Here is a 56,647-nt window from a genome sequence, read left to right on the forward strand (position 1 = left end):
AGTCGCGCGCGGTCACGATCCCCCCGGTGACGACCTTGCCCGACCGGGTCGGCCGCTTGGCGATCCTCTCGATGTAGGCGGGGATCCGCTCGTCGAGCGTGGTGATGCTGGCCGACTCCCACTGCGACTGCTCGGGGGAGGTGCAGAACGTGTCGGGGCGCCCGAACGACGGGTCCTGCGCCGCGATGTTGCGCCACAGGTGCCAGCTGCCCCCGTCGTGCACGACCGGATCGAAGGCCGCGGGCGTCTGGTGGTCGCCCCACGATGAGTTCTCGACCAGCGAGCCGTTGGTGACGAAGACGAGCTCGTCCTCGGTCAGGTCGACGCCGCCCTCCTGGCCCTCGCGGATCCAGACGATCCGCTTGGCGACCTTCCGCTGCGGCGTGATCTCGAACTGGACGTCCATCACCCGCGTGTCGTGCTGGAGCCGTACGCCCTGCTCGCGCAGCCAGGTGGACAGCGGCAGCACCAGCGACTCGTACTGGTTGTACTTCGTGAACTTGAGCGCACTGAAGTCGGGCAGGCCGTCGATGTGGTGGATGAAGCGCTGGACATAGAGCTTCATCTCGAGCGCGCTGTGCCACTCCTCGAAGGCGAACATCGTCCGCCAGTAGAGCCAGAAGTTCGAGTCGAAGAACTCCTGGCTCATGACCTCGTCGATCCGCTTGTCGTAGAGCTTCTCGTGGGTGGCGAGCACGAGGTCGATGACGTCCTTCGTCGCCCGCTTGCCGAGCGTGAAGCTCATGCCGGTCCTGGCGTCCTTGCCGCGCTCGATCGTGGCGCGCTGGAGCGAGAAGTTCGGGTCGTCCTTGTTCAGCCAGTAGAACTCGTCGAGGACCGAGGCGCCCTCGATCTCGAGCGACGGGATCGAGCGGTAGAGGTCCCAGAGGCACTCGAAGTGGTTCTCCATCTCGCGGCCGCCGCGGATCAGCCAGCCGGTCTCGGCGTCGCCGGCGCCGTCGAGCGCGCCGCCGTCGATCGACGAGGACTCGAGGATCGTGATCCGGTCGCCGGCCATCTGGCCGTCGCGGATCAGGAAGGCCGCCGCCGCGAGCGACGAGAGCCCCGCCCCGACCAGATAGGCCGACTTGCCGTCGACCCCCTCCGGCTTCCGCGGCCGAGCGAACGCTTCGTAGTTCCCGTTGCTGTGGTACACGTGCCGACCCTTCCGAAGGAGCTGCGGTCGGCTCCATCCTCGTCCAGGCGTGGGATGGCGTCCAGCCCAGATCGGCTCAGGCTGGCTCCCGGAAACACGAACCCCCAGGCCGGAGCCGGAGCGCGCCGGTAGGCTCCCCTGCCATGTCCACGACCTTGGCGAACCGGCTCGCCCGCCGCGACGCCGAGCGGTTCATCGGCCGCGAGGCCGAGCTCGCGGTCTTCCGAGCCCTGCTGACCGGGGACCCGTCGGCCAGCGTCGTCTTCGTCCACGGTCCCGGCGGGATCGGCAAGAGCACGCTGCTGCGGGAGATCGCGCGGCTGGCGGCGGTCCACGGATGGTCGCCCTGGTCGCTCGACGGACGCGAGCTGGCGCCCGTGCCCGGCGAGCTGGAGACGGTCTTCGTCGCGGCCCGCGAGGAGCCGCGGCCGATCATCCTGCTCGACACCTACGAGCGTGTCTCGGACCTCGACGCGGTCCTCCGGCAGCGGCTGATCCCGGCCCTGCCCGAGCACGCGATCGTCGTGATCGCCGGCCGCGAGCCGCCGGCGCCAGAGTGGTTCGCGGACGGCTGGGAGCACGTCACGCGCACGTTGCGGCTGGGGCCGCTGACGGCGGCCGAGGGACGGGCTCTGGTCCGCGCCCTGGGCGAGGTCGACGCGCGCACGACCGCCGCGCTCGTGCGCTGGTCGATCGGGTCGCCGCTGGCGCTGACGTTGGCGGCGGCGGTCGCGCGTCGAGAGGGCGGCTGGGACGGACGCGGCTTCGAGCAGCGGCCGGAGCTGGTCGAGATGCTGGTTCGGCGGCTCGCCCAGTCCCAGGTCGAGGACCAGCACGCCGACGTGGTCGCCGTCGCCGCGATCGCGCGGGTCACGACGGCCGCGATGCTCGCCGACGTGCTGCCGAAGCACGACCCGAACGCCGCCCACCTGTGGCTGCGGGCCCAGTCGGTCGCCGAGCCGATCGGCGACGGCCTGGCGATGCACGCGCTCGTGCGGCGGGCCGTGCTGGCGCACCTGCAGGTGACGCGACCGGAGCGGGAGCGGGAGCTGCGCCGCGCGATCGCCGACCACCTCTTCGTGCGCGCCGCCGCCGGTGAGCCGCGCCTGACGATCGACCTGGCGGAGCTGATCCGCAGCCCCACGCTGCGCTGGGGCTTCGGGGCGGAGGGAGCGGTCGGCCTGCACGCCGACGGGCTGCGGTCGGGCGAGCTGGAGGCGCTCTCCCCCGCGATCCTGGCGCGGGGCTCCGACGTCTGGTGGGAGACCACCCGGCAGCTCGCGGAGGCATCCCCCGAGCACGTCGTCGTCGCCCGCGATACCGAGGAGACGCTCTGCGGGATCGCGATCGCCTGCACGCCGGCCAACGCGACCCCGGGAATCCTCGGCGACCCGTTCGTCGGCGACTGGGTCCGCCACGCGCGCGAGCACGTGCCCGGCGGTGACGCGATGGTCTGGCGGGACTCGATGGACCTGACGACCTCGGAACGCGGCGACCTGGGGTCGCGGGTGCTCGCGGTCCTGAACACGGCGGCGGTGCTGGGGTCGGGTCTGGTCAACCCGCGCTACTTCTACCTGCCGATCAACCCGGTCAACGCCGCCTCCGTGGCCTTCGCCGCCGACTCCGGCTCGCGCCACGTCCCCGAGCTGGACGTCCACGTCGGCGAGCTGCGGCACCAGTGCCACGTCATCGACTACGGCCCGGACGGTCTGCTGGGGTCGCAGCGGGACACGGTCTATGCGGAGCTCGGCGTGCCCCGCGCGTCCCGAGCCGCCGCCGTGGGGCCGTCGCCACCCCGGGTGACGGTCGAGGACGTCCGGCAGGCGCTCCGCGACCTCGACCGGCCGTCGCGGCTGGCGGTCGGACCGCTGGCGGCGGCCGTCGGTGGCAATGACCCTGCGGCCGCCGTCCGCGCGCTGCTGGTCCGCGCGGCGGACCAGGCGTTCGGGGCCGGGGCCGAGGAGCAGCTGATGCGCGACCTCGTCACGCGGGCCTACGTCGATCACCAGACCAGCCACGAGGACGCTGCGCACGAGCTGCACGTCAGCCGCACGACGTACTTCCGTCGGCTCCGTCAGGCGACCGCCCGCGTCGCCGACTACGCGCTCGCGTCGCTCTCGGCGCAGGGACGCGACAGCCCCTGAGCGGCGGCGGTCAACGGGTGCAGCCCGGGGTCACGGGGCCGTCTCGATCTGCTCCTGCGCGTCGTCGAGCGCCTTCTTGGCCTCGTCCGGCACGCCGGTCTGCTCCTTCGCCGCGTCGATCGCGTCGGACGCGGTGTCCTTCACGCTCTCCTTGAGGGCATCGGTCCGCTCCCGCAGCTCGCGGTCGGCCTGCTCCTGGGTCTTGCGGCCGGCGGCGACGTCGTCTGCCGCCTGCTTGGCCGCCTCCTGCAGCTCGCTCCCCTGCTGCTGGATCTCCGTGCCCTGCTTGCGGACCTGCTCGATCTTGTCGTCGTTCCCGCCGCAGGCCCCGAGCGCAAGCGCGAGGCTCAGCAGCGCCGGGACGAGGACGAGGTGGGTGGTGCGTGGATGAACCATGTCTCTCACGCTACGACGTATCCCCGGCCCGGACAGTGCCGTTTCAGTGCCGTCTCCGGGTCACCGCGATCCGGTCCGGGCGCGGTCGGGTGGCGTCGCAGCGTCCGCTCCGGAGAGCGCTCAGCCGAGGATCCGCCGCTTCTGGGCCTCGAACTCCTCGTCCGACAGCACGCCCCGATCGCGGAGATCGCCGAGCTGCGCGAGCTGGGCGATCGGATCCGCCGGCGCGGCAGCGGCCGAGCCGGCGATGACCGTGGCGTTCGCTCCGAGCTGCTGACGGAGCAGCTCGGCCATCGCCTGGCGGTCGCCACCGGCCTGCGCCCGGGCCTCCTGCACGCTGCCGAGCAGCGCCCCGAGGTCGACGCCGCCGGGCGCGAGGACGGTGCCCCCGGCAGCCCCCGCGGGATCGAGCATCAGGTCGTCGTGGCTCTCGGGGTCGAAGACGACCGCCAGTCGCTGCCCCACCGACGGCAGGGCGAACTGGCTGAACCGCAGCTTCGTGGAGACCTCGAAGCTGGGCTCCGACGGAGGTTCGACCCGCAGCCGGAGCTTCACGATGACCTCGGTGTTGGCGACGATCGCGTCGTTGCCGTGGGTGATGGTCATGCCCCGCCGCCCGACCTCGAGCACGACAGCGTCCGCGCGCACCCCGTGCTCCTCGAGCTTCTTGCGGGTCCGGCGAGAGGGCTTTCCGAGCATGGGCGCGACGCTACGGGCGCTCGCGTCATCCGGCAATGCCGGTTCGGTGCCGGATCGGTGCCACGCGGGCGGCCGGGGCCGCAGACGCGGCGAGGACCGCTGGGCCGAAGAAGGCCCCGAAGACGGAACCGTCCCCGGAAAGACGAACGCCCCGGCCGGAGCCGGGGCGTGTCGAGCATCGGGGAGAGAGAGATGCACTAGTGAAGGTAGCCCCCGCTCCCCCGGGCTTGGGTGAGGAACGGCACAGGACACGTGTCGATCGGCCCGATCGCCGTTGCTCACCCGGGCGGCGACGGCGCGATCCCGAGCCGCTCGAGGAACGCGATCGTCGCCGGGGCGGGGTTGAAGTCGCTCCAGACCAGGTACTCGACGCGGCGGGGACCGTCGGCGACGGGGACCATCACGACCCCCGGCTGGTCGCGCGCGAAGGCCGACGGCAAGAGCGCCACGGCGAGGCCCTGACCGACGATCCGGGCCATCAGGTCGCCGGTCGTGACCTCGAAGGCGACATCGCGGGTGAGGCCCGCCCGGGCGAAGGCCCGGTCGCTCTGGGTTCGGCCGGGGCCGCGTGCGGGGAAGTCGGCGAAGGTCTCCTCGGCGAGCCGGCGCAGACTCGTCTCCCCCACCCCGGCGAGTGGATGGCCGGGGGCGACGACGGCGACGTGGCGGTCACGGGCGAGCTCGTGGAAGCGGACCCCCTCGGGCCGGTCGTCGTCGGGCAGTCCCAGCGCGGCGACGTCGAGGGTGCCCTCGCGCACGGCGGCGACCAGCTCGTCGCTGGCGGCGACGCGGAGGCCGATCCGCACCTGCGGGTACCGCTCGCGGAAGCATTGCAGCACGGCGGGCACGTCGATCGCGGTGACCGTCGGGATCACGCCCACGGCCAGCCGGCCGCGGACCTCCCCCACGGCCGCGGCCGCTTCGGCCGCGGCACGATCGGCCGCCTCCAGGGCCTGTCGGGCGGCGGGCAGGAACGCCTCGCCCGCGCTGGTCAGCGCGACCCGGCGGCTGGTCCGGGCGAACAGCTTCGCCCCCAGCTCGCGCTCGAGGCTCGCGATCTGGTGGCTGAGCGCGGACTGGACGACGAAGCAGCGCTCGGCGGCGCGGGTGAAGCTCGTCGTGTCGGCGACCGCGACCACGTACCGCATCTGTTGCAGCTCCATCGTTCTATCGTGAATCACGATCGTTGAGATGACAAGCATGCGTTGGACTCATCAATAGGCCGGAGTGACACTCCTGCGGTGAGCACGACGAGCACCGCCCCCAGCGCCCCGGCCGCTCCCACCCCCGCTGGCGGCCGGCTCGCCTGGACCGCCGCGACCGCCGTCGCTCCCGCGGTCTGGGGCACGACCTACGTGGTCACCACCGAGCTGCTGCCGGAGGCGCATCCGCTGTTCGCCGCGCTGATGCGCGCACTGCCCGCCGGCCTGATCGCGCTGCTGCTGACCCGCAGCCTGCCGCGCGGCGCGTGGTGGTGGAAGGCGGGCGTGCTCGGCGTGCTCAACGTCGGCGCGTTCTTCCCGCTGCTGTTCCTCGCCGCCGAGCGGCTTCCGGGCGGAGCGGCCGCGACCCTCGCCGCCGCGCAGCCGCTGCTGGTCGCGGGCCTCGCGGTCGCGGTGCTCCACGAGCGACCCTCGGCCTGGCGGCTGGGTTGGGGCGTGGTCGGCGTGATCGGCGTCGCGCTCGTCGTGGTCGGCCCCGACGTGGCCTTCGACCCGGTCGGGATCGCGGCCGGCCTCGGCAGCGCGGTCGCGATGGCGCTCGGCGTGACCCTGACCAAGCGCTGGCAGCGGCCCGCCGGCGTCGGCCCGATGGCGCTCGCCGGATGGCAGCTGACCGCGGGCGGGCTCGTGCTGCTGCCGACGGCGCTGCTCTTCGAGGGCGTCCCGGCGCAGCTCGACGGGTCGGCCGCGCTCGGCTACCTGTGGCTCGGGCTGGTCGGCGGCCTGCTCGCCTACACCCTCTGGTTCCGCGGGATCGGGGTCCTGCCCGTGACGGCGACCGCGCTGCTCGGCCTGCTCTCCCCACTGGTCGCGGCGACCCTCGGCGCGCTCCTGCTCGGCGAGGTCCTCAGCCCGCTCCAGCTCGCCGGCTTCGTCCTCGCCCTCGCCGCGCTGCTCGCGGGCCAGCTCAACCGCGCGACCCAGCTGGAACGGGTCGTCGGCCTGCTCCGATCCGGGCAGCGGGCCAGCTGAGGTCCGCCGCTCGCGCCACCCCGGCGCAAGCGGCGGACGCGGCTACCGCTTCCGGACCGTCACCGTCCGCGTCACGGCCTTCTTCGCCCCGGTCGCCCGGAACGAGAGCGTCGCCTTGACCGTGCGCCCGCGGGCGACGGCCGCGCGACCGGCGGCGGTCAGGGTCGGCTTGACCGTGGCGACCTGGGCGCCCCGCAGCTTCCAGGAGCCCTTCGCGATCCCGGTGCCGCGGACCGACAGCCGGCCGGCCTGCAGCCCGCCGAGCTTGACCGTCAGACGGCTGCCCGAGACGGACCGCGAGAGCACCCGGAACGAGCACGGCGAGCTGATCGGGAAGCGCTTCTGGAAGCGCTTGCCGGACTGCCCCTGGACCCGCGCGTCGACCGACTGCGACGCGTGGCAGAGGGTCGAGCCGTTGGTCCCGGTCGCCTTCAGGATGCCCTTCGCGCCACCGTTGATCGAGAGCCGGAACGAGGAGATCGGCGCGTCCGGGATGAACCCGAACGTGGAGACGAGCTTCCGGTCCTTGACCGTCGAATCGGCTTCGAGGTCGAGCGCAACCGGCCCGCGCAAGGTGATCAGGAGCTTCGGCAGCGTCTTGATCTCCCGCCCGGTCGCCGACTTCCGCAGACCCTGGACGAAGTAGACGTTGCCCTTGATCGGCTCGCTGAGGATCGGCGTCCGCGCCTCCGCGTGGCCGACGATCGTCGACTCCGGGCAGGCCCGCTTCGCCGCGTCGGCCGGCGTGCAGAGCGCCTCGGCGTTCTCGGGGTCGAGCGCGACCGAGAGCGGCAGCGCCACCTCGACCCGCTTCATCCCCGACTGGCCCGCCGGCTGCGTCAGCTCGACGTCGAGGCCCGGGTGCTTGCCCTTGGCGAGCTCCTTGGCCCCCGTGAACCGCAGGTCCATCTTCGGCGACAGCGGCAGCGCGCCGCACTCCCCGACCTGGAACCGCGACTCGCGTCCGACGACCGCGCCGACGACCGACCCGATCGTGGCCTTCAGCGACTTGACCGCGCACGAGGTCGGATTGACCATGAACCCGGGACGGTTCAGGTTGACCGTGACCGAGCGGTACGCCATCGGGATCCCGTCGACGAGCTGCGGCATGCCGCCGTCGAGCGTCTGCACGAGCTTCCCGTCGAGGTCGAAGACCCGCGACTCGCTCAGCTTCGCGGTGATGTGCGCGTCCTTCGGGTCGACGAGCAACGCGACCCGCGAGACGACCGTGCCGAGGTTCAGCGGCCCGGCCTGCGCGGGGATCACGAGGCTCAGCGAGTAGGGAGCGCCCTGGTACGGGCCGGACATGAAGACGCCGGTCGGCGCCTTGCCCGGCTGGGGGACGGTCAACGGGTTGGAGCCCGCGCCGACGCTCGCGACGACGTCACCGACACGCGAGCTCGCGTCACAGGCCCCGAGGTTGGCCTCGGCGGCGGGGCACAACGGCACCGAGCCGACCTTGCCGAGCAGACCCTCGGGCAGCTCCGCGCTGATCGACCAGAGGTTCTGGTGGCCGTCCGCACGGGCGAACGTCATCGCGACCGGTGACGAGGCGCCCGCGACCGGCTCGACCGCTCCGCCCGTGAAGGTCGGTGCGAACAGGTCGTTGCCGCACGAGCCGCCGGCCGGAGCGCGATCGATCGTGAAGCTGTCGCGACCGCGGACCGGAGCGTCCGGCTGCGCCCACGAGCTGATCGTCGACTCGGTCGTCTTCTCGCCGCAGGTCGCCGGATTGCTGAGGACCGCGCGGCTGCCGCCCTTGAGCTTCAGCGTCAGCTTCGAGAACGGCTGCTGCGGGTTGTCCTCGAACGTCGTCGTGACCCGCCCCGTGACGGGATCGGTGGTGATCTCGCCCGCGAGCTTCATCGTCACGCCGTAGCGCTCCGACTTCGGCTCGAGGTAGATCGCGAGGGTCGAGCCGAACGGGTTCGCCCGCTGCTCGGCCTGGTAGACCGCGCCGACCAGCGGCTCGTTCAGGACCGGCGTCTCGACCGTGACCTCACCGAGCTTCGCGTTCTCGGGGCAGGTCGCGTCGCCGGACCTGCCGAGGCCGAACTGGGCCTCGCTGCAGGCCCCGAGGCCCGCAGCCGCACCGGCGTTGATCGTCACGCCGTCCGGCAGCGCGACCTTCGCGTCCTTCAGGTGCGCGGCGGCGAGCGCCGTCGGCGAGTCGTTCAGGTCCTGGGTCAGCTCGACCGTGTAGCCGGCCGGGGTGCCGGCCACGGTGTGCTCCGGCTGGGCCTTGACCTTCGGCCGGAACTCGAGCACGTCGCAGCCCGTCAGCGGCGCGCCGACGAACTCCGCGTTCACGTGGTCGTTCGGCGCGTTCCACGACGAGGCCCGCAGGCGCGTGACCTGCGGCGTGCCGCAGCGGGTCGCCGTGGTCAGGAACGGCTGCGGCGCGACGCCCGCCGGGTGCGGGGCCGGGTCGTTGACCGAGCCGCGCTCGGCGTCGTGCGCGGGATCGGCCGGGATCCCCCACATCCGCATCTTCGTCGACGCGATCGGCATCAGCTGCGAGACGTCGCTGGCGACGACCCGCACGCCGTTGTCGTCCGGCCGGACCTCGGCGTCGAAGTAGACCAGCGCCGAGCCCTGGAGGACCGGGCTGCCGAACCGCGCGGGCTGGCCGTCCGGGACCTCCATGTTGTAGAGCCCCTGCTGGAAGGTGATGCCGAACGCGAAGGTGACGTCGAAGGTCCCGATCTGGGACGCGATCGGGCACTGGATCGCCGCCAGCTGCGCGATCGTGCAGGTCGGGAAGTCGCTCGGGTCGCCGACGAAGCCGACCGGCATGTCGACGACGGCCTCCTTCAGCGCCCCGGAGACCACGATCGGGCTGTCCATCGCCAGCTGGATGGTGTTCTCGACCGCGAACGGGTGCGCGCCGGCCTGGGTCACCTCGTTGCCGGCCTCGTCGACCATCGGCGCGCTCAGGCTCTCGATGCCGAAGGCGGCGTTGGCGGCCGGGGCCAGCGCGGCCCCGACGGCGAGGGTGGCGGAGACGCCGACCGCGGTCGCCAGCGTGCGCCAGCCGTTCCGCGCCCGATCCGACCGCGACTGCTTCGTCCGAACCGACATCTCAGCGACCACCCTTCGCACCCGCGACACGCGAGGACGCCGACTTCGACGAGCCCTTCGCCTTCTTGAACGTCACCCGCAGCCGGACGGTCTGGGCCGCTCCCGACGCCGGCTGGAACCGGACCGAGAGCCGGACCGCGAGCTTGCCCGCCCGGGCCAGCCGCTTCTTCGACGCGGCCGACAGGCGCACGGGAACGCGCACCGTCTGGGCCTTCGCCGCCGCCTTGCGGCCCTGGGCCACGCCGTTGCCCGTGACCCGCACGACGCCCTTCGCCGGGACCGAGACCCGCAGGGTCGCGGACGTCCCGCTGACAGTCTTCAGCTTCGCGACCGAGGTCTTCTTCGCCGCGACCTTCCACGGCACCGCCGGCACATCGCCCGCGCCGCCGAAGGTCACCGATCCGAGCGTCGGTGGCACCACCGCCGGGCCGGGATCGCCCTGGCAGGCGTCACCGCTGCAGGCGTCGACCGGGCGCTCGTTCGGCTCCGGCAGACCGCCGCCGCGACGGGCGACGTAGAGGTCCGCACGGGTGTCGGTGTCCCACGCGCTGAGGCGATCGCGGGTGGAGAAGAAGATCGTGCTGCCGTCGACGCTCGCGTCGGCGAACCGCACGTCGGAGGTCGCGCGCCCGCTCGAGGCGAGCCGGGCCGTGCCGTCCTTCCAGGCGTAGACGTCGATCCGGCCGTTGGTGTCCTCGGGCACCAGCTGGGTCGCGGTCGCGAAGATCACCTGGCCGTCGGTCGACAGGTACCGCCGCTCGGACGAGTCCATCTGCATCAGGTTCATGGTCGGCGTCAGCCCGACCCCGCCGATCGCCGTCGCGGCGCCGGGCTCGGGGCACGACACGCACGAGATCCGGTCGCTCTGCGCGTCGTAGACGTAGCGCTGGACCTGGCCACCGGTCGGCTTGTCCGTCAGGTCGGACGTGTCCGAGTCGAACGTGTAGAAGCGCCCGTCGGCCGCCGTCAGCGAGACGCCGTCGGTCGGGACCGTCGCGGTCGCGAGGTAGGTCAGCTGGCCGTCGTGCCAGCGGTAGAGCTTCTCCCCGGGCCCGATCGGCCCGCCGGCGACGAGCTGCTTCTCGGTCGTCCAGAAGTAGGCGGTGCGGCCGTCGTCGCTCATCTGCGCGGTCTTGGCGATCACGCTCAGGTGGCTGGTGTCGGCCGGCTCGCCGTCGGTCGAGATCAGGCTCAGGTTCTGCTCGGTCTCGGGGTCGTCGCTGTGCGTGTAGAGGAAGAGGCGATCGGCCTGGTCGGCCGGGTCCGCGCTCATCCCGGTCATCAGCGGCTGGCCGCTGACGAACGACACGCGGGTGCCGTCGACGTCGGCCGAGATCGGCATCGCGCCGCCCGCGGGGACCGTCTCGCCGGCGTTCTCCGCGGCGTTGACGAACGTCGACCGGGGCGCGTCGACGTTCCCGCGGTAGAGCTGGTTGTCGACGCCCGGTGTGTTCCACCAGATCGTCTTGCCGTCCGCGGCCACCGACCAGCGGCGCATCGACTGGGACGCGTCCCAGACCGCGTCGGCCAGGGTGCCGTTGGACGCCTCCCCGTTCGGCAGTCGGCTGACCAGCTTGGTGTGGCCGTTCTCGGTGACGTAGAGCCGCGGGTCGAACTCGCCGATGAAGTCGAGCGAGTCCTCCGTCAGCCGCGAGCTCGAGGTGAAGATCGTGCGCTCGTTCTCGCCGACGACGACCGCGGAGGCGATGTAACCGCCCTCCATCGAGACCGGATGGTCTCCGTCGAGCGTCGGCGGGGTGATCCGCTCCGGCCGCTGGTCCTGCATGTTCAGGGCGTAGCCGCGGTTGAGCACCTGCTCGCCGCTGCCGGGGACCAGGTTCGCCCCGAGCACCGTCCAGCGGCCGTTGGCCGAGATCCCCTGCGGCAGCTCGCCGTCGGGGTTCTCCTCCGGCGGCGCGAGCACGTCCGGCGAGAGCCGAACCGGCAGCTGCGCGGTCAGCGAGGAGTTCACCCAACGGTCACCACTGCGGTAAGCGTAGTAGGGGTTGACCTGGGGGAAGGTCGGCGCCCCCAGGAAGACCGAGTCGGCCGGGTAGATCACGTGATCGCCGGACTCGGAGGCCCGGAAGCCGGTCACCATGACCGCCCCACCGGCGACCTCGCCGTTGCCCTTGTCGGCGGGCGAGACCTTCTCGTAGACGAAGCAGCCGGCCGGGTAGCTGGCCCCGAGGGCCGGCCGGATCGGGACGTCGGGACAGCCGGCGTCCGCTGCGGCTGCGGCAGGCACCGACAGCGCGGCGATCGCGAAGGCAAGTGGGGTCGCGGCCCGCAGCGCCCTTCGCCGCGGGCTCCGATGCCCTCGTTCCGGACGGCGCGCGCCGTCGTCCTCCCCGTAGGCCGTCGGACCGGTACCCAGTAGCCGCTTCTCCACAGAACCCTCTCGTTGACGCTCAACGCCCGCCCGCCCGCTCCCTGATCGGGAGACACGGCGTGCCACGTATCGACGGCGCTACGCTAGAGCGGCAACGCGCCAGTGTCAAATGCTGAGGTAATTGACGAAGCCTCTGCGGCAACGACGGCGCCTGCCGCTCCAGCCCACCACCACGGCCGGCGCGGCAGAAGCGCGGAACGACGGCCCGGCCCACGTCCGGCCTGGCCCACGCACGTACGAGGGCCGCCCCCGACCGGGCGTAGGATGCCGCGGACATGTCGCGCCTCCGCTCCACGCTCCTGGCGCTCGTCGTCCCGATCGCGCTCGGGGCCGGTCCCGCCGCCGCTCAGGCGAAGATCGTCCCCGGGGTCTCGATCGGCGGTGCCAAGCTCGGGGACAGCTCGGCGCAGGTCAGCAAGCGCTTCGGCGAGCAGCCGACGCGACTCGGGCCCAGCGACGACCAGCCGCTGTTCGTGATGGCCTTCGACCGGATCGACGGCTACGCCTACTTCGCGCTGCCCGCCGTCTGCGCGGGCGACGCCGAGGTCGAGCCGGCGGAGGGCGCCTGCGACGTCGACGGACCGGCGACGTACATCGTCACCCGCTCCCGCAAGCAGCGTGACGCCCGGCACCTGGGGCCGGGCGTCGCCGAGGCGACCGCCCGCCGCCGCCTGACCGGCGAACGCTGCAGCACCGGCTTCGACACCGATATCGGCCGCAATGCCCGCTACTGCCGTGTGCGTGCCGCGGGCGGCAAGAGCGAGACGCTCTACGAGTTCTCGAAGCGGCGGATGATCTCCGTCGCGATCCAGCCCGTCGCCTGACGCCCCGGCAGGCCCAGACGGCCCGTACGACCGCGCCCGCGGCCCCGGCAGGCCAGCGCCGCGGCCCGGCATCGGCGAAGAAGTGGCGATTTGGCCGTTAGTCACCGCGCCCGGATGGGCAGAGAGGGGGGACATGAGCTTCAACCCGTCCGAGCACATCTCGCGCTCCTCAGGAGCTCCGCCGGAAGAGGAGGTGACGATCGCGCCGAGCGACGCTGAGCCGGTGCCCGACGGCCCGGTCGAGCCCGTCGACCCGCCCGAACCGGGCCAGGGGACCGAGGACGTCATCGCCGTCGGCCCGCCGCCCTCGCCGGAGGTCGACGAGATCCGCGGCCTCCGCGACCCCGAGTTCTCGCTCGCCTTCCGCGGCTACAGCACCCACGCCGTCGACCGCTACATCGACCGGGTCGAGCGCTGCGTCGCGCAGTTCGAGGAGCACCGTCTGCCGACCGAGGCCGTCCGCCGGGCGCTCGACCGGGTCGGCGAGCAGACTTCGGCGATCCTGCGCGAGGCCGAGCACTCCGCCGAGGCGACGACGCGGGTCTCGCGGGCGAAGGCCGACGACCGCCTGCAACGCGCCGAGCGCGACGCCGCCGCCCTGTGGACGGCGGCCCAGGAGCGCACTCGGCAGCTCGACGAGGAGGTCGAGCGCCTCTGGCAGGAGCGCCAGCGGCTGATCGACGCGACCCGGCAGCTGGCGAACCAGCTGCAGGGGACGGCTGATGAGGCCGAGGCGACGTTCCCGCCCGAGCAGCCGCTCGAGCGCACGGCCGGCGGCCCTAGCGGAAGGCGGGCACCACGATCGGGAGCGTGACCGTCCGCTTCGCGAGGCGAACCCGGTAGATGAGCGCCGTCGCCGCGTCGGCCGGGGCGACGAGCACGACCCGGAAGCGACCGCGGCGGTCGGTTCGCGCCGTGCCGCTGACCGTCGCTCCGGCGCCGCAGATCGGGACGCCCTGGACCGTCAGCCGGCTTGCGCGGGCAACCCCGCGGATCCGGCCGTCGATCCGGATCCGCCCCCGCGAGAGGCGCTTGCGGGCCGCGATCGTCGCCGCGCGGGTCGCCTTCAGGGCCGCCGAGCGGATCTGCGCGTCGATCACCAGCCGGTAGCGGACCCGACGCGCGGCACGGGGGTTGCGGAGGGTCGCGACGGTCGCCGTGACCGTCCCGTCCTCGCGCACGCGGGTGGTCCCGACGCGACGCTCGCCCCGCCGGATCTCGACCGTGCGCCCGGCCAGCTCCGGGGCGGCGACCCCGCTCAGCCGGACCCGGGGGCTCCGGCTCGTGCCCGTCGGATCGATGCCGATCAGCCGCACGTAGCGACGGGGGCAGGCCACCGGCGCCGTCGGGGCGGGCTGCGGTGCGCCGATCGCCTCGACCGGGGGCACCGGCACGGTCGGCGTCGGCGGGTCCTTCGGACCGGCCCCCGGGTCGACCGACCGGACCGTCCCGGCGCCGGCGAGCGCGACCGCCGGCGACCCATCCGCGTTGTCGTCGAAGCTCAGCTCGGCCGCGCGCGGACCGACGACGGAGGGGACGAACCGCACCCGCACCACACAGGTCCCCGACGCTGCGACCGTCTCGCCGGTGCAGTCGTCGGCCACGATCGAGAAGTCCGCGGCGTCGTCGCCGCCCACGGCCACCCCGTCGACCCAGAGCGGGTAGCCACCGGCGTTCTCGATCGTGACGTCTCGCTCGACCGGGTCGCCGACCACCGAGGAACCGAAGTCCTCGTCGTCCGCCTCGCGGCGGGTCGGCGGCGTGAAGAGCTCGGCGCTGCGGAGGCGGACGCCACCGCTCGCGGCCCCGCCTGCGATCAGAGCGCGGCCGCTCTGCAGCGGGGTCAGGCTGGCCAACGGCCGACCGACGGAGAGCGAGTAGGTGGACGAGGTCCCGGCCAGCGGGTCGTAGAGGCCGGACGCAGGCAGATCGCCCGCCACGAGCACCCGGCCGCCGGTGAGCAGTGCCCCCGTCATGGAGTTGGAGAGGAACCCGAGCGATCCGCCGGCCGTCCAGGCGCCGGAGGTCGGGTCGTAGAGCTCGATGCTGGCGTTGAAGCCCGACTGGTTGACGCCGCCACCGACGAAGACCCGCCCGTCGGCCAGCCCCACGCCGGCCCCCTGGGAGTGGGCGGTGGCCATCGCGCCGGTGGCGGCCCAGCTGCCGGTCGCCGGGGTGTAGACCTCGGCACTCGCGTGGAAGGCCAGGCCGCCGCTGTTGTCGTGCCCGCCGGCGACGAGCACCCGGCCGTCGGCGAGCAGCGCAGCCTGCGCGCTGGTGCGTGCGGTCGACATGCTGCCGGTGCTGGTCCAGACCCCCGTCGCGGGGTCGTAGATCTCGCTGCTGGCCCGGGCCACCGACGCGTCCCCGCCGCCGACCGCCAGCACCCGTCCGTCGTTCAGCAGTACCGCACGATGGTTGGAGCGGGCCTGCTGGAGGCTGCCGGTGGCGGTCCAGGTGTCGGCGACCGGATCGTAGAGCTCGCTGTGGCCGGTCTCGCCCGACGCCGTGACCCCGCCGACCACGAGCACCCTGCCGTCCGGCAGCGTCGTCGCCGTGGCGTAGTAGCGGCCGTGCAGGGGGGCCGCGACGGTCGCCCACGTCCCGATCGCCGGATCGTAGATCTCCGCACCGGCGACCGGCACGTTGCCGGCGAGGGCGCCCCCGGCGACCAGCACCCGGCCGTCCTGCAACTCGGCGGCGACCTGGCTGCTGCGGGTCTCCGCCATGCTCCCGGTCGGGGACCATCCGGAGCTGGCGAACGCCGCTGGTCCGCCTGCCCCGAGGAGCGACGCCACCGCCAGGACGACGACGAGAGTCAGACGGCGCCAGCGGCTTTGCATGGCAGAGAACAGTACCCGGAAACCCTGGTGGTTCCCGACCACCGCCGCTCGATTGCTCGTCCGAGGCGGATGCGACCGCCGGGCGGGGCGCTAGTACGGCACGTTCAGCAGGTCCCCGCCCCACGGGGCGACGCAGCCCCAGTAGCTGCCGTCCCCGGTGTTGAACAGCTTCGGGCTGCCACCGAGCTTGCGGCAGTTGGACTTGAAGCGCTCGGTCCGCGCCCGCTCGGCGCGGGCTTCAGCCCGCTGGCGCTCGGCCGCTCGCCGGCCGGCCGCACGCTGGCGCTCCCGTCGCTCGGCCGCCTCCACCCGGCGCATCTGCCGGCAGCGCTTGGCGCTGACCGGCCGGAACGAGCCCGAGCTGTCGCCGAGGCCCGCACTCCCGGACCCGCCACCACTAGGACGTCCCGGCCGTCGGGTTCGCCGTCGCCGTGGCGTCGACGATGGTGGCCCCCGTGGGCTGCGACAACGTGACCTTCAGCCTGCGGACGACCTGGGCCGGGGTCAGGCCCTTGAAGGCGAACTTGACGTTGAGCAGCTGGTCGCCACCGCCGCTGAACCCGAGCGTGCCGGTCCCCGGGCGGAACGAGGCCCCGGGCTCCGGGATGTAGGTCTCGAGGTTGACCCGGTAGCGCACGCGGACCGTCCTGTTGGTCGACGACTGGACCACGATCGGGCAGTAGGCCCACGTGAAGCCGCCGGCGTTGCGGCTGGTCTTGACGTTGCAGTCGTCGATGTCGACCGTGGCCGCCGGAGCGGTCGTCGAGGGCGGGCTGGTCGCGGCCGACGCCGGGGAGGCACCGGATGCAGCGGCGAGCAGCGCCGCGGAGAGGCCGAGCAGGAGGCGGTTCATGGGATCCCTCGCAGTCGTGGTGAGGACGGATCTGCCGCCCCCACAGGCTAACCCGCCCGGGAACCCCCGCTTCCCGCCTCCCGGGCGGCGCCCGCCCGTCAGCGGAGCTTCAGGGTGCGCGTCGCCGTGGCCGCCTTGCCGGACGCCGGCTGCAGCTTCGCGACCAGCCGGAACGATCCGCGCTTGAGCTTGGAGCGCTGCGCCTTGACCGCCTTCAGCCGCACCTTGACCGTGCCGGCGGTCTTCGCGGTGGCCGTTCCGGAGGCGACCTTCACGCCCTTCTTGCCGCTGCCGCGGAACAGGGTCAGCGACAGCTTGCCGGCCCCCGGCACCGTCACCTTCAGCGTCGCGCCGGAGCGGATCGCCTTCGCGGTCAGCTTCTTCGGCAGGCCGACGGCGAGCTTCGTGGTGCCGTCGCCCTTCCCCGTCGAGCCGTTCCCGCCGCCGTTGGTGTTGCCCTTCCCGCCGCCTCCCGTTCCGGGGCCGGGGCCACCGCCGGGCCCGGGGCTGCCACCGTCGACCGGGCGGTCGGCCGGCACCTCGGCGGCCGACCAGTCCGGGTAGCGGCCACCGGGGATCACCAGCGCACCACCGTCGGCCGGGTTGGCGCAGCCGCCGCTCAGGTCCGCGACCGGGCCGACGTGGATGCCGTCGCCCTCGCCCCAGGCCAGCGACCCGCCGCTCCCGGAGAAGGCCGGGCTCTCGAACGCCCCACCGGCGGCGTCGCCGTAGCGGTAGCAGGACATCGGGATCGTCGGCGACCCCACCGGTCCGTCGAAGCGGTAGACCGTCAGGAACTCACCGCCCGTCCCGGTGACGAAGGCGAGCCGGTTGCCGCGGATGTCGCCGTCGCGCAGCTTGGAGTAGGTCGGGCGGTGGTTGAACCACTGGTCGCCGGTGTTGTTGCCCGAGCCGAACGCCCGCACGATCACGTCCTGCGAGAGCCCGTTGGGCGGATCGCTGTGCATCAGCGAGCCGTTGTCGATCCACGCGGGATAGCCCCAGCCGGTGTGCAGCGGGTAGCCGCTGGTCGATCCGTCGGTGTTCGCGTAGGCGACCCCGCTCGTGCCGGTGCGGGCGTCGCTCGTGTAGTACTGGTACGCGATGTGGGTGCCGTCGGGGGAGACCTGCGGCTCGTAGGGACCGAACCAGGCGTTGCTGCCGATGATCGTCGGGATCTCCCGCACGCTCTCGCCGGTCCGGTTGAGCGTGTACAGCTGCCGGGCCTTCGCGGCGACGATCACCGAGCCGTCGTCGGACTGCGACGCGTAGCTGTAGCCGCCGTCGCGGGTGACCTGGAACTGGCGGGCTCCGTCGGGGGTGCTCAGCCAGACGTCACCGCCCTTGACGTAGACGATCGAGTCGGCCCCGGCGACGGCCGGCGACGCGACGGCGGCCGCCAGCGTCGCGACGATCGCCCCGACGGCGAGCCGCCGGCGGAGGGTCGAGGGTCGCGCCGGCCGGGGCGTCACCGGGCCAGTCGTTGCGGGGGAAGCGGCCGCCCGGCGGCCGTCGGCGGACGAGGGATGGGGAAGCATCGAACCACCGTAGGTCCGCCTCCCGTGCCCCACATCGGGGAACTCCCCCTGCCCTCCCCGACCCGCCGGGCGAGGGAGGGGACGGCGTTCGCCACCGCGGTGCTGCGTCCGCGAGCGAGGAGGTTCCCGGATGCACGACGGCCGATCGTCGCCCACGATCGAGGAAGTTCCCCGATGCGCCGGCGCCACCCGCGGGACACGATCGGCGTCCGTCCAGCGACCGAGGCCATCGCCGATGAGCACCACCGAGCCGTTCCCCCGCCACCAGCCCCCGACCTACGCCCCGACCAGCCCCGAGTACGAGCGCCTGCGCCAGCCGTGGATGCTCGGCGTCGATCAGCGACCGGCCGCCGTCGCCGAGCCCGCCGACGTGGCCGAGGTCGCCGCCCTCGTCCGGCAGGCGCGGACCTCCGGTTGGCGGGTGGCCGTCCAGGCGACCGGGCACGGCGCCGCGACCGTCGGTCCGCTCGACGACGTGCTCCTGCTCCGCACCGGCCGTCTCCGCGGCGTCCACGTCGATCCGGTCCGCCGGATCGCGCACGTCTCGGCCGGCACGACCTCACGCGAGCTCGCCGCCGCCGCGGCCGAGCACGGGCTGGCGGCCAACCTCGGGATGGCCGGTGGCGTCGGCGTCGTCGGCTACCTGCTCGGCGGCGGGCTCGGCTGGCTCTCGCGGCGCCACGGCCTCGGCGCGGCCCAGGTGCTCGCCGTCGACCTCGTGACCGCCGACGGCGGCCTGGTCCGCGTCGACGCCGAGCACGAGCCCGAGCTGCTGTGGGCCCTGCGGGGCGGCGGCGAGGCGCCCGGGATCGTCGTCGGCGTCGATCTCGCGCTGCACGAGCACGCGTCGGTCCACGCCGGAGCGCTGCTCTGGCCGATCGACCGGGCCCGCGAGATCCTGCGGGCGTGGCGTGACTGGACGGCGACCGTGCCCGACGAGCTGACCTCGGTCGGCCGGCTGCTCTGGGCGCCGCCGCTGCCGGAGGTTCCCGAGCCGCTCCGCGGTCGCGGGTTCGTGCTCGTCGAGGCGGCCTGCCTGCTCGACGACCACGAGACGGCCGGCCTGCTCGCGCCGCTCCGCGCGCTTGGTCCCGAGCTCGACACGTTCGCCCGGATCCCCGTCCCGGAGCTGGAGATGCTGCACATGGATCCCCCGGATCCGGTCCCCGCAGTGCTCGACCACCTGCTGCTCGACACGCTCGAGGACGCGGCGATCGACGCGATCGCCGGGGCCGCCGTGCCCCCGGTCGTCTCGATCGAGCTGCGGCAGCTCGGCGGGGCGCTCCGGCCGCGGCAGAGTCCCGACGGAGCCTGCTGCGGGCTCGACGGCGCGTTCCTGCTCAACGCCGTCGCGGTCTTCCCCGACCTGGCGGCCGCGCCGGCCGCCGCAGCCGGGATCGAGCGGGTGATCGCGGCCGCCGCGCCGTGGGACAGCGGGCGCCGCTACCGGAACTTCGTGGAGCGCCCCGCCCAGCTGGCCCGGACGCTGCCGGCCGAGGTGACCGTCCGGCTCGATGCGCTCCGCGCCGCGTGGGACCCGGAGGGCCGGTTCGTCTCCGTCCGCGACTAGCGGGGTCGCGGGCGGCCGCCGGTCGACGACGGTGCGTTCCACGGACCAGGGCGGTGGTCGGACGGGCGTGGGGCCCGGCCGCAGCTCACCCGCCCGTCGCGCCCAGCGGCAACCGCATCACGTGTCGACGACGACCGACCCGGCCCCGCTCCTCGAAGCCGAGGTCCCGGAAGCTCTCGACGAATCCCATGAACCGGTAGCTCGGCGAGTCGGGGTCGACGGGATACGCCTCGACGGCCGTCGCCCCCGCCTCGCGCGCGTGCTCGATCGCCGCCTCGATCAGCCGGCGCGAGAGCCCCTCGCCCCGCCGCGCGCGGGGGACGAACAGGCAGGCGAGCGACCAGATCCCGGCGTCCGCCTCGTCCCCGGCGTCCGCCAGCCCGGGCCGGTAGCTGTCCCGCGGCGCGATCGAGCACCAGCCGACCGGATCGTCGTCCGCGTAGGCGAGGATCCCGACCGGGACGCCGTCCTGCACCCGCCGCTCGAGTCCGGCGCGGCGGCTGGTGCTGTCGGTCCGGCGCGCCTCCTCGCCCTGCGCACGCCAGATCATGCACCAGCAGCTCTTCGGCCCGCCGCGCGCGGCAAACAGCCGGTCGAGGTCGGGCCACCGCTCCGCGTCGACCGCACGAAAGACCAGCTCCGGCTCGGACACACGGCAACCGTAGGCGATCGGCTGCGCCCGGTGGAGACGGTCTCCTGCGGCCGGGCATGGCGTCCCGAACCCCACACGCCCGTCGTCCTACATCGTAGACCGCATCAGGCGACGCGCACTGGCAGGATGTGACGATGACGCGGCTCGCCCGAGACCGGGACACGCAGCTCACCCCCGAGGAGATCGCCGTCGAGGCCCTCCGGCAGTTCGACGCGGGCGGTGAGGAGCCGAGCATCCGCCGGCTGGCGAAGGCACTCAGCGTGACGCCGTCGGCGATCTACCACCACTATCCGTCGCACGCCCGGATCGTCCAGGCCGCGGTCGAGCTGGTCTGGGTCGAGGCGACCGGCGACCTGCTCGAGCTGCTGCCCGACCCGTTCGCCGCCGACCCGGCCGAGCTGGTCCTGCACGGCGGGATCGCCACCCGGCGGGCGTTCGGGCGGCATCCGCGCCTCGCCCGCCACATCGCCGACGGCTGGCGCCCGAGCGACGCGCTGACCGCGGTGCTCGGCGTGCTCGCCAGCGCCTTCGAGCGGATGGGCCTCTCGGACGAGCAGGCGGCGGCCGCCTTCCACGCCTACGGCACGTTCACGATCGGCTCGGTCCTGTTCGCCGCGGCCCGGACCAACGCCCGCGTGCTCGCCCCCGACGAGCAGAGCGTGCCCTACCGACCCGACTACGACGACGAGCTGCGTCAGCACTCGGACGAGTCGACCCGCCAGGCGATCGACGGGGTCATGGACCTCGCCGCGATCGATCCGGCCCGCGACGAGGAGCTGTTCGTCAACGGCCTCCGCCGGCTGATCGCCAGCTTCGCGGCCGCGCACTGAGCGGCGCCGTTCGGGTCAGTCCCCGTCCTCCGGCGCACCGGGGTCGGCGGCGCCCTCGCGTTCGTCCCGCTCCGCCCACTCCAGCAGCGGGGTGAGGTCGAAGACCGCGTCGTCGATCCCGGCGTGCAGGTCGCCCAGCTCCGCGAACCGCGCCGGGACGGTCGCGATCGTCAGCGCCTGCGGCTCGACGTCGTCGACCTCGTCCCAGCGGATCGGCGTCGAGACCGTCGCCGTGGGCACCCCACGCACCGAGTAGGCGCTGGCGATCGTGTGGTCGCGGGCGTTCTGGTTGTAGTCGACGAACAGCTTCGCCGGATCGCGGTCCTTGCGCCACCAGGTGGTGGTCACGTCGTCCGGCGCCCGCCGCTCGACCTCGCGGGCGAAGGCGAGGGCGGCGCGCCGCACGTCGCCGAAGCCGTGCTCGGGGGCGATCCGCACGTAGACGTGGAGGCCGTGCCCGCCCGAGGTCTTCGGCCAGCCGACCGCCCCGATCTCGTCCAGCAGCTGCTCGACGACGCCCGCCACGCGGCGGACGACCCCGAAGTCGCAGTCGGGCCCGGGGTCGAGGTCGATCCGCCACTCGTCGGGCCGCTCGGTGTCGGCCCGGCGCGAGTTCCAGGGATGGAACTCGACGGTCGACATCTGGACCGCCCAGATCACGCTCGCCAGCTCGGTCACGCAGAGCTCGTCGGCGTGGCGGTCGTAGCGCGGGAAGTGCAGGCGGACGGTCTCCAGCCACGGCGGCGCGCCCTGCGGGACCCGCTTCTGGTGGACCTTCTTGCCGCTCAGGCCCTTCGGGAAGCGGTGCAGCATGCACGGCCGCTCGCGCAGCGCCCGCACGATCCCGTCGCCGACGCTGAGGTAGTAGTGGACGAGGTCGAGCTTGGTCGTCCCCAGCTCGGGGAAGTAGACCCGGTCCGGGCTCGAGATCCGGACCGTCCGCTCGCCGACCTCCAGCTCGACGGCCGGGGCCGTTCCTCCTGTCGCGGCCATCGGACGAACATAGCGGGCGCGGCGCGGGCGGTTGACGGTGTCGGCGGCTCGCCGCCGGGTACTGTCGCCCGATGCCTTCACGATCACGGACCCGCCGCCTCGCCCTCGCCGTCGGCATCGCCGCCGTCGGCCTCCCCGCGACCCCGGCCGTGGCCGCGATCGGCGGCGGCGTCCCGATCATGATCGACAGCTTCGCCACCGGCCAATCAGCCCTGACGCTGACGTTCCCGCCCGCGGGGACCACCGCCTCGTCGAGCGTCTCCGGCGCCGGCGTGCTCGGCGGCGAGCGTGACGTGGAGGTCGCCCTCAACAGCGGCGTGATCGCCGGCAACACCATCAGTGCCACCGTCTCGGCCGGGTCCCTCAACTACTCCCAGGACGCGACGATCGCCGGGATGGCGCGTCTGACCTGGGACGGCACCGACGGCTCGCCGACGATCGCCCCGACCGGCCTCGGCGGCGTCGACCTGACGGCCGGCGGCAGCCAGGATGCCCTCGACCTCGCGGCGCTCTTCGACGACCTCCCGCTCACCGTCAGCGTGATGGTCCTGAGCGACACCACCCACGTCTCGATCGCGCACCTGGCGCTGCCCGGGCTGCTCTTCTCGAGCACCCACTTCGTGGTCCCGTTCAGCAGCTTCGCCCCGATGTTCGGCGACGGCGCCGACCTCACCGACGTCGGCGCGATCCACATGACGGCCGGCTCCACCTCCACCGCACCGAATCTGGTCCTCGACGAGCTGACCACAGACGCGCTGCTGCAGGCGCCGATGACCGCCGCCCTGACCGGCGACGCCAACGGCAACGGGCTCGCCGAGACCGGCGACGAGCTCACCTACACGACCGCGATCGCGAACCCCGCCGACGCGAACGGCGCCGCGAGCCCGGGGACGGCCTTCGCCTTCGACCCGCCGGCCGGCACGAGCCTGGTCGCCGGTTCCGTCACGACCAGCCAGGGGACGGTCACCGGCGGCAACGGCGGCGGTGACCCCGCCGCGGCCGTCGACATCGGCACGGTCGCCGACGGCGGCACCGCGACCGTCACCGCGAAGGTCGAAGTCGGCGTCCACCCGACCAGCCCGCTGTCGGCGCAGGGGACGGTCAGCTCCAGCAGCCTGACCGCGCTGAAGACCACCGCCGCGGGCGGAGCCGGCACGACCGACCCGACGACCTTCGCCGTGGTCGAGAACCGTCCGCCGACCGCGGCCGACGACGTCGCCACCGTCGCCGCCGACACCAGCCTGACGACCGCCGCGCCCGGCGTGCTCGCCAACGACGACGACCCGGACGGCGACCCGCTGACCGCCGTGGTCGACACCGCCCCCACCCACGGGCGGCTCACGCTCGACGCCCACGGCGGCTACCGCTACACGCCGGACAGCGGATTCCGTGGGACCGACACGTTCACCTACGTCGCCGACGACGGCACCGCCGAGTCGGCCCCGGCGACCGTCACGATCACGGTCGCTGCCCCACCCGTCCCGCCGACGCCGGGCCCCGAGCGGCCGCCGACCCCGCCGCTGGCCGCCGACGCGCCGCCGGCGCCGAGGGCCAAGGCGATCTGCGCGAGCCGTCGGACGCTGCGGATCCGGCTGCCCCGCGGCGAGCGCGGCGCGACGCGGGCCACCGTCACCATCACCGGCCGCAAGACCCGCAGCGTCCGCGTCCGGAGCGGACGCGTCGCCGTCGACCTGCGCGGCGCACCGCGCGGGAAGTACAGCGTGCGGATCCGGGTCGGCAAGCGGACCGTCACCGTCCGCCACTACCGAACCTGCCGGCGCCCCAGCGAGTCGGTCCGCTGAGCTGCGCCGCGGCCTTCCGCGGCGCAGCCCTGCCGCCTACTTGGCCGGCTTCACCGCCACCGACAGGCGCTTGGCCTTGGCCGGACCGGCCGGGTCGAACGAGACCGTCGCCCGGACCGTCCGGCGTCCGGCGAGCGCCCGCTTGCCGGCCGCCGACAACCGCGGCCGGATCGTCGCCACCGTGGCGCTCCGGATCGACCGCGAGGTCCGCTTCACCCCGGGACCGGAGACCGTCAACCGGCCCTTGCCGAGACCCGACAGCTTGACCGTCAGGCCCTTGGCGCTGACCGACTTCGAAGCGACCCGCAGCCCACAGGGCGTGGCGATCTTCGGCTTGCTGTCGAGGACCTTGCCGTTCTGGCCGGTGAACGTCGCCCCGGCGACCTGGACCGCGTCGCAGACGTTGCTGCCGCCGGTCCCGGTCGCCTTCAGGATCCCGTTCTTGCCGCCCTCGATCTGAAGCCGGAACGAGCTGATCGGCGCGTCCGGCACGAACCCGAAGGTCGTGACCAGCTTGTCGTCCTCGACGCTCGAGTCGGCCATCAGGTCCAGCTCGACCTGGCCCTTCAGCGCGATCATCAGCTTCGGCAGGGTCTTGACGACCCGGCCGGTGCTGCTCGTCCGCAGGCCCTCGACGAAGTAGACCGGCCCGGAGAGGGGCTGGTCGAGGATCGGCGTGACCGCGGTCGCCTTGCCGACGATCGAGGCCTCGGGGCACGCCCGGGCCGTCGCCTGCTCGGGCTTGCAGAGCGCCTGGGCGTTGTCGGCGTCGAGCGCGACCGAGAGCGGCAGCGTCACCGCGACCTGCTTCAGGCCGGACTGGCCGGCGGTCTGCGTGACCGTCGCGTCCAACCCCGGATGCCCGCCCTTCTTCGCCTCCGCCTTGCCGCTCAGCTCCAACGCCAGCTTCGGCGCCAGCGGCAGCGAGGCGCAGTCGCCGACCTGGAAGCGGCTGCTGACGGCGGCCGTCTGACCGGCGACCGAGCCGAGAGCGGCGGTGATCGTCTTCGGCGCGCACGAGGTCGGGTTGACCATGAAGCCCGGCTTGTCGACGTTGACCTCGAGCCGCTGCAACCGCACCGGCACCCCCGCCACGATCGTCGGCAGCGGATCGCTGACCAGCGTGACGTGGGCGTCGTGCCGGTCGACGTAGACCTTCTGCCGCACGACCACGTTGCCGAGGTCGAACGGCCCGGCGACCACCGGCACGGTCACCCGCAGCGAGAACGGCGCGTCGCCGTAGGCGCCCTCGAGCACGACCGGCCCGGAGAGCCAGAACGGCTGCGCGCCGGAGCCCGACGCGACGCGGGCGGTGCCGACCCGCGTCCCGACGTTGCCCTTCAGGTTCGCCAGCAGCCCCTCGGGCAGCTCCATCCGCAGCCCGGTCAGGTCGCTCTGCCCGTCGGGCTTGGCGATCGCCAGCGTGAACGGCGAGAACGCGCCGCCGACCGGCTGGACCGTGCCAGCGGTGAACGACGGCGCGAACCCGCCGAGACCGGCCGCGCAGTCGATCTCGAACGAGGACCGCTGGTCGACCTGCTTGCCCGACCACGAGGTCAGCTGGGCGCTGGCGGTCTTGGTCCCGCAGGTGGCCGGATTGACCAGTGGCGCCCGCGGGCCGCCCTTGAACCGCAGCCGGAGCTCGGAGAACGCCAGCTGCGGGTTGTCGTCGAAGCTCGTCGTCAGCTGACCCGTCACCGGGTCCGGCACGATCGCGCCGGGCAGCTTGACCGTCACGCCCGACCCCTGGGCGACCAGGAACAGCCGGAACATCCTGCCGGAGGCCGGATCGTCCGAGGCCTGGGTGCCGAGGAAGATCGAGCCGGTCATGGGCTGGTCCAGCAGCGGCGTGTCGATCGTCGCCGTCCCGATCTTCGACGCGTCGGGACAGCGCGGGTCGGCGTCCGAGCCGATCGCGATCTGCTCGTCCGAGCAGCCCTGGAGCCCGTCGGCCGCCGAAGGCGAGATCGACACGCCCTCCGGCAGCGCCACCACCGCCTTGCGCAGCGGCGGGGTGCCGAGCTGGTTGATCGCGTCCGCCTGCGGGACCTTCACGTCGATCGCGTAGCCCGCGGGCGCGTCCGGCGCCGTGGTGTCGGGGCGGACCGCGATCGTCGGCGAGAAGGTCGACTTGTCGCAGCCTTCGACCTGCATCGGGACGCCGTTGACGTCACGGTCGAACGCGGTCCGGCTGAACCGGCCGGGAGCTTCCCAGGAGTCGGCCGAGACGTGGGTGGTCAACGGGCCCGCGCTGCAGTCGGACGGGTTCGTCAGGAAGACCCGTTGCGCCGTCGACGCGGGGCAGGCCTCACCGGTCGGCCCGTTGTAGACGTCGAGGCACTCCCCGCGCATCTGGTCGTGCGCGGGCGAGGCCGGGACGCCCCAGAAGGCCATCTTCACGCCCGTGACGGGCACCCCGCTGGGGATGTTGCGGGCGGAGACGGTCAGGCCGTAGTCGCTCTCGGTCCGGACGCGCGCGTCGACGATCGCCGCCGCGGCGGTGCCGAAGCCCGAGAGCCGGCCGCCGAACCGCGCGGGCTGGCCGGGCGGCGGCGTGAGGTTGTAGATCCGGACGTAGATCGTCTGCCGGATCAGACCACCGCGGTAGACCTCGGCGTAGCCGACCTGGGTGTCCGCCGGGCACTCGCCGGCGAACAGGCCCGCCTCGAAGTCGGAGTCCGAACACGTCGGCGCCGCGGTCGGGTTGCCGGAGAGCCCCGGCGGCAGGTCGACGACGATGTTCTTGACCTGGCCGTCGGGCAGCTGCATCGGGATGCCGGTCGTCGTCGCGACCGTGTTGAGCTTGATCGTGGTCGCGATCTCGAACGGGTGACCGCCCGCCTGCGTCTCGGGCGTGCCGGCCGCATCGGACGCGACCAGCCCGGTCGCGCTCTCGATGCCGAAGGCGGCGCGCGCGGCGCCGCTCCAGACCAGCAGGATCGTGAGCGTGAGCGCGGCGACCAGCGCCGCGACGGCGAGACGCCGGACGATGCCCGACCCCTCCCCGTGGATCGAGCCGTTCATCGAACCGGTTCCGTTCGTCTGCACCTGAGCGTTCACTTCTGCCCCTTCACCGTCAGCACGACGGTCTTCGACGACGACGTGCCGCTCTTGGGCGTGAACGCCACCTTGGTCCTGACCTTCAGCCGGTGCTCGCGGGCAAGGGTCCGCTTGGCCTTCGCGTTCAGCGTGACCCGGAGGGTGTAGGTGCCCGCCTTGCCGAGCTTGCGCTTGACCGTCGTGATCCGGGTGCCGGTGAGCTTGATCGTGCCCGCCGACGGCGCGGTCACGCGGATCGAGAAGCGCGTGCCCTTGCCGGCCTTGGCGCGGGCGGAGAGCTTGCCCTTCGGCGCCGCCTTCGCCTTCGGCTCCGGCAGGTTGCCGGCACCGACGAAGCCGCTGGAGCCCGGCACCGCCAGGTTCGGGGAGCCGCTCGGCCGCCCCTGGCAGGCGTCGCCCTCACACGGGGCCGTGGTCGCCTTGGCGGCGAATCCACCCCCGACACGGGCGTCGTAGAGGTCGATCAGGGTGTCGGTGTCCTCGCCGACGAGCGACTGGCGGGTGGCGAAGAAGACGTCGTCCCCACTCGCGCTCATGCCCATGAAGGTCGACAGCTCGGGGCTCTTGCCGGTCGAGATCAATCGGGCTCCCTGGCCGTCGTAGAGGTAGACGTCGCGCTCGCCGTTGGTGTCCTCGGCCACCAGCGGGTCATAGCTCTGGAACGCGACCTGCCCGCGGTCGCTGACGACGCGGAACGCGTCGGGTCGGAACTCGCGGAAGCTCGCGTCGCGCGTCGGGCTCCGCTCCCCGGGGAGACACGACCCGCAGCCGAGGGCGCCCGACTCCGCGTCGTAGCGGTAGATCTGGATCGTCCCGGCGGTCGGCCGCTCGGTCAGCTGGGTGCTCGTGAGCAGCGCCAGGTAGCGGCCGTTCGGCGAGACCTGCGCGGGCAGGATCTGCGAGGAGCCGTCCAGCCAGTTGCCCTCGATCGCGGTCAACGGCGCGTTGCTCAGCGCGGCGACGAAGTCGAGTCGCCCGCTCGCGCTGCCGTCGTCGCTCCAGCGGTAGACGTTCCAGGCGTCGGCCTCGCCCTTGCCGGGGACGAGCTGCGCCGTCGCGGCGAAGTAGACGGCCTTGCCGTCCTCGCTGGCGCCAATCACGCCGAGCACGCCCGCGGGCGCGCCGGTGTCGGCGGTGAGGTCGGTCAACCGGCGGGCATCGACGTCGTAGCGGTAGAGGTCAGGACGATCGGCGGTCGCCCGCGAGTCGTTCGTCAGCTGCTCGCCGCTGGTGAAGTAGACGGCGGAGCCGTGCGCGGTCTCGGCCGTCCAGTACTGCGCCGGCTGGGCGCCCTCGGGATCGGGGGTGCTCCGCTGCGAGGCCGAGACGTGCACGGTCGTCGTGCCGTCGAGACGAGCGTAGAGCTGGCCACCGGAGGTGAAGAAGATCCGCCGGCCGTCAGCCGAGAGCGACCGCCGGGTCTCCTGGACCGGGGTCGAGGAGCCCTGTCCGGCCGCCGCGCCGTCGGGAAGCGGCTGGCCGTCGTCGTCGAGGCCGACGAGGCGCAGGCTCCCGCGCTCGCCGCCGTCGTCGGTCCACTCGTAGAGGTTGTCGACGTCCTGGATCGCCCCGGGGAGCAGCACGTCGGTGTTGGTGAAGATCACGCGGTCGAGGCTCGGCGTCGCGGCGGCGACGACCGGGTTCGAGTTGGCCGGCGCGTCGTCGAGCGGCGCCCAGCCGATCGTCTTGCGGGCCCGCGTGACGTTGTCCTGGAGGTAGATCGAGCCGGCGCAGAGCAGGTTCGCGCAGGGCGGCCCGCCCGGGGCGAGCTGGACCGGGGTCTGCACGATCGAGCGGGCGCCGTCGCTCGAGATCATCGGGTTGGCCGTCAGGCCGATCACCGGCATCGCCGGCGGCCCGAGCGGCGGGCTGATCGCGGTGGTCGCCCAGCCGTCGGCGCCGCGGGCGCCGCGATAGCTGATCCCGGCCCCGCTCTGCGAGTCCGGATCGGCGGTCGCGCCGCCGGCGACGTAGCTGATCCCGTCGCCACCGGCGACGACGACCGTCGCGTCGGCGGTGTTGCCGGTCACGAAGTTGGAGCCGTCGGGGCGGGTGACGCTGAAGCCGCCCTTGTCCTGCGGCGAGACCTTCTCGTAGCCGCGGCAACCGGGCAGATCGCCGGCGCCCTGCTCCAGACGGATCGCGGCATTGGCGCAGGCGTCGGCGGCCAGCGACGGCGCGGCTCCGGCGGTCAGGCCGATCGCCACGGCCGCGAGCGCGGCCGATCCGGCGCTCCAGGCTAGGCCGCGGCTCATCGACGACCCGCCTTCGCGCCATTGGGCGTTGTCGCGGCCGAAGCCCCGCACGTCTGCATCCGGTTCACAGCGTCTCCCTCGTTCTCTGCCCCGGACGGCGCCCTCCCGGCCCCGCCTCGGGTGCTCTCGCACGACGGCCTGCGTCCCGGGACGCGAGCGCGCTCGCAGGAACCGGCGAGCGGGCAGCGTCGGCCCCGGGGGCGGGCGACGTCGCGACAACGTAGACGACGCGGCGTGTCTATGTCAACAAGAGTGGTAAGTCAGATTTCCTTTGTGGACAGTTTCTGGCCGCTTCCCGGCTCTGCCTCGACCTCCGCGAAGCGCCCGACCCCCGCGGAATCCACGTCACGCCGGCACGAGCCACCGATCCCCACGACACCAGCACGGGCCTCATCCGGCGAACCGTCGCGGTGATGACGCCCCAACCGCGCGAGGCGGATCACGACGGACGGGCGGAAGACGAACCGCCACCCCGACCGAGGCTGTTCCTTCTCTGCGGTAATCAGTGAGGCCATTTCGGACGGTCGGCTCGAATCGAGGCTCGCTCCGGCGGTCCCGTCCCGCCCTCGATCTGCCGCAGCCGCCCGCGCCGATCCCGGCCGAATGCGCCGGCGGCGGCCCGTAGGATCGCGACATGCGTGAGCCAGCCGCCACCTCCGACGCCGTCGACGCGTTCCTGACGCAGCTCGACCACCCACGCAAGCCCACGGTCGAGGCCATCCGCGCGATCATCCTCGGGGCCGACCCGCGGATCACCGAGTCGGTCAAGTGGAACGCCCCCAGCTTCTCGGTCGGGGACCACTTCGCGACCTTCAAGCTGCGTCCGGACGACACGGTCCAGGTGGTCTTCCACACCGGCGCGAAGAAGCGCCCCGAGCCGCGGCCGATCGAGGTCGACGACCCCTCCGGCTGGCTGCGGTGGGCGGCACCCGACCGCTGCCTGGCCACATTCACCGACGAGGACGACGTCGCGGCCCGACGCTCGGCGCTGACCGCGCTCGTCCAGCAGTGGCTGGCCCAGACGGAGGACCTCCGCTAGGAACCGTCTCAACGTCGACGGTCGTCCGTGGCCGACCCGCCGAAGCAGGCGCTCCACCCGGGAACAGGCGCCCACCCTGATGGGAGAATCCGGAGGCGAGTCCGCCGTCCGACGAAAGGGCCTCGCATGCTGCTCGTCCGGTTCGTGGTCACGCTCCTGCTGATGGTCGCGGTCGCCGTGTTCGCGGTCGTCGCGGACGCCTGGTGGCTGGTCGCGATCGCCCTGCTCGTGCTCATCGCGAGCACGATCTCGGTGGTCCTGATGCTGCTCCGCTACACCAGCAGCAGCGAATGGCTCGGCCCCGACGAGGAGGCCGAGCTCGCGACCGAGCACCTCGTCCAGTCCGAGACGGGGCTCCCCGTCCGCCACCGCTGGAACGACCGCCAGACCCGTGAGTACGCCGAGGAGGTCGCCCGGCGCGGAGTCGTCGCGGTGCCGGACGGCTGGCGCGGGCCGGACGGCGCGCACCGGATCCTGCTGGTGGCGACCGACCCGGTCACGGCCGAGCAGCTGCGGGCGGCGCTGCCCGACCTCGCCAGCAACGAGCTCGCGGTGCTGGTCGTCGCCCCCGCGCTCGCCTCCAGCGCCGCCGCCAACGCGGTGGGCGGCGAGACCGAGGCCGTCCACCACGCCGAGAAGGTGGCGCAGGCGACCGTCGCGTCGCTGCGCGCGGCCGGGATCCACACCTCCGGCCACATCGGGCCGACCAACCCGGCGGTGGCCCTCTCCGACGGGCTCCGGACCTACGCCGCCGAGCAGGTCGTCGTCGCGCGCCGCCACCAGAAGCCGATGCGCCACCACGAGGCCGTACCGCTCGACGCCGCTGCCGGGGCCTTCGGCGTGCCGCTGCTCGAGCTGACGCTCGACCGCGTGAGCTAGCCGCGCACGACCCGCGACGACCGCAGGCCGGCGATCACGGACAGGAGATGACCGCGTTCGGCGCGACCATCCCCTCCAGACCGTTCGCCCCACCACCAAGGACCAGACCATGGCCACGATCAACAAGCTCGACTTCATCGGGATCCCCACCCAGGACCCGGAGCGCGCTCGCCGCTTCTACGGCGAGACCCTCGGGCTCCGTCCCGACGAGCACTCCACCTACGAGTTCTGGATCGGCGACACCTGCGTGGCGATCTGGGAGCCGGAGAAGGTGGGCGGGACCTTCGCCCCGCAGAAGAACGCCCACCTCGCGCTCCACGTCGACGACGTCGCCGCCGCACGGGCGGAGCTCGAGGCCAAGGGCGTCACCTTCTCCGGGGACGTCTTCGACACGGGCGTCTGCCAGATGGCGCTGTTCACCGACCCCGACGGCAACGACCTGATGCTCCACCACCGCCACAAGCCGGCGGCCTGAGCGACGGCTCGGAACCCGGGGCCGCGCCTGCGCGGCCCCGGACCCGGTCGGCGTCACTCGCCGGCGACGACCTCCCGCCCCGGACCGGCCCGGGCCCCTCAGGCAGGCGTGCGCGCTCAGGCCGCCTCGGCCCGGCGGGCCAGCATCTGCGCCCGCAGGGCCTCCACACCCGTGCTCCAGACGGTCTCGAGGTCGATCTTGAGGCGCACCGGGTAGCGGTCGTGCAGCTCGAGCGAGACGAAGCCGTTGACGAAGACCCAGATCGTCACCCCGATCGTCGTGTCGCCGTCGATCACCCGGCGCAGGCCCGCGGCGCTGTACTCCTCAGCGGCCGGATCGAGGCCGCGACGGTCGAGCGGTCCGGCGAAGCAGAGCCGCCAGAGGTTGGGGTGCTCGTGGGCCCAGGCGCGGTGGCCCTCCATCACCGCCACCAGCGGGTCCTCGGCGCCCTCGACCGCCGCCAGGCTCGCGTCGCCGCTCTCCCAGAACCCCTGCTCGACGAGGATCAGCTCGATCGCCCGCTTGTCCGCGAAGTGCTTGTAGAGCGCGGGAGCCTGGATCCCGAGCTGCTCGGCGAGGTTGCGCATCGAGAGCGCCTCGTAGCCCTCGTCCTCGAGCAGTCGCCGCGCGGCGACGACGATCTCGCGCGCTCGCGGCGTCAGCCGACGGAAGTCCCTTGCATCCGACATCGAACGCTCCACAGTACCGCCCGACGGGTCGCCCGCGCGGCGGTTCCCCGCGATCGCAGGAGCCGCAACCCGGAACAGTGTTCACCAAACGCTGTAGGGTCCCGTGCCGGAAACGACCTCGCGGACCCGCACGAGCGGCCCGCACCGAAAGGAACACCGCATGACGAAGCACTGGCGCACCGCGCTGCTGACCCCCGCGCTCGCGCTGACCCTCGCGCTCGCCGCCTGCGGCGGCGGCGGCAACCCAGACGAGGACACGATCACCAAGCTCGTCAAGGACGTCAACGAGACGCCCGCCACCTACTGCGACAACGCCAGCAAGACCGTCCTCGACGCGATCGGCGGCAAGGAGGGCTGCCTCGAGGCCGTCAAGGGCGAGAAGGGCGGCGACACGTCGACCAAGATCGACAAGATCACCATCGACGGCGACAAGGCGACCGCCAAGTTCTCCGACGCCACCGGCAAGCAGGAAGTCAAGTTCGCCAAGGAAGACGGCGACTGGAAGATCCTCGCCGACGACTAGTCGCCCGGCCGGCTGGCGCCACGCGGCGCCAGCCGGCCCCCGGGGAGGGCGCGCTCACCGGCGCGCCCGACCCACTCCGCGGTCCTAGGCGACCATCCCGGCGGCCACGCAGGCGACGCCGGCGATCGCGCTGACCGCGGCCAGCGACGTCCCGAGCACCGCCCGACGGCGGTGCTCGGCGACCAGCTGCTCCTCGGAGCGCGTCGAGACGACGAAGCGCCCCTTGTCCGGCTTGGCGAAGCAGAGCCGCCCGGACGCATCCGAGACCTCACCGAGCACGTAGAGCCGCGCTCCGGGGCGGAGCACCCACTCCTCGGTCTGGAAGCCGATCGTCCCGCTGCGCTGGCCGCCGCTGCCGCCGAGCAGGGCCGCGGTCAGGACGCCCTCGACGGCTCCGGCGACGCCCGCCGCCACCCGGTCGTCGCCGCGGTCGAAGCGGTCGACGACCTTCTCGGCGTGGTCGATGTCGGCCCCGAGCGGTGCGACCAGGACCCGACCCGTCTCGTCCTCGACGGCGAAGGCCAGCTCCGAGGCGAGGTCGGTGACGGTCTCGCTGTGCTCGACCCGATCCCACTCGGTCTTGCCGTCGCGCTCGCGGCGCTCCATCGTCCAGTAGCGGCGCGTGACCTGCGTGCGGTGCCAGACCGCGGGCAGCTTCGACTCCGGGGCCTCGGCGACCTGGTCATCCGCGTGGGCAGCGAGCCCGACGACCTCGCAGCGCTGCCGGAAGCTGCCGCCGCCGACCTCGGCGCCGACGCCCGCGGCGAGGGTGGTGAGATCGGCGCAGGCCAGGGTCTCGGTGGCCGTGGCGGTGCGCGCGTGGGCGCGAGCGCTGCGGGCGTACCAGGCCGCCCCTATCGCGACGACGAGCAGGACGAGTCCAACGATCAGCATGGTGCTCCTAGGTGGTGAGGGTGAGACGCCGCTCCGGCACCACCGGGGCCGCGGCGGAACGACGCGCGGACCCTATCGCCGCCCGGGCCGCGGAACCTGCCAACTGGCCGTTTGTTGTCCGGCCCCGACCGGGGCGACCCGACGGGCCGCCCCGGTCGCGCCTATCGGGTGGTCGCGGTGCTGCTGCCGACCAGCTTCCGCGGGGAGGTGCCGTCGAGTGCCGCCTGCATCTGCGGGGTGAGGTGCTCGAGCACGTACGGCAGGCTCAGCGGGGACATGAAGTACATCGCCCCCGAGAGCGTCGGGTCGGTGTAGACGGCGCGGTTGCCCCTGACGGCGTCGAGGGTCTTGAAGGTCGGGACCTTCTCGAGCGCCGTGATGTCGCTCTGCTTCTCGGTCGCGAACAGCAGGACGTCCGCGTCGAGCACGTCGAGCCGCTCGGCGGAGACGCTGACCTGCACGCCCGGCTTCTTCGCCAGCGGCGTGAGCTTCGGGTTGATCGCGAACCCGAGGTAGGTCAGGAACTCCGTGTTGAGGCCGTCCTGGTAGACGTAGAGGCTGCCGTCGTAGAAGGCGTTCTGGCTGAAGGTGACGGTCTTGCCCTCGAAGTCCGGGTGCTCGGCCCCGACCTTCGCGTAGTCGTCCTTGATCCCCTGGATCAGCGCGCGGCCCTCCTGCTCCTTGCCCAGCGCCTTGGCGACCTGCAGCGTCTGCTGGTCCCACGGCGAGAAGTAGTCGCTGCTGCCCTTGACCGCGGCGACCGTCGGCGCGATCTTCGAGAGCTTGTCGTAGTCGGCCTGCTTCATCCCCGAGTTGGTGCCGATGATCAGGTCGGGCCGGAGCTCGGCGATCCGCTCGAACTGGAAGCCGTCCTCGTTCTTGAGCACCGTCGGCTTGGCGGCCCCCAGCGCCTTCTGGGCCCACGGCCAGACGGCGTAGGGGTGGTCGCCGTACCACTCGGTGGTGGCGATCGGGGTGGAGCCGAGCGCCAGGACCGCGTCCTGCTCGGTCAGGCCGACGACCGCGATCCGCTTCGGCGCGGCGGGGACGGTGGTGGTGCCGAACTTGTGGTCGACGGCGGCGGGGAAGGCTCCGCCGGCCTTGGCCGCCGGGGCGGTGGTGCTCGCCGGCTGGTCGTCGGAGCCGCAGCTGGCCAGGACGAGGACGGCAGCCACGGCCGCAAGCAGGAGCAGCAGTGGCCGTAGGCGTGCGCTCGACGAGGGAGAAATCAGCGTTCGGGTCATCTAATTAGGTGACCCTACTCAAACCGGCGGCGCCACGTCACCGACCCCGGCTGCCCCCACCCGCCCGGGCACCGACCGGATCGCGCGGGCCTGGCGCGGCCGTCAGTGCCGCCCCGACCGGCCCGCCCTCAGGCGGTCGACTCGGTCGCGACCCCGATCCCGAAGGCGACGAGGATCCCGCCGCTGCCCCGCAGCAGCGCCCGCTTGAGCCGCGGTCGGACGACCGCGCGTCGCGCCCGCGAGAACACGAACGCGTAGGCCGCGAGCGAGGCGAATCCGACCAGCGCGAAGGCGACGCCGAGGATCGCCGCCTGGCCGACGTGGTGGCCGGCGGGCAGGAACTGCGGGATCACGCTGGTGAAGACCAGCAGCGTCTTCGGGTTCGAGAGGTCGCAGAGCACGCCCTCGCGGAAGGCCCGTCCCGTCCCACGCGGCGCCGGACCCGCCCCCGCGGCGACCGACTGCGGCTGCTGCTCGTGGCGGCCGATCAGCAGCAGCACTCCGAGCCAGACCAGGTAGACCGCGCCGAACAGCTTCACGGCCAGGAACGCCGGCTCCGACGCGACCAGCAGTGCCGTCAGCCCGACGACCGAGGCCAGCACCCACACGAGGTCGGCCGCGAGCACCCCGAGCGCCGTCACGAAGGCCGCGCGCCCGCCCCGCATCACGGCGTTCTTCATGATCAGAGTGACCGCGGGACCGGGGATCGCGACCAGCACGATCGCCAGCCCGAGGAACGGGACGAGGCTCGACATCAGGCGTCCCAGCCTACGCTCCGGCGACCGGCCTGCGCCCGCCCCGCCACGGCGATCCGGCGGGCCGCCCCCACGCCCCGCCGCACCGATCCCGACGGCGAGGTCTGCACCGTCGACGAGTTTCACCGGGGGCGCTCGGCCGTTGACTAGAGTCGCCCTCAGGTGGCGCCGTGCTGCCCGCGGTGGTCCGCGTGACGTCCCGACTCCGGGCCACCCACGACCCCGAGGAGAACCATGGCCCTGCACACCGACATCCCCACCCGCCCCCAGATCGAACGGCTGCTGGCGGTCCGCGGGCCCGCCTCGGTCTCGATCTACGTGCCGACGAGTCCCGTCACGCAGGAGGCGGAGGCCAGCCGGATCGTCTTCAAGAACCTGGCCGCCGCCGCGGTCGCCCAGCTCCACGACGCCGGGGCCGACAAGCGCGAGGTCGCCGCGCTCGAGGAGACCTTCCACGCCCTCCACGACGACGACGAGTTCTGGGCGCTGCAGGCCAACAGCCTCGCCGTCTTCGCGACCCCCGACAGCCTCCGGACCTTCCGGCTGCCCAACCAGCTGAGCGAGACCGTCCAGGTCTCCGACCGCTTCCACGTCAAGCCGCTGCTGCGGGCCGTGACCTTCCCGCAGTCGGCCTTCGTGCTCTCGCTCGCCCAGGGCTCGGTCAGCCTGCACGAGGTCACGGCCGACCTGCCGACCTTCGAGGTCCGCGTCCCCGACATGCCCAAGGACGCCGCCAGCGCCGCCGGCAAGGCCTCGATCACCGACCGCTCCGCCAGCGGGGCGATCCAGGGCTCGGAGGGCCAGAAGGTCCTGATGCGGCAGTACGCGCGCAAGATCGACCACGCCCTGCGCCCGGTCCTCGCCGGCCACCACCTGCCGCTGATCCTGGCCGCGACCGCGCCGCTCGACGCGATCTTCCGGTCGGTCAACAGCTATCCGCACCTGGTCGAGGAGGGGCTGGCCGGCAACCCCGAGGCCCGTTCGGAGACCGAGATCGGCGAGGCCGCACGCGGCGTGCTCGACGACCTCTACGCCGCCGAGCTGCGCGACCTGACCGCCCTCTACGAGGCCCGTGGCGCCCAGGGGCGGGCGGCGACCGAGCAGTCCGACATCGCCCGCGCGGCGACCTTCGGCGCCGTCGACACGCTGTTCGTCGACATCGACACCAACGTGCCGGGCTTCGTCGACGACGAGACCGGCGAGATCACCTCCGGCGAGGACGACGCCAGCGACTACGGCGTGCTCGACGAGATCGCCCGCCGCGTCCTGCTGGCCGACGGCCGCGTGCTCGCCGTCCGCCACGACGAGGTCCCGGGTGACGGCCCCGCGGCGGCGATCCTGCGCTACCCGGTCTGAGCCAGGCTCGGCCCGGGCCGGTCGCCGCGGACGTCCGCGGCGACCGGCGTTACGTAACGAACGCCGCGTGGGCAACGACCTCCGCCCGCCCGCGAACCCCCACCACACACGGCTACGATCCCCCGCATGCAGCTGCGCCCGCCCCGCCTCCGACCACGGCAAGCGGTGGCGTTCGCCGCGCTAGGGGTGCTCGCGCTCGCGCCTGCTTCCGCCAGCGCGAGGGCCACCGATCAGCCGTCCCCGCGCCAGGCGCTGGAGCGCGCCCTACAGGCGAGCCGCGGCGAGCTGCCCGGTCGCGAGGTGACGCTCGCGAACCGCGATCTCCTCCTCGCGCTCGATGACCTCGGTCCGCGCGACCGCGCGCGGGCCAGGCAGCTGATGGCCCGGCCGACCGACCTGGGCGACCGAGGGGCCACCAAGCTCAACTACGAGGGTCGGGTCCCGACACGGCGGTGCAGCACCAAGCCCAACGTCGAGGTGCATTTCTGCGCCCACTACTTGACCGACGGCAGCGCGGATGCCCCGAGCATCACCGACTCCAGCGGCCCGACCGGCACCGAGTCGACCGGCGACGGGATCCCGGACTACGTCAACACGATGTTGCGGGAGTTCGATCTCGTTGCCGCGCGCCAGAACGACGGGCTCGGCTGGCCTGCGCCGGTCAGCGATGGCGGAGCGGGCGGCGGCAACGAGTTCGACATCTACATCGGGAACCTCGGGCCCAAGCGTATCTACGGGTACGCCCAGTACGAAGAGCCCACCGACCCGAAAGGCATTCACGCCCCGGCCTTCATGGTGATGGACAACGACTACGCCGAGTTCGCCTATCCCGACTACCACGTGCCGCTCCAGGTGACGGCCGCGCACGAGTACAACCACGTGCTGCAGGGCGCGATCGACATCTACTTCGACCCGTGGTTCGGGGAGGCCACGGCGACCTGGATGGAGGAGCAAGTCTACCCCGCCGGCGACGACTGGATCTTCTACCTTCCGGGGTGGTCGATGGTCCCCCACGTCCCGATCACCGCGTTCACCCCCGACGACACCGGTCCGGCCGGCAACAAGCCGTACGGCAGCAGCGTCTTCCTCCACTGGTTGAGCGATCGACCCAGCCTCGGCGGCCCGCCGAGCCCCGGCGGTCCCCCGACCGCCGGCCAGGACATGATCCGCGACAGCTGGGAGGCGATGCCGAGCACGACGCCCGAGGACTACGCGGTCGCCGCCCTCGACACCGGCCTCGCCCAGCACAGCCACCCGACCGTGTCGTCGACGTTCGGCGCCTTCGCCGCCGCGACCGCCGAGTGGCGGATCCCGAACTCCGGCTTCCACGACCGCGAGCACTACGGGACGATCGTCCGCCCGTCGCCGAAGCCCCCTGGCGTCGACATGACCCGCACCGCGCCCCTGAGCGACGGCAGCGCCCGCTCCGACGGGATCGACCACACCGGATACCGCCTCTACGAGGTGCCCGCCAACGGCACCGATGCGGTCCGACTGAACGTCACGGCGCCGGCCGGCGTCGCCTCCTCGATCGCGCTCGTCGGCCGCATCGGCGGGATCGACACGGGCACGGTGACGATCCAGCGCAAGGAGCTGCCGGTCGGCGGCAAGGGCAGCGTGATCCTGCACGGCGTCGGGGGCTTCAGCCGCGTGACGGCGGTGGTCGCCAACGCCGACACCGGGGTCACCGGCTGGGACGACAACATCGGTGACTGGGGCGACTGGACCTTCGCTGGCGACGGCCGCAGCTACACGACGACCGCGACGAAGGACCTGTCGGAACCGGTCGAGCCGGGGCCGGTCGACCCGCCGCGGGTCGACCCGCCGGTGGTCGCGCCGACCCCGCCGGCACCGGTCCCGGTCCCCGACGCGCCGAAGCTCGTCGCCCCATCCAAGGCCACGACCCTCACCGCGCTGCGCGGTCTCGGCACCGCGCTCTCGCGCCAGCTCAAGACGCGTGGGATCACCAAGCTCCGCAGCACGCGCCCGGCGTTCGCGTTCTCGGCCCCGAGCGCGGGACGGCTCGACGTCCGGATCGTGGTCGGCGGCAAGACCGTCTCCTCGGTCCGCGCGAACGCCGCCCACGCCGGCCGGCTGAAGACCCGCCTGCGGGCGACCTCGACCGGTCGCCGACTGCTCCGCAGCAGCACGCGGAAGACCGCGACGCTGGTGCTGCGGTTCGCCCCCAAGGGCGCCCCGGCCCAGGAGCTCCGCCGCCGGATCACGATCCGGCGGTAGCCCGCCCTCAGTCCGCGGCCGGTCGCTGCTCCGCGGCCGGCCGCTCGACCGCGGCTCGTCGAGCGACGACCGGCCGCGCGAGGATCCGGTCCAGGTCCGCCGAGAGCGTCATCGGGTCGAACGGCTTGACGATCACGCCGTGCGCCCCGAGCCCGCAGACGCACTCGCTCTCCGGGTCCTGGACCTTCGCGGTCAGGAACACGACCGGCACGTCCGGGGCCAGCTCCGGATCGCGCAGCAGCCGGAACGTGGCCGCACCGTCGAGCCCCGGCATCATCACGTCGAGCAGGATCGCGTCGAAGCGACCGCCGGCACCGACGGCCTCGACCGCCGCCGCCCCGGAGTCGACCGCCACCACCGCCCAGCCGCCGAGCCGCTCGAGGCTGATCGTCACGATCGCGCGGATGTCGTCCTCGTCGTCGACGAGCAGCAGCCGCCGGCTCATGACACGTCCAGCAGCTCGGTGACCCGCCGCTCGACGTCCGCCGGCGTCGAGCTCCGCTTGGCGAGGAACTCGACCCGTCCGAGCTGGAGCCGCTCCCGCTCGCCGGCGCCGAGGTCGAGCGCGGTGTAGACGACGATCGGCACGTCGACGAGCAGGCCGTCCCCCCGCAGCCGGTCGACGATGCTGAAGCCGTCGTCCCCCGGCAGCACCAGGTCGAGCACGATCACCGCCGGCGGTTGGGCCCGGATCGCCCGGATCGCGTCGTCTGCCGTCCGGACCAGCAGCACCGGCACGTCGCCGTGACCGAGGGTCCGGCTGAGGACCTCTCCCAGCGCGATGTCGTCCTCGACCACCAGCACCGTCCGCGGACGCAGCACCGGCACCACGTCGGAGATCTCCGCCAGCAGCTCGTCGCTCCGCCCGGAGCGGACCAGCAGCGCGAGGTCGCGGACCGCGGGCAACGTGAAGCTGAGGAGCGCCCCCGGCGCATCGACGGCGTTCTCCGCCCACAGCCGACCGCCGTGGTCGTGGTGCTCGACGATCGCCCGCGCGATCGGGAGCCCGAGCCCGGTCCCGCCCTTCTCCCGCGCATCCGAGCCGTCGACCTGGTGGAAGCGATCGAAGATCACCTCGAGCTGGTCGGCCGGGATCCCGCGGCCGTGATCGCGGACCGAGAACCGCACCCGCTCGCCGTCGGCACCGACCGAGACCACGACCTCCGCCCCGGGCGGCGAGAACTTGACCGCGTTGCCGAGCAGGTTCACCAGCGCCTGCACGATCCGGTCCCCGTCGGCGACCACGGTCACGTCGGCCGCCTCCCACCGCAGCGTGACGGCGGCGGCGTCGGCCGCCGCCTGGACGACCTGGATCGCCTGCTCGACCAACGTCGCCGCCTCCAGCGATGAGACCCGGACCTCCATCTGCCCCGCGTCCATCCGCTCGATGTCGAGGATGTCGTTGATCAGCCGCACCAGCCGGTCGGTGTTGGCGACGGCCAACGTCAGCATCCGGGCCGCCTCCTCGGGAAGCTCCCCGAGCACGCCCGCCTCGAGCAGCCCGAGCGATCCGCGGATCGAGGTCAGCGGCGTGCGCAGCTCGTGCCCGACGAGCGAGACGAACTCGTCCTTGACCCGCTCGGCCTCGCGGCGCTCGGAGATGTCCTCGAAGACGCCGATCCCGTACCGGGGCGCCGGCTCGCCGTTCGGGATCACCGTCAGGTTGAGACGCCCCCAGAAGACCGAGCCGTCGTGGCGCACGAACCGTTGCTCGCGCTGGAAGTGCCCGACCTCGCCGGCGTTCAGGGCCCGCAGCAGCTCCCGGTCCTCAGCGCGCCCCTCCGGGTGCGAGACGACCCAGAAGCCCTCGCCGCGCAGCTCGTCGACGGTGTAGCCCATCATGTCGGCGAAGGCCTGGTTGACCGCGACCGCGCGTCCCGCGAGCACGTCCATGAAGACGATCCCGAGTCCGGCGTTGTCGAACATCGCCCGGAACCGCCAGTCGGCCTCCCGCTGCGCGGCCTCGGCCCGCTGCCGCTCGCTGATGTCCCGCGCGGCAGCGACCACGACCCGCTCGCCGTCGACCTCGGCCTCGCTGACGATCACCTCGAGCGGGAACGCCTGCCCGTCGCGACGGCGCCCGCTGATCAGCCGCCACTCGCCGGAGAGCGCCGAGCCGTCGGCCGCCAGGTCGATGCTGGCCGGCAGGTCCGGATCCCAGACCAGGCCGTCCTCTCCCGTGACCAGCGATGCGGCCGCGGTGCCGGTCAGGCTGCCCGGCTCGGCGCCGAAGATCGCCTCCGCCGCATGGTTGGCGAACCGCACGCTCCCCGCCGGGGTGAAGGTCAGGATCCCGTCGCCGACGGTGTCGACGATCGCCCACAGGCGGGCCTCGCTGCGCCGAAGGCTGCGAACGACCTCGGCCGCGTCGGTGTGCGCCAGCTCCGCCTCCGCCCAGCCGGCGAGATCCCGCAGGCCCGCGATCTGGGCCGCGTCCAGGGTGCGCGGACGGCGGTCCATCACGCAGACCGCCCCGACCCGCTCGCCGGTCGGGGACCGGACCGGGTGCCCGGCGTAGAAGCGCAGGCCCGCCTCGACGACCCCGCGCGTCCACGCGAAGTCCGGGTCCTCCCGCAGGTCCGGGACGACGAGGGTCCCGGAGCCGAGGATCGTGCGGGCGCAGAACGCCTGGTCGCGGGGGACCTCCTCCCGCGGGAGGCCGACGCAGGACTTCGCCCACTGGCGGTCGGTGTCGATCAGCGTGAACATCGCGATCGGCGCGTCGAGCAGTTGGGCGACCGTGCGGGTGATACGGTCGAATCGTTCCTCGGGATCGGTATCGAGGATCCCCAGGGTGCGCACGGCGAGCACCCGACGTGCCTCGTCCGGCGGTCGCGGCACGCGTGTCACATCGCCACCACGTTTTCGTGTCTGACCCCCGAGACACCCACGCAGTTCAAGACGCCGTCGCCGCCTGCTGGCGGCAGAGCCGCCCAATCGTGATCGAGCGGGTCGAGGTCGTGCGGCGCGCGGCCGACGCCGCCGCCTCCGATGCCCTCAGCCCAGCCGAGCGGGAGGCCGCCTGGCACGACGCGCACAAGCTCGTGGGCCTGCTCGGCATGTACGGGATCGCCACCGGCAGTCAGCTCGCGCGCGAGGCGGACCGTCAGCTCCACGGTGACGGGCCGATCGACGGGCCGGCGCTCGCCGCCGCCGCGCGCCACCTGCGCGCGGTCGTCGAGCAGGCCGAGGTCCGGTCGTCGTCGAGCTGACGCACGGCCGGTCATACGAGCTTCACGAGGACGGGGGATGCTGGGTGCCTCGAAGTCATCAGCGCGTCGGACGACACGGTGACCTCTCTGGTCGGGACGCTCCAAGGTATACCCGATATACGCACCGCAGCGCAAGACGCGCTGCACCCGCGCGCGCCCGCCCGCGACGGCGGACCTCGCGGAAGTAGGCTGACGCGGTGAACGCTCGGGATCGAACGTGGGGAACGCGGTTTCGGCTGCGCGAGTGGGGCGACCGCAGCTGGATCCTGATCCCCTCGGCCTACGTCGCCGCCGCGCTGGTGCTCGGCAAGCTGGTCCCCACGCTGGAGAGCGACGGCAGCCGACCATTCGGCCTCGCGCTCGACGCCGACAGCGCCCGCGAGATCCTGCAGGCGGTCGCCGGGGGGATGATCGCGTTCACCGGCCTGGTCCTCTCCGTCGCGATCGTCGTCGTCCAGTTCGGCGCCAGCCAGTACACGCCGCGGCTGGTGCTGCGGTTCCGCCGCGACCCGGTCGTCAAGCACGCGCTCGGCGTCTTCATCGCCCCGGCGCTGTTCGCGCTGGTCTCGCTGGGGGACGTCCACGACCGCGCTGCCAGCGCCCCGAACCTGACGGTCGCGGTCGCCGTCGCGCTGCTGGTCGGCGCGATCGTCGTCTTCTTCCTGCTGGTCGCCCGGCTGCTCGACCTGCTGCGCCCGCGACGGCTCTACGACCAGCTGCGGGTCGGGGCCGAGCGGGCGATCGACCAGGTCTTCCCCGACCTGGTGGCCGCGGGCAGCACCGAGGCCGCGCCCGGCACGCTGCCCGAGATCACGGCGACCATCCGCCACGAGGGTCGCAACGGCGTGCTCTCGGCCCTCGACCTGCCGCGGCTGATCGCGGCCGCCCACGCGGCCGACGCCGTCGTCGAGGTCCCGGTCCGGATCGGCGAGTACGTCTGGCACGGGGAGCCGCTGCTGCACGTGCGCGGCGGCCGGTCCGCGATCCCCGACCGCGAGCTGCGCCGGTCCGCGTTCCTCGACGAGGAGCGGACGCTGACCCAGGACCCGCCGTTCGCGATCCGGACGATCGTCGACATCGCGCTGCGGGCGCTCTCTCCCGCCGTCAACGACCCGACGACCGCGGTCCAGGCGCTCGACACGCTCGAATCGCTGCTGCACCGGCTGGCCGGCCGCGACCTCGGCAACGGCCACCGGCACGACGCCGAGGGCCGGCTGCGGGTCGTCTGCTCCGCCCCCAGCTGGTCGGAGCTGCTGGAGCTGGCCCTGACCGAGATCCGCGCCTACGGTGCCGACGCCCACCAGGTCGCACGGCGTCTGCGGGCGCTGCTCGACGGTCTCCTCGCCAGCGCTCCCGCCGAGCGCCGGCCCGCGATCGAGCGTCAGCTCGCCCTGCTCGACGCCGCCGTCGAGCGGGCCTACCCCGACCCCGGGGAGCGCGCGCTCGCCACGGTCGCCGACCACACCGGCCTCGGGGGCCGTACCGACCGGATCCGGAGCTGATCGTGGTCGGCGTCGACAGCGGAGCGTTCCTGGCGATCGTCGTCGCCGCCGCGCTCGCGGCCGGGCTCGCGGCGGTGCTCGCCCGGTGGCTGGTGATCCCGGTCGTGGTGCTCGAGATCGCGCTCGGGATCGTGATCGGGCCGGAGCTGCTCGGGATCGCCGAGCCCGACCAGTTCGTGCGGTTCTTCTCCAACCTCGGGCTCGGGATGCTGTTCTTCTTCGCCGGCTACGAGATCGACTTCCGGCGGATCAGCGGCCGACCACTGCGGCTCGCGGTGCTCGGCTGGCTGCTCTCGCTGCTGCTCGCCTACGCGATCGGCGGGCTGCTGGCGCTGGCCGGGGTCGTCCTCTCGCTGGTCTTCGTCGGCTCGGCGCTGGCGACGACGGCGATCGGGACCCTGATCCCGATCCTCGGCGACGCCGGCGAGCTGCGGACCCGCTTCGGCACCTACCTGCTCGGGGCCGGCGCGGTCGGCGAGCTCGGCCCGATCCTCCTGATCACGCTCGTCTTCTCGACCAAGAGCGCGGGCGCCAACGCGGTGATCCTGATCGCGTTCGTGGCCCTGACCGTCCTCGCCGGGACGCTCGCGGTGCGCTCGATCGGCCACGGCTGGAACCTCTTCGAGCGGACGCTGGAGACCAGCGGGCAGCTCGCGATCCGGACCGCCGTGGTGCTGGTCTTCGCGCTCGCCGCGCTGGCCGCGTCGCTCGGGCTCGACCTGCTGCTCGGCGGGTTCGTCGCGGGCCTGATCCTGCGGCTGGCGCTGCGCGGACGCGAGGTGACGGTGCTGGAGTCGAAGCTGACCGCAGTCGGCTACGGGTTCCTGATCCCGTTCTTCTTCGTCGTCAGCGGGATCCAGCTCGGCGTCGGCGCGCTCGCCGAGGACCCGATCCAGCTGCTGAAGGTGCCGCTGTTCCTGCTGCTGTTCCTCGTCGTCCGCGGCACGCCCGCGCTGCTGCTGTACCGCGGCGTGCTCGGCCTGCGCGACCGGCTCGCACTCGGGTTCTTCTCCGCCACCGAGCTGCCGCTGATCGTCGCGATCACCACGATCGCCGTGACCGAGGGCCACATGACGAGTGCGACCGCCGCCGCGCTGATCGCCGGCGCGATCCTCTCGACGGCGATCTACCCGATCGTCGGCCTGCATCTGCGGCGCGGCGCCGCCGACCACGAGCCGTCTGGCCCGGCGGACGAGGGCGAGCCCGGAGTCACGGTCGCGGTGCCGTAGCCCAGGGGCCCCCTCCCGCTCAGGCCTCGGTCGCGCTCGCCGCCGGAGCGGTCCCGCCGATCACGCCACCGCGGCCCGGGATCAGGACGCTCGTCGCCAGCCCGACCAGCAGCGCCACGAAGCAGAAGACGAAGGCGATCGTGAAGCCGTCCTCCGACGGCACCCCGCCGACCAGGTTGTTGACGAGGATCGCCGCCGCGATCTGGCCGCCGACGGCGCCGCCGACCGAGCGCATCACGGTGTTCATGCCCGTCGCGACACCGGTCTGCTCCTGCCGCACCGCGGCCACGATCAGGTTCGCCAACGACGCGAAGGCGAGCCCGATGCCGACGCCCTGGAGCGCCGACGAGACGTAGATGTGCCAGGCGGCGGTGTGGGCGACCGCCAACAGCAGGAAGGCCGCCGCGGTGAACGCGGTCCCGACCATCAGCGGCGGCTTCGACCCGAAGCGCTTCTCGAGCCGGCCGGCGAAGGCCCCGGCGACCAGCATCATCGCCGCCGACGGCAGCAGGTAGAGGCCGGCCTGGGTGACCGACGCCCCGAAGCCGAAGCCGGTGTCCTTCGGCAGCTGGACGAGCTGCGGCACGAGGATGAACGACGAGTACATGCCGACGCCGAGCAGCAGGGCGACGAGGTTGGTCGTCCAGACCCCCTTGATCCGCATCATCTTCATGTCGACCAACGGCTCCTTCGAGCCGAGCTCGGCGCGGACCCAGAGCCCGAGCAGGACGACGCCGAGGAGCAACAGGCCGAGCATCTTCGGCGAGGTCCAGCCCCAGTCCTGGCCCTGGCTGATCGCCAGCAGGACGGCGGCGAGGCCGGACGACATCAGCGCCGCGGCCAGCCAGTTGATCTTGCCCGGCGTCTTGATCGGCGACTCCGGCACGTAGAAGTGGGTGGCGACGGCGGCGATCAGGATCCCGACCAGCGGCAGCCAGAAGAGCCAGTGGTAGCTGAGGTTGTCGACGATCACGCCGGCCAGGACCACGCCGAGCCCGCCGCCGATGCCGAGCAGCGCCGACATCAGGCCGATCGAGCCCGCGACCTTCTCCCGCGGGAACTCGTCGCGGATGATCCCGAAGGCGAGCGGGAAGATGCCGCCGCCGACGCCTTGGATCACGCGCGCCACGATCAGCAACCCGATCGAGGAGGCGACCGCGGCCAGCAGCGTGCCGACGATCAGGAGCACCAGGACGATCAGCAGGACCCGTTCCTTGCCGAACATGTCCCCGAGCCGGCCGACGATCGGCGTCGCGACCGAGGCGCTGAGCAGGTAGCCGGTCAGGACCCAGGAGACCGCGGACTCCGTGGTCCCGAGGGCGTGCTGGATCTCCGGCAGTGCCGGCGAGACCAGCGACTGGAGGAGCGCGTAGGCGACCCCGCCGAGGGCGAGGACGGCGAGCGTGACGCTGGGGTTGCGTCGCGCGGGCGTTTGTTGACTCATCGGTGAGGACCTGTGCTTCGGGAGACGTCGGCGTCGCGTCCGGCGGAGCGGCCCGCGACGACAGGCGGAAAGACCATTCCGCTGCGGCGGCATAGAGTATCGGAATGCCTGTTCCGCCGTCAGAGGTGGCGCGATGACACTCGCCGACGCGCCCGCCTGGGCCACGCTCGACGCCGACGCCAAGCGCGCCCGGGTGCTCGCCGTCGCCGGTGAGCTGTTCGCCCGCGAGGGGATCGACGTCTCGATGCCGGCGCTCGCCGACGCGATCGGCGTGGGCGTCGGCAGCATCTACCGCCAGATCGGCCGCAAGGAGGACATCCTCGCCGCGCTGATGGCCGCTCGCGCCGAACGGGTCGCGCACGACCTCGAGGCCGCGCTCGACGCGCCCGACGCGTGGACCAGCCTCTGCGACGCGACCTACGCGCTCGTCGACCAGTGCGTCGACGACTCGGTCATCCGCGAGGCGTGGGCCGCCAGCTCGATGCACCCCGTCGTCGTGCCGGTGCGGCGCCGGACTGCGGCCGCGCTCGACGCCCTGGTCGAGCGGGCGCGGGCCGCCGGAGCCCTCCACGACGACGCGTCGGCCGACGACCTCCGGATCGTCTTCCGGGCCGTGCACGACGCCGAGAGCCTCGGCCCCGGCAACGCCCGGCGACTGGCCGAGGTCGTGCTGCGCGGGCTCGCGGCGGGCCCCCGCGGCTAGCGGCGCAGGCTGATCGAACGGGTCGCCGCGCCGGCCGCCCGAACCGAGAGCGAGACCCGCGACGCGCGCGCCAGTCGCTTGCGGGCCGCATGGGTGAAGGCCACCCGGACGGTGGCGACACCGCCCGCCTTCGCCTTCCCCCGGCCGGCGGCGACCGTCACCGCACGCGCCTTTCGGGCCAGCCCGAGCTTGCGGGCCGCCTTCCCCGGGACGACCAGCGAGACGCGGACCGTCTTGCCCGACGCGACCCCGACCACTCGTACCGTCAGGCCGGCCTGCAACGCCTTCCGCAGACGTGGCTTCCCGGAGACGCTGAGGGTCGCCTTGTGTCCCTTCGTCGACCCCGTGCTCCCGGGGCCGGGACCCGGACCCGAGCCGGAGCCGCCCGGCTCCGAGCGATCGACCTGCTCGCAGTCGGCCGCGATCACGTCGATCGGGTCGGCCCGCACCCGGTCCGTGCCGGGACCGCAGGTGATCGAGTCGACCTCGCCGTCGCGGGCCTCGATCAGGTCGTTGCCGAAGCCGCCGCCGATGTCGCAGTGGACCTCGTTGCAGCGCGCCGGACGGTCGCCGGCGAGGGTGTCGCGCCCGGGTCCGCCCGTCACGGTGTCGTCGCCGTACCCGCCGGAGAGGTCGTCGTCGCCGACGCCGCCGTCGAGCACGTCACCCGAGGCGTCGCCCGCCAGCAGGCTGTCGCTGCCCCCGCGGCCGGCGTAGCTCCCGGCGCCACCGACCTCGGGGGCGATGAACTGGTTCGGGCCGTCGTCGCCGACGAAGCTGCCGGCGCTGCCCGACGAGATCCGCTCGATGCCGATCACGTTGTCGCCCTCGTCAGCACGCCCGTCGTTGGGCTGCGCGTCGAGCGTGACCGAGATCGCGGGGGCGCTCGCCTCGCCCCCAGCGTGCCTGTAGTCCTCGAGCACGTCGAAGCCGGCTCCACCGTCGATCGCGTCGCCGAAGACCCCGTCGTCACTGAACGAGTCGGCGTTGATCGTGTCGTTGCCGTCGCCACCGCGGAGCAGGTCGGCGCCAACCTGGCCATCGAGCGTGTCGTCGCCGCCACCACCGTCGAGCGTGTCGTTGCCCGCGCGCCCCTCGAGCGTGTCGTTGCCGGCACCGCCGTCGACGACCTCGGCCATCGCGCCGCCGCTGAAGCGGTCGTCGCCGTCGCCGAGCCGCACGCGCAGCGATCCGTCGGCGAACGGCGGCAGGCCGGCGCCGACGTAGCTGCCGACGTTGTCGTTGCCGCCGCCAGCATCGACCTCGACCCCACCGTCGCCCAGCGGACAGACGACGGTCGTCGGCTCGATCGCCTTCGGTGCGCACCCGGCGCCCGCCGTGACCGCCCCGTAGTCGGAGATCTCGACCACGCCGACCTCCTGAGTCCCAACCGTGATCGCGTTGACCTCGCCCGGCGCCACCTCGACGACGTGGACGGTCCGCCCGTCGTACGACGCACTGCCCGCGGCCCGCGCGGCGGTCGGCAACAGCGGAACCAGCATCAGGGCGAGGGCCAGCGCGGCACCACGATGTCGGGGCGGCGGCGACGCGGAGGGCGACATGGGAGGGACTCCGAACAGGCGGGGACAGGACACGCCCAGCGACGCTAGGCCCGCTCCGGTGGGCACGCATCGGGGGACTCCCCCGCGCAGCCGACCAACGCGAACCGCCCCGGCGGGCAGGGGCGCACCGATCCGGGAGTCGCTCACGACGCTCACGCGCCCTCCCGCAGCGGCCCCGGAGACGGGCTCCCGAACCGATCGCTCGATACCCCCCCTAGGTATGCTAGATTCATCCTGCGGGATACCCCCGGGTAGTATTCAAGGAGATTCGATGAGCACGACCGACCAGCACACCTACCGCGTCCAGGGCATGACCTGCGGCCACTGCGAACTGTCCGTCCGTGAGGCCGTCGAAGAGCTCGACGGCGTCGAGTCCGCAAGCGCCGACCGCGCCAGCGGCGAGCTGCTGGTCCGCGGCAGCGCCGATCAGGACGCCGTCCGCCGCGCGGTCGCCGAGGCCGGCTACACGCTGGCTCCCTGAGCCGCGAGCACGCGTAGCGAGGAGATCCCCATGAGCATGAACGTCCCCACCAAGCTGACCGTCTTCGCCGCCGGGCTGGCGGTGAGCTTCGGAGCCGCGTTCGGGGTCGGCTCGCTGCTGGACCCGACCGACGACGAGCCGACCGGCGGCGGCCATGCGATGGCCAAGGCCGCCGAGCACGCCCCCGAGCACGGCGGCGACGCGGGCTCGAAGCAGGACGCGTCGCCCGCGGCCGCGCTTCCCGGCGGACTCTCGGTCTCCCAGGACGGCTACACGATCGTCCCCGAGCGCACGCGGTTCGCAGCCGGCCGCCCGGCCACCCTCCGCTTCACCGTCACCGACCGTCGCGGTCGACCCGTCCGCAGCGGCTATGAGGTCGAGGCCGAGCGCGAGCTGCACCTGATCGTCGTCCGCCGCGACGCGACCGGCTTCCAGCACCTGCACCCGCGCCGGGACGCGAGCGGCGTCTGGAGCGTCCCGCTGACGCTGCCCGACGCCGGCAGCTACCGGATGCTCGCCGACTTCACGATCGCCGGGACCCGCCGCACGCTCGGCGCCGACCTCGACGTGCCCGGTGCGTTCACCCCGCCCGCGGCAGCCACGCCCCGCGACGCGACGACGGCCGACGGGCTCGACGTCCGCCTCACCGGCGGTCCGCTGCGGGCCGGCCAGCACGCCGCGCTCGAGTTCCGGATCACCCGCGACGGCCGTCCGCTCACCGGCCTCCAGCCGTACCTCGGCGCCAAGGGCCATCTCGTCGCGCTGCGCGAGGGCGACCTCGCCTACCTGCACGTGCACCCCGACGAGGACGACGCCCCCGGAGCGATCCGGTTCGCCGCCGAGTTCCCGAGCCCCGGCCGCTACCACCTCTTCCTGCAGTTCCAGACCGGCGGCACGGTCCACACCGCGCCGCTGACCGTGGAGGTCAGTCGATAATGAGCACCGCCACCGACACCGTCCTCAGCACCACCGAGCGCCTCGAGCTGCCGGTCGAGGGGATGACCTGCGCCTCCTGCGCGAACCGGATCGAGCGCAAGCTCAACAAGCTCGACGGCGTCACCGCCACGGTCAACTACGCGACCGAGAAGGCCGCCGTCACGTTCGATCCCGCGGTCGCCACGCCCGAGGACCTGCTCGGCGCGGTCGAGGCCGCCGGCTACCACGCGACGCTGCCCAGCGAGACCGCCGCGCCGGCCGACCAGGAGTCGGCCGGCGACGCGGCGACGCGCTCGCTGAAGTGGCGCCTGATCGGCTCGGCCGCGCTGTCGATCCCGCTGCTGCTGGTCTCGATGGTCCCCGCGCTCCAGTTCGACTACTGGCAGTGGTTCGCGCTCCAGCTCGCGACCCCGGTCGTGTTCTGGGCCGGCTGGCCGTTCCACCGCGCCGCCTGGCAGAACCTCCGCCACGGCAGCGCGACGATGGACACGCTGATCTCCGTCGGCACCCTCGCCGCCTGGCTGTGGAGCGTCGTCGCCCTGTTCTTCCTCGGGGCCGGCGAGCCGAGCATGCGGATGGGCTTCGAGATCGTGCTCGACCGGAGCGCCGCGACCGACCACATCTACCTCGAGGCCGCCGGCATCGTCACGACGCTGGTCCTCGCCGGCCGCTACTTCGAGACCCGCGCCAAGCGCCGGGCCGGGGCGGCGCTCCAGGCGCTGCTGGCGCTCGGGGCCAAGGACGTCACGATCCTCGACGCCGACGGCAACGAGCGGCTGGTGCCGATCGAGCAGCTGGCCGTCGGCGACCGCTTCGTCGTCCGCCCCGGTGAGCGGATCGCCACCGACGGCACGATCCGCGAGGGCCGCTCCGCCGTAGACGAGTCGCTCCTGACCGGCGAGTCCGTGCCGGTCGAGAAGGCGACCGGCGACGAGGTCGTCGGCGCCAGCATCAACGCCGGCGGCCGGCTGATCGTCGAGGCGACCCGGATCGGGTCCGACACCGCCCTGGCCCAGATCGCCCGGCTGGTCGAGGACGCCCAGACCGGCAAGGCCCCGGTCCAGCGGCTGGCGGACCGGATCTCCGGGATCTTCGTGCCGATCGTGCTGGTGCTGTCGGTCGCGACGCTCGGCTTCTGGCTCGGCGACGGGGCCAGCGTGGCCTTCGCCTTCAGCGCCGCGGTCGCGGTCCTGATCATCGCCTGCCCCTGCGCCCTCGGCCTGGCGACGCCGACCGCGCTGCTCGTCGGCACCGGCCGCGGGGCCCAGCTCGGCCTCCTGATCAAGGGGCCGGAGGTCCTCGAGTCGACCCGTCGCGTCGACACGATCGTGCTCGACAAGACCGGAACGGTGACCACCGGCCAGATGCGCCTGACCGACGTCCTCCCCGCCGCGGGTGAGGATCGCGACGAGGCCCTGCGGATCGTCGGTGCCCTCGAGTCCGGCTCCGAGCACCCGGTCGCCCGGGCGATCGCGGCCGCCGCCAGCGCCGCGTCGGCCGAGCGGCTGCCGGCCCCGGAGGGCTTCGAGAACCGCGAGGGGCTCGGCGTCCAGGGGATCGTCGACGGGCACGCGGTCGTCGCCGGCCGGCCGGCCCTGCTCGAGGAGTGGGCGATGCCGCTGGACGACGAGCTGCGCGAGCGGCTGGCCGAGCAGCAGCAGCTCGGTCGGACGGCGATCGTCGCCGGCTGGGACGGGAAGGCCCGTGCGCTGCTGGTGGTCGCCGACACCCCGAAGGAGACCAGCGCCGAGGCGATCACCGCGCTCAAGGGCCTCGGCCTGCGGCCGGTCCTGCTGACCGGTGACAACGAGGCGACGGCCCGGGCGGTCGCCGCCGAGGTCGGGATCGACGAGGTGATCGCCGAGGTGATGCCGGCCGACAAGGTCGCCGTCGTCCGCCGGCTGCAGCACGAGGGTCGCGTGGTGGCGATGGTCGGCGACGGCGTCAACGACGCCCCCGCGCTGGCCCAGGCCGACCTCGGCCTGGCGATCGGGACCGGGACCGACGTGGCGATCGAGGCCTCCGACCTGACGCTCGTCTCCGGCGATCTGCGCGGTGCCTCCGATGCGATCCGGCTCTCCCGCCGGACCCTGTCGACGATCCGCGGCAACCTGTTCTGGGCCTTCGCCTACAACGTGGTGCTGATCCCGGTGGCGATCTCCGGTCTGCTGAACCCGGTCTTCGCCGGCGCCGCGATGGCGCTCTCCAGCGTCTTCGTGGTCTCCAACTCGCTGCGGCTGCGGTCGTTCAAGGCCGAGCGGGCGAGCGCCGCCGCGCCGGCGGCCTGAGCGCGGGGCGGGGCGCTCCGTGGGGCGCTGGGGGCGCGAGGCGGGGCTGATGCGGATTGGCGTTCCCCCCGAACGCTAATCCGCATCAGTCCGCGCCTGGCGCCGCCGCGCCCCGCGCCCGTGCCGCCCGCTGCTGCTCCCACATGATCGGATCGGCGGTGGCGGGGACGTCCGCCCCCAGCTCGACCAGCACGCTCGCCAGCATCTCGCGGCGGATCGCGCCGTAGGCGAGCACGTGGGAGAGGACTCCGCCGTAGGTGAACGACTGCGGCGGCTCGCAGAGCGCGTCGACGAAGGCGTCGTCCCAGGCGCCGCGGTCCCGGATCGACCGCGCGATCCGCACGAAGGTCCGGGACGCCCGCTCGAAGCGCGGCAGCAACGGGCGGATCTCGGTCGCGGTCGCGGAAGGCGGGGCGCCGGCAGCCGGCAAGCCGTCCCGGCCGGCGGCCGCCGCACGCGACTCCCCCGCCTCCGCCTCCGGCACCGGCACCGGCACCGGCTCGCCGACGATCGCCGCGGCCCAGACCTCGAGCGTCCGCACCAGTCGCTCGGCCATCAGCGCCGCGCTCGCCTCCTCGCCCTCGAACCAGCACGCCACGAACCCCGGCCGCAGCGGCCGCGCAAGCGCCTCCCCGGACAGGCCGGCGGCCACCGTCAGCAGGTCGCGGACCCGGTCGACGTGGTGCGAGACCATCCGCTCGGTCAGGTCGCCGGCGAACGCCGGACCGCGCGTCCCGGGGACCAGCAGGCCGGCGGGCGGATGGAAGTGGATGCCGTTGGGCGCGTCGAGCGCGACGGGACGGGTCGCGTCCTCGGCGAACGCGCTCGGCGGCAGCCCGTAGGCGCGGGAGAAGGCCCGCGAGAACGCCTCGAGCGAGCCGTAGTCGGCGGCGACCGCCGCCGCCGTGGGGCTCGCCGACGCGTGCCGCAGCTGCCAGGCGGCCCGTTCCAGCAGGAGCCGGCGGCGCAGCGCGACGGGCGATTCCCCGGTCGCACCCGCGAGCAGACGATCAAGGTGGTCGCGGGAGAACGCCGCCCGCCGGGCGATCGCGCGACCGTCCGTCCCCGGCACGTCGAGCGAGTCGAGCACCAGGTCGAGCAGTTCGCGGAGACGGTCGGCCACGGGGACATCCTGCCCGTCGCCGCGTGCGCTCGCCAGCTCGTGGCCGAGCGCGGCGGACCCGGGAGGCGCGCGGCGGACGGCTCCGGAGCCACCCGCCGCCCGGCCGGCTTGATCGGATTCGACCTGCTGCTCGACGGCGCGGCGGCGGTCCGTCACGGTCGGTGGCATGCCGAGTTGGAACACGTTCGAAGCAGCCGAGCCCGAGCTGGCGGAGGAGGTCCTCCGCCTGCTCGACGCCCACGTCCACAAGACCCTCGCGACGATCCGCCGCGACGGCGGTCCGCGGATCTCGGGTACCGAGACCCGCCTCCTCGACGGCGAGCTCTGGATCGGCTCGATGTGGCAGGCGCGGAAGGCCCGCGACCTCCAGCGCGACCCCCGCTTCGCGCTCCACAGCGGGTCCGATGATCCGCCCGGCTGGAACGGCGACGCGAAGCTCGCGGGGGTGGTCGAGGACGTCACCGACAGCGACCCCGAACGGGTCCAGCAGATCAACGGCGAGGCGGCGGCGGGCGGCCCGACCCACCTCTTCCGGCTCGACCTCCACGAGGTCTCGACCGTCCGCCTCGCCCCGAGCGGCAAGACGATCGTGATCACGTCGTGGACCCCCGAGCGCGGCATCCGGACGATCGAGCGGGCGTAGCGGCCTCCGACGGGCCGCCCCCAAGCCCGCGCCCCGCACATCAGTCCGGAACGATCACCGCCCGGCCCGTGAGGGTCCCCGCCCGCATCCGGTCGTAGGCCTCCATCACCCGCTCGAGCGGGAAGGTCTCGACGTCGGCGTGCAGCCGCCCGGCCGCCGCCAGCGCCAGCACCTCGCGCAGCTCGTTGGCGCTCCCCCAGTAGGGCCCGACGATCGTCGCGTCGTAGGGCAGCAGGCCGTTCCCGATCGGCACGGCGCCGCCGCCGATCCCGACGATCGAGACGTGCCCGCCGCTGCGGACCGCCGCGACGCTCAGCTCGACCGTCGGCTGCACGCCGACGAGGTCGATCACGACCTCGGCCCCGATCCCCTTGGTCAGCTCACGGATCGCCGGCGCCGCCTGCGCGTCGGACTTCAGGGTCTCGTGCGCGCCCAGCTCCTTGGCCCGCGCGAGCTTGTCCTCGGAGGTGTCGACGGCGACGATCCGCGCGGCGCTCAGCTCGCCGAGCAGCTGGACCGCCAGGTGACCGAGGCCGCCGAGCCCGATCACCACCGCCGTCGAGCCGGGCACCAGCAGCGGCAACGCCTGCTTGATCGCGTGATACGGCGTGAGGCCGGCGTCGGTCAGCGGCGCGGCCTGGATCGGGTCGAGCCCGTCGGGCAGCGGCAACAGCAGCCGCTGATCGGGCACGAGCAGGAACTCGGCCATCCCGCCGTCGAAGCCGAGCCCGCCGGCCATCCCGCCCAGCTCGCCGGTGTGCTCGCAGAGGTTCTCGGCCGAGCGCCGGCACGGCGCGCAGCGGCCGCAGCCCCACGGCCCGTAGACGGCGACCGGCTGGCCGACCTCCCAGCCCGTGACCCCGTCGCCGAGCTCGGCGATCGTGCCGGTGTTCTCGTGACCGAGGGTGAACGGCGGCTGGATCGCGTCCGGCGCCTGCTCCGCTGACCAGTCCATCAGGTGCAGGTCGGAGTGGCAGGCACCCGCACCGGCCACCCTGACGAGCACCTGTCCGGCCGTCGGCTCCGGCGTCGGCACCTCCTGGAGGGACGGGGTCTCGGACCAGTCGGTGAATCGCAGTGCGCGCATGTCGTCTCCTCGAGCGGTGCTCGTACGAGTGGGCTTCCGGACCACGCGGGCCTGGCGACGCACACGGTCCCGCCGGCCCTGGTACCCCGCGGGGGTGGGCGAGAATCGCCCGGCACCGGAGGACGGGACGAAGACGCCGCCCCTCCCCGCCTCAGCTCGCGTCCGGCGGCAGCAGCGGACGCGGGTCGAAGAGCACGCGGATCGTCGTGATCCGACCGTCGACCACCCGGCTGCGGTTGGCGACCGTCACCGGCGGCGCCACCGAGGTCTGGAGCTCGAACCAGGTCACGACGTCGGGGCCGTCGACGAAGACGTGGTCGATCACCACGTCGGTGGTGATCTGCGCCAGGCCGCGCAGGCCCGCCAGGCACTCGTCGGCGCCGTCCGCCGTCGCCAGCGGGCCGACGAACTGCACGTCGTCGGCGAGCACCGACCGCAGCCGGTCGAAGTCCTTCGCCCGCCAGGCGTCGAAGTAGGTCGCGGCGACCGCCGCCACCGCCTCGTCCGTCGTCGTCCCGGGGGCCTCGCTGTTCGTCATGGACGACAGGATCGCGCCGCCGACACCAGAAGTCCAAGATCTACTTGCACTCCGAGCTAGCATCGTTGGTTATGGAGCTACGGCAGCTGGAGTACTTCGTGGCGGTCGTCGAGGAGGCGAGCTTCACCCGCGCCGCGGCCCGCTGCCGGGTCGCCCAGCCGGGGGTCAGCGCCCAGATCCGCCGGCTCGAACGAGAGCTCGGAGAGACCCTGCTCGACCGCTCGGGTCGCTCGGTCCGGACGACCGCGGTCGGCGCCGCGGTCCTGCCCCACGCACGGGCCGCGCTGGAGGCGGTCGCTGGCGCCCGGCAGGCGGTGGACGAGCTGGCCGGCCTGGTGCGCGGACGGGTCGCCGTCGGCATGGTCGTCGCCTGCGGCTCGATGGACCTGCCTGCGCAGCTGGCCGACTTCCACCGCGACCATCCGGAGGTCGAGATCAGCCTCTCCGAGGACAACTCCGACCGGATGCTCGAGGGGCTGCGGAGCGGCCGGCTCGATCTCGCGCTCGTCGGCCTCGCCGGGCCG

At 73.4% G+C, this 56,647-nt stretch carries 47 protein-coding genes (2 of these 47 only partly in view); 22 read left to right on the forward strand and 25 right to left on the reverse strand.

Going from position 1 to position 56,647, the window contains the following annotated elements; genetic code table 11:
* Positions 1–1,156, reverse strand: partial view of an oleate hydratase gene (locus ACVUH9_RS08890; protein WP_475756001.1) — the 5' portion only. Its footprint begins 590 nt before the window's first position; 1,156 of the gene's 1,746 nt are visible here — the first part of the coding sequence; the start codon lies at positions 1,154–1,156; its stop codon lies beyond the left edge, outside the window.
* Positions 1,157–1,299: 143 nt separating this feature from the next.
* Between ACVUH9_RS08890 and ACVUH9_RS08895 the strand changes: the two genes are divergently transcribed.
* Positions 1,300–3,300 (forward strand): ATP-binding protein, encoded by a 2,001-nt coding sequence (locus ACVUH9_RS08895; RefSeq protein ID WP_475756003.1) that lies wholly within the window; start codon positions 1,300–1,302, stop codon positions 3,298–3,300.
* A gap of 30 nt (positions 3,301–3,330) precedes the next feature.
* Here the strand turns inward: ACVUH9_RS08895 and ACVUH9_RS08900 are convergent, their stop codons facing one another.
* The 3 genes from ACVUH9_RS08900 to ACVUH9_RS08910 form a co-directional block, all read right to left on the reverse strand.
* Positions 3,331–3,696 (reverse strand): hypothetical protein, encoded by a 366-nt coding sequence (locus tag ACVUH9_RS08900; RefSeq protein WP_475756005.1) that lies wholly within the window; start codon positions 3,694–3,696, stop codon positions 3,331–3,333.
* Positions 3,697–3,816: 120 nt separating this feature from the next.
* Positions 3,817–4,395 carry an SHOCT domain-containing protein gene (locus ACVUH9_RS08905; protein WP_475756007.1) on the reverse strand — a complete coding sequence of 193 codons (579 nt, stop codon included), beginning with the start codon at positions 4,393–4,395 and terminating at the stop codon, positions 3,817–3,819.
* A gap of 278 nt (positions 4,396–4,673) precedes the next feature.
* Complete coding sequence (locus ACVUH9_RS08910; protein WP_475756009.1) at positions 4,674–5,558, reverse strand: LysR family transcriptional regulator; 885 nt, start codon at positions 5,556–5,558, stop codon at positions 4,674–4,676.
* Between the two features lie 78 nt (positions 5,559–5,636).
* On the opposite strand from ACVUH9_RS08910, the gene ACVUH9_RS08915 reads away from it, so the two are divergent.
* Positions 5,637–6,590, forward strand: coding sequence for an EamA family transporter (locus ACVUH9_RS08915; protein WP_475756011.1), 954 nt, complete (start codon positions 5,637–5,639; stop codon positions 6,588–6,590).
* A 42-nt stretch (positions 6,591–6,632) separates the two neighbouring features.
* On the opposite strand, the gene ACVUH9_RS08920 is transcribed toward ACVUH9_RS08915, so the two are convergent.
* Both ACVUH9_RS08920 and ACVUH9_RS08925 read right to left on the reverse strand, forming a co-directional pair.
* Positions 6,633–9,671, reverse strand: coding sequence for a hypothetical protein (locus tag ACVUH9_RS08920; RefSeq protein ID WP_475756012.1), 3,039 nt, complete (start codon positions 9,669–9,671; stop codon positions 6,633–6,635).
* Between the two features lies 1 nt (position 9,672).
* Entirely contained in the window at positions 9,673–11,919 is a 2,247-nt protein-coding gene (locus ACVUH9_RS08925; protein ID WP_475756014.1) for a hypothetical protein, read from the reverse strand.
* Between the two features lie 419 nt (positions 11,920–12,338).
* Here ACVUH9_RS08925 and ACVUH9_RS08930 point away from each other — a divergent pair, with 419 nt between their 5' ends.
* Together ACVUH9_RS08930 and ACVUH9_RS08935 are read left to right on the forward strand one after the other, a co-directional pair.
* The gene (locus tag ACVUH9_RS08930; RefSeq protein WP_475756016.1) at positions 12,339–12,887 is read left to right on the forward strand and encodes a hypothetical protein; all 549 of its coding nucleotides are present in this window, start codon (positions 12,339–12,341) and stop codon (positions 12,885–12,887) included.
* 133 nt (positions 12,888–13,020) lie between these two features.
* Positions 13,021–13,701 (forward strand): DivIVA domain-containing protein, encoded by a 681-nt coding sequence (locus ACVUH9_RS08935; RefSeq protein ID WP_475756018.1) that lies wholly within the window; start codon positions 13,021–13,023, stop codon positions 13,699–13,701.
* Here ACVUH9_RS08935 and ACVUH9_RS08940 read toward each other — a convergent pair.
* The 4 genes from ACVUH9_RS08940 to ACVUH9_RS08955 form a co-directional block, all read right to left on the reverse strand.
* Positions 13,667–15,616: a choice-of-anchor D domain-containing protein gene (locus ACVUH9_RS08940; RefSeq protein WP_475756020.1), complete on the reverse strand. Its 1,950-nt coding sequence runs from the start codon at positions 15,614–15,616 to the stop codon at positions 13,667–13,669. The two genes, ACVUH9_RS08935 and ACVUH9_RS08940, sit on opposite strands and share 35 nt — an antisense overlap.
* 204 nt (positions 15,617–15,820) lie before the next feature.
* The gene (locus tag ACVUH9_RS08945) at positions 15,821–16,048 is read right to left on the reverse strand and encodes a hypothetical protein (RefSeq protein WP_475756022.1); all 228 of its coding nucleotides are present in this window, start codon (positions 16,046–16,048) and stop codon (positions 15,821–15,823) included.
* A 79-nt stretch (positions 16,049–16,127) separates the two neighbouring features.
* Complete coding sequence (locus ACVUH9_RS08950; RefSeq protein ID WP_475756024.1) at positions 16,128–16,583, reverse strand: hypothetical protein; 456 nt, start codon at positions 16,581–16,583, stop codon at positions 16,128–16,130.
* 98 nt (positions 16,584–16,681) lie between these two features.
* Positions 16,682–18,121 (reverse strand): TolB family protein, encoded by a 1,440-nt coding sequence (locus tag ACVUH9_RS08955; RefSeq protein WP_475756026.1) that lies wholly within the window; start codon positions 18,119–18,121, stop codon positions 16,682–16,684.
* Between the two features lie 235 nt (positions 18,122–18,356).
* Here ACVUH9_RS08955 and ACVUH9_RS08960 point away from each other — a divergent pair, with 235 nt between their 5' ends.
* Positions 18,357–19,691, forward strand: coding sequence for an FAD-binding oxidoreductase (locus ACVUH9_RS08960; RefSeq protein ID WP_475756028.1), 1,335 nt, complete (start codon positions 18,357–18,359; stop codon positions 19,689–19,691).
* Positions 19,692–19,776: 85 nt separating this feature from the next.
* Here the strand turns inward: ACVUH9_RS08960 and ACVUH9_RS08965 are convergent, their stop codons facing one another.
* On the reverse strand, positions 19,777–20,343 hold the full coding sequence (locus tag ACVUH9_RS08965) for a GNAT family N-acetyltransferase (RefSeq protein ID WP_475756030.1): 567 nt from the start codon (positions 20,341–20,343) through the stop codon (positions 19,777–19,779).
* A gap of 134 nt (positions 20,344–20,477) precedes the next feature.
* Between ACVUH9_RS08965 and ACVUH9_RS08970 the strand changes: the two genes are divergently transcribed.
* Positions 20,478–21,173 (forward strand): TetR/AcrR family transcriptional regulator, encoded by a 696-nt coding sequence (locus ACVUH9_RS08970; RefSeq protein WP_475756032.1) that lies wholly within the window; start codon positions 20,478–20,480, stop codon positions 21,171–21,173.
* Between the two features lie 15 nt (positions 21,174–21,188).
* Here the strand turns inward: ACVUH9_RS08970 and ligD are convergent, their stop codons facing one another.
* A complete protein-coding gene (gene ligD, locus ACVUH9_RS08975) occupies positions 21,189–22,166 on the reverse strand; it encodes a non-homologous end-joining DNA ligase (RefSeq protein ID WP_475756034.1) in 978 nt (325 codons plus the stop codon).
* Positions 22,167–22,237: 71 nt separating this feature from the next.
* Here ligD and ACVUH9_RS08980 point away from each other — a divergent pair, with 71 nt between their 5' ends.
* A complete protein-coding gene (locus tag ACVUH9_RS08980) occupies positions 22,238–23,968 on the forward strand; it encodes a cadherin-like domain-containing protein (protein ID WP_475756036.1) in 1,731 nt (576 codons plus the stop codon).
* A 36-nt stretch (positions 23,969–24,004) separates the two neighbouring features.
* Here ACVUH9_RS08980 and ACVUH9_RS08985 read toward each other — a convergent pair whose 3' ends face one another.
* Both ACVUH9_RS08985 and ACVUH9_RS08990 read right to left on the reverse strand, forming a co-directional pair.
* Positions 24,005–26,992, reverse strand: a complete 2,988-nt coding sequence (locus ACVUH9_RS08985) for a hypothetical protein (protein ID WP_475756038.1) — start codon at positions 26,990–26,992, stop codon at positions 24,005–24,007.
* Between the two features lie 32 nt (positions 26,993–27,024).
* Positions 27,025–29,283 (reverse strand): hypothetical protein, encoded by a 2,259-nt coding sequence (locus ACVUH9_RS08990; protein ID WP_475756040.1) that lies wholly within the window; start codon positions 29,281–29,283, stop codon positions 27,025–27,027.
* A 634-nt stretch (positions 29,284–29,917) separates the two neighbouring features.
* On the opposite strand from ACVUH9_RS08990, the gene ACVUH9_RS08995 reads away from it, so the two are divergent.
* The 3 genes from ACVUH9_RS08995 to ACVUH9_RS09005 all read left to right on the forward strand — a co-directional run bounded on the left by ACVUH9_RS08995 (position 29,918) and on the right by ACVUH9_RS09005 (position 31,676).
* Positions 29,918–30,322: a DUF1801 domain-containing protein gene (locus tag ACVUH9_RS08995; RefSeq protein WP_475756042.1), complete on the forward strand. Its 405-nt coding sequence runs from the start codon at positions 29,918–29,920 to the stop codon at positions 30,320–30,322.
* A 126-nt stretch (positions 30,323–30,448) separates the two neighbouring features.
* Positions 30,449–31,201: a hypothetical protein gene (locus ACVUH9_RS09000; RefSeq protein ID WP_475756044.1), complete on the forward strand. Its 753-nt coding sequence runs from the start codon at positions 30,449–30,451 to the stop codon at positions 31,199–31,201.
* Positions 31,202–31,310: 109 nt separating this feature from the next.
* Entirely contained in the window at positions 31,311–31,676 is a 366-nt protein-coding gene (locus tag ACVUH9_RS09005; RefSeq protein ID WP_475756046.1) for a VOC family protein, read from the forward strand.
* A 116-nt stretch (positions 31,677–31,792) separates the two neighbouring features.
* Here ACVUH9_RS09005 and ACVUH9_RS09010 read toward each other — a convergent pair whose 3' ends face one another.
* Positions 31,793–32,365, reverse strand: coding sequence for a TetR/AcrR family transcriptional regulator (locus ACVUH9_RS09010; RefSeq protein ID WP_475756048.1), 573 nt, complete (start codon positions 32,363–32,365; stop codon positions 31,793–31,795).
* 160 nt (positions 32,366–32,525) lie between these two features.
* On the opposite strand from ACVUH9_RS09010, the gene ACVUH9_RS09015 reads away from it, so the two are divergent.
* Positions 32,526–32,888 carry a hypothetical protein gene (locus ACVUH9_RS09015; RefSeq protein WP_475756050.1) on the forward strand — a complete coding sequence of 121 codons (363 nt, stop codon included), beginning with the start codon at positions 32,526–32,528 and terminating at the stop codon, positions 32,886–32,888.
* Between the two features lie 84 nt (positions 32,889–32,972).
* Here the strand turns inward: ACVUH9_RS09015 and ACVUH9_RS09020 are convergent, their stop codons facing one another.
* The 3 genes from ACVUH9_RS09020 to ACVUH9_RS09030 all read right to left on the reverse strand — a co-directional run bounded on the left by ACVUH9_RS09020 (position 32,973) and on the right by ACVUH9_RS09030 (position 35,781).
* Positions 32,973–33,782, reverse strand: coding sequence for a GIDE domain-containing protein (locus ACVUH9_RS09020; RefSeq protein WP_475756052.1), 810 nt, complete (start codon positions 33,780–33,782; stop codon positions 32,973–32,975).
* Positions 33,783–33,943: 161 nt separating this feature from the next.
* Entirely contained in the window at positions 33,944–35,026 is a 1,083-nt protein-coding gene (locus ACVUH9_RS09025; protein ID WP_475756054.1) for an iron-siderophore ABC transporter substrate-binding protein, read from the reverse strand.
* Positions 35,027–35,154: 128 nt separating this feature from the next.
* Complete coding sequence (locus tag ACVUH9_RS09030) at positions 35,155–35,781, reverse strand: LysE family translocator (RefSeq protein WP_475756056.1); 627 nt, start codon at positions 35,779–35,781, stop codon at positions 35,155–35,157.
* A 234-nt stretch (positions 35,782–36,015) separates the two neighbouring features.
* On the opposite strand from ACVUH9_RS09030, the gene ACVUH9_RS09035 reads away from it, so the two are divergent.
* Positions 36,016–37,137 (forward strand): baeRF11 domain-containing protein, encoded by a 1,122-nt coding sequence (locus ACVUH9_RS09035; RefSeq protein ID WP_475756058.1) that lies wholly within the window; start codon positions 36,016–36,018, stop codon positions 37,135–37,137.
* 126 nt (positions 37,138–37,263) lie between these two features.
* A complete protein-coding gene (locus ACVUH9_RS09040; RefSeq protein WP_475756060.1) occupies positions 37,264–39,375 on the forward strand; it encodes an MXAN_6640 family putative metalloprotease in 2,112 nt (703 codons plus the stop codon).
* A 7-nt stretch (positions 39,376–39,382) separates the two neighbouring features.
* Here the strand turns inward: ACVUH9_RS09040 and ACVUH9_RS09045 are convergent, their stop codons facing one another.
* Positions 39,383–39,820 carry a response regulator gene (locus tag ACVUH9_RS09045; protein WP_475756062.1) on the reverse strand — a complete coding sequence of 146 codons (438 nt, stop codon included), beginning with the start codon at positions 39,818–39,820 and terminating at the stop codon, positions 39,383–39,385.
* The gene (locus tag ACVUH9_RS09050; protein WP_475756064.1) at positions 39,817–42,216 is read right to left on the reverse strand and encodes a PAS domain S-box protein; all 2,400 of its coding nucleotides are present in this window, start codon (positions 42,214–42,216) and stop codon (positions 39,817–39,819) included. Before ACVUH9_RS09050 ends, ACVUH9_RS09045 begins: the two co-directional genes overlap by 4 nt.
* 26 nt (positions 42,217–42,242) lie before the next feature.
* Here ACVUH9_RS09050 and ACVUH9_RS09055 point away from each other — a divergent pair, with 26 nt between their 5' ends.
* From ACVUH9_RS09055 to ACVUH9_RS09065, 3 genes are all read left to right on the forward strand, one after another.
* Entirely contained in the window at positions 42,243–42,587 is a 345-nt protein-coding gene (locus ACVUH9_RS09055; protein WP_475756066.1) for an Hpt domain-containing protein, read from the forward strand.
* 197 nt (positions 42,588–42,784) lie between these two features.
* Positions 42,785–44,089, forward strand: coding sequence for a DUF2254 domain-containing protein (locus tag ACVUH9_RS09060; protein WP_475756068.1), 1,305 nt, complete (start codon positions 42,785–42,787; stop codon positions 44,087–44,089).
* Positions 44,090–44,091: 2 nt separating this feature from the next.
* Complete coding sequence (locus ACVUH9_RS09065; protein WP_475756070.1) at positions 44,092–45,318, forward strand: cation:proton antiporter; 1,227 nt, start codon at positions 44,092–44,094, stop codon at positions 45,316–45,318.
* 19 nt (positions 45,319–45,337) lie between these two features.
* Here ACVUH9_RS09065 and ACVUH9_RS09070 read toward each other — a convergent pair whose 3' ends face one another.
* The gene (locus tag ACVUH9_RS09070) at positions 45,338–46,762 is read right to left on the reverse strand and encodes an MFS transporter (RefSeq protein ID WP_475756072.1); all 1,425 of its coding nucleotides are present in this window, start codon (positions 46,760–46,762) and stop codon (positions 45,338–45,340) included.
* A gap of 133 nt (positions 46,763–46,895) precedes the next feature.
* On the opposite strand from ACVUH9_RS09070, the gene ACVUH9_RS09075 reads away from it, so the two are divergent.
* Positions 46,896–47,465, forward strand: a complete 570-nt coding sequence (locus ACVUH9_RS09075) for a TetR/AcrR family transcriptional regulator (protein ID WP_475756074.1) — start codon at positions 46,896–46,898, stop codon at positions 47,463–47,465.
* Here ACVUH9_RS09075 and ACVUH9_RS09080 read toward each other — a convergent pair.
* A complete protein-coding gene (locus tag ACVUH9_RS09080) occupies positions 47,462–49,027 on the reverse strand; it encodes a calcium-binding protein (RefSeq protein WP_475756076.1) in 1,566 nt (521 codons plus the stop codon). The two genes, ACVUH9_RS09075 and ACVUH9_RS09080, sit on opposite strands and share 4 nt — an antisense overlap.
* A gap of 271 nt (positions 49,028–49,298) precedes the next feature.
* On the opposite strand from ACVUH9_RS09080, the gene ACVUH9_RS09085 reads away from it, so the two are divergent.
* The 3 genes from ACVUH9_RS09085 to ACVUH9_RS09095 are packed head-to-tail and all read left to right on the forward strand — an operon-like array spanning position 49,299 to position 52,732.
* A complete protein-coding gene (locus ACVUH9_RS09085; protein ID WP_475756078.1) occupies positions 49,299–49,508 on the forward strand; it encodes a heavy-metal-associated domain-containing protein in 210 nt (69 codons plus the stop codon).
* 30 nt (positions 49,509–49,538) lie between these two features.
* Positions 49,539–50,444 (forward strand): hypothetical protein, encoded by a 906-nt coding sequence (locus ACVUH9_RS09090; RefSeq protein ID WP_475756080.1) that lies wholly within the window; start codon positions 49,539–49,541, stop codon positions 50,442–50,444.
* Positions 50,444–52,732: a heavy metal translocating P-type ATPase gene (locus ACVUH9_RS09095; protein ID WP_475756082.1), complete on the forward strand. Its 2,289-nt coding sequence runs from the start codon at positions 50,444–50,446 to the stop codon at positions 52,730–52,732. Before ACVUH9_RS09090 ends, ACVUH9_RS09095 begins: the two co-directional genes overlap by 1 nt.
* A gap of 85 nt (positions 52,733–52,817) precedes the next feature.
* Here the strand turns inward: ACVUH9_RS09095 and ACVUH9_RS09100 are convergent, their stop codons facing one another.
* Positions 52,818–53,855 carry a helix-turn-helix domain-containing protein gene (locus ACVUH9_RS09100; protein WP_475756084.1) on the reverse strand — a complete coding sequence of 346 codons (1,038 nt, stop codon included), beginning with the start codon at positions 53,853–53,855 and terminating at the stop codon, positions 52,818–52,820.
* A gap of 166 nt (positions 53,856–54,021) precedes the next feature.
* On the opposite strand from ACVUH9_RS09100, the gene ACVUH9_RS09105 reads away from it, so the two are divergent.
* Positions 54,022–54,498 (forward strand): pyridoxamine 5'-phosphate oxidase family protein, encoded by a 477-nt coding sequence (locus ACVUH9_RS09105; RefSeq protein ID WP_475756086.1) that lies wholly within the window; start codon positions 54,022–54,024, stop codon positions 54,496–54,498.
* A gap of 40 nt (positions 54,499–54,538) precedes the next feature.
* On the opposite strand, the gene ACVUH9_RS09110 is transcribed toward ACVUH9_RS09105, so the two are convergent.
* A complete protein-coding gene (locus tag ACVUH9_RS09110) occupies positions 54,539–55,585 on the reverse strand; it encodes an NAD(P)-dependent alcohol dehydrogenase (protein ID WP_475756088.1) in 1,047 nt (348 codons plus the stop codon).
* A 151-nt stretch (positions 55,586–55,736) separates the two neighbouring features.
* Positions 55,737–56,123, reverse strand: a complete 387-nt coding sequence (locus ACVUH9_RS09115) for a nuclear transport factor 2 family protein (protein ID WP_475756090.1) — start codon at positions 56,121–56,123, stop codon at positions 55,737–55,739.
* Positions 56,124–56,194: 71 nt separating this feature from the next.
* On the opposite strand from ACVUH9_RS09115, the gene ACVUH9_RS09120 reads away from it, so the two are divergent.
* A protein-coding gene (locus ACVUH9_RS09120; RefSeq protein WP_475756092.1) for a LysR family transcriptional regulator crosses the window boundary here: on the forward strand, positions 56,195–56,647 show its 5' portion. 450 nt of this gene lie beyond the right edge of the window; only the first 453 of its 903 coding nucleotides appear in the window; the start codon lies at positions 56,195–56,197; the stop codon falls past the right edge of the window.

It is taken from the genome of Patulibacter ginsengiterrae, from assembly GCF_056269115.1.

Excerpts from the sequence above, each read along its gene's own strand:
- ACVUH9_RS09085 (WP_475756078.1), top strand. The coding sequence starts at position 49,299 with ATGAGCACGACCGACCAGCACACCTACCGCGTCCAGGGCATGACCTGC.
- ACVUH9_RS08940 (WP_475756020.1), bottom strand. The coding sequence starts at position 15,616 with ATGGCGGAGACCCGCAGCAGCCAGGTCGCCGCCGAGTTGCAGGACGGC.
- ACVUH9_RS09090 (WP_475756080.1), top strand. The coding sequence starts at position 49,539 with ATGAGCATGAACGTCCCCACCAAGCTGACCGTCTTCGCCGCCGGGCTG.
- ACVUH9_RS09105 (WP_475756086.1), top strand. The coding sequence starts at position 54,022 with ATGCCGAGTTGGAACACGTTCGAAGCAGCCGAGCCCGAGCTGGCGGAG.
- ACVUH9_RS09000 (WP_475756044.1), top strand. The coding sequence starts at position 30,449 with ATGCTGCTCGTCCGGTTCGTGGTCACGCTCCTGCTGATGGTCGCGGTC.
- ligD (WP_475756034.1), bottom strand. The coding sequence starts at position 22,166 with ATGGCCGCGACAGGAGGAACGGCCCCGGCCGTCGAGCTGGAGGTCGGC.
- ACVUH9_RS09005 (WP_475756046.1), top strand. The coding sequence starts at position 31,311 with ATGGCCACGATCAACAAGCTCGACTTCATCGGGATCCCCACCCAGGAC.
- ACVUH9_RS09070 (WP_475756072.1), bottom strand. The coding sequence starts at position 46,762 with ATGAGTCAACAAACGCCCGCGCGACGCAACCCCAGCGTCACGCTCGCC.
- ACVUH9_RS08910 (WP_475756009.1), bottom strand. The coding sequence starts at position 5,558 with ATGGAGCTGCAACAGATGCGGTACGTGGTCGCGGTCGCCGACACGACG.
- ACVUH9_RS09080 (WP_475756076.1), bottom strand. The coding sequence starts at position 49,027 with ATGTCGCCCTCCGCGTCGCCGCCGCCCCGACATCGTGGTGCCGCGCTG.
- ACVUH9_RS08960 (WP_475756028.1), top strand. The coding sequence starts at position 18,357 with ATGAGCACCACCGAGCCGTTCCCCCGCCACCAGCCCCCGACCTACGCC.
- ACVUH9_RS09095 (WP_475756082.1), top strand. The coding sequence starts at position 50,444 with ATGAGCACCGCCACCGACACCGTCCTCAGCACCACCGAGCGCCTCGAG.
- ACVUH9_RS08985 (WP_475756038.1), bottom strand. The coding sequence starts at position 26,992 with ATGAACGGCTCGATCCACGGGGAGGGGTCGGGCATCGTCCGGCGTCTC.
- ACVUH9_RS08895 (WP_475756003.1), top strand. The coding sequence starts at position 1,300 with ATGTCCACGACCTTGGCGAACCGGCTCGCCCGCCGCGACGCCGAGCGG.
- ACVUH9_RS09020 (WP_475756052.1), bottom strand. The coding sequence starts at position 33,782 with ATGCTGATCGTTGGACTCGTCCTGCTCGTCGTCGCGATAGGGGCGGCC.
- ACVUH9_RS09040 (WP_475756060.1), top strand. The coding sequence starts at position 37,264 with ATGCAGCTGCGCCCGCCCCGCCTCCGACCACGGCAAGCGGTGGCGTTC.
- ACVUH9_RS08950 (WP_475756024.1), bottom strand. The coding sequence starts at position 16,583 with ATGAACCGCCTCCTGCTCGGCCTCTCCGCGGCGCTGCTCGCCGCTGCA.
- ACVUH9_RS09030 (WP_475756056.1), bottom strand. The coding sequence starts at position 35,781 with ATGTCGAGCCTCGTCCCGTTCCTCGGGCTGGCGATCGTGCTGGTCGCG.
- ACVUH9_RS08980 (WP_475756036.1), top strand. The coding sequence starts at position 22,238 with ATGCCTTCACGATCACGGACCCGCCGCCTCGCCCTCGCCGTCGGCATC.
- ACVUH9_RS09045 (WP_475756062.1), bottom strand. The coding sequence starts at position 39,820 with ATGAGCCGGCGGCTGCTGCTCGTCGACGACGAGGACGACATCCGCGCG.
- ACVUH9_RS08990 (WP_475756040.1), bottom strand. The coding sequence starts at position 29,283 with ATGAGCCGCGGCCTAGCCTGGAGCGCCGGATCGGCCGCGCTCGCGGCC.
- ACVUH9_RS08930 (WP_475756016.1), top strand. The coding sequence starts at position 12,339 with ATGTCGCGCCTCCGCTCCACGCTCCTGGCGCTCGTCGTCCCGATCGCG.
- ACVUH9_RS08905 (WP_475756007.1), bottom strand. The coding sequence starts at position 4,395 with ATGCTCGGAAAGCCCTCTCGCCGGACCCGCAAGAAGCTCGAGGAGCAC.
- ACVUH9_RS09025 (WP_475756054.1), bottom strand. The coding sequence starts at position 35,026 with ATGACCCGAACGCTGATTTCTCCCTCGTCGAGCGCACGCCTACGGCCA.
- ACVUH9_RS08935 (WP_475756018.1), top strand. The coding sequence starts at position 13,021 with ATGAGCTTCAACCCGTCCGAGCACATCTCGCGCTCCTCAGGAGCTCCG.
- ACVUH9_RS08970 (WP_475756032.1), top strand. The coding sequence starts at position 20,478 with ATGACGCGGCTCGCCCGAGACCGGGACACGCAGCTCACCCCCGAGGAG.
- ACVUH9_RS09015 (WP_475756050.1), top strand. The coding sequence starts at position 32,526 with ATGACGAAGCACTGGCGCACCGCGCTGCTGACCCCCGCGCTCGCGCTG.
- ACVUH9_RS08900 (WP_475756005.1), bottom strand. The coding sequence starts at position 3,696 with ATGGTTCATCCACGCACCACCCACCTCGTCCTCGTCCCGGCGCTGCTG.
- ACVUH9_RS09110 (WP_475756088.1), bottom strand. The coding sequence starts at position 55,585 with ATGCGCGCACTGCGATTCACCGACTGGTCCGAGACCCCGTCCCTCCAG.
- ACVUH9_RS08995 (WP_475756042.1), top strand. The coding sequence starts at position 29,918 with ATGCGTGAGCCAGCCGCCACCTCCGACGCCGTCGACGCGTTCCTGACG.
- ACVUH9_RS09115 (WP_475756090.1), bottom strand. The coding sequence starts at position 56,123 with ATGACGAACAGCGAGGCCCCCGGGACGACGACGGACGAGGCGGTGGCG.
- ACVUH9_RS08920 (WP_475756012.1), bottom strand. The coding sequence starts at position 9,671 with ATGTCGGTTCGGACGAAGCAGTCGCGGTCGGATCGGGCGCGGAACGGC.
- ACVUH9_RS09075 (WP_475756074.1), top strand. The coding sequence starts at position 46,896 with ATGACACTCGCCGACGCGCCCGCCTGGGCCACGCTCGACGCCGACGCC.
- ACVUH9_RS09035 (WP_475756058.1), top strand. The coding sequence starts at position 36,016 with ATGGCCCTGCACACCGACATCCCCACCCGCCCCCAGATCGAACGGCTG.
- ACVUH9_RS09010 (WP_475756048.1), bottom strand. The coding sequence starts at position 32,365 with ATGTCGGATGCAAGGGACTTCCGTCGGCTGACGCCGCGAGCGCGCGAG.
- ACVUH9_RS08945 (WP_475756022.1), bottom strand. The coding sequence starts at position 16,048 with ATGCGCCGGGTGGAGGCGGCCGAGCGACGGGAGCGCCAGCGTGCGGCC.
- ACVUH9_RS08955 (WP_475756026.1), bottom strand. The coding sequence starts at position 18,121 with ATGCTTCCCCATCCCTCGTCCGCCGACGGCCGCCGGGCGGCCGCTTCC.